Source organism: Micromonospora sp. NPDC005174, assembly GCF_040608495.1.
GTDB lineage: Bacteria > Actinomycetota > Actinomycetes > Mycobacteriales > Micromonosporaceae > Micromonospora.
In genome coordinates this window covers 325,744-382,615 of record NZ_JBEXIJ010000003.1, presented here as the reverse complement: position 1 = coordinate 382,615, position 56,872 = coordinate 325,744, and the positions used below count along the sequence as shown (strand labels likewise).

The window sequence follows — 56,872 nt, the reverse complement described above, 5'->3', positions numbered from 1 at the left end:
TATGTCGCCGTGGACCGGGGCAAGCTGCGCCAGCTCGCCGACGACGGCGACCAGGCCGCCGCCCGGGCCCTCACCGTCACCAGCCGGCTCTCCTTCGTGCTCTCCGGCGCGCAACTCGGCATCACCGTCACAGCGCTGCTGGTCGGTTACGTCGCCGAGCCGTACCTCGGCGGCGGCCTCGCCGACCTGTTCGGCGTCGTCGGTCTCGGCGAGTCGGTCAGCCTGCCGCTGTCGGTGGCGCTGGCCCTGGTCATCGCCACCGTCGTCCAGATGGTCCTCGGCGAGCTGGCGCCGAAGAACCTCGCCATCGCGCGGGCCGTGCCGCTGGCCCGGGCGCTGAGCCGGTCCACCCTCGCCTACCTGGCCGTGGCCGGGCCGGTGATCCGGCTCTTCGACCGCGCGTCGGTACGCCTGCTGCGTCGGGTCGGCATCGAGCCGATCGAGGAGCTGCCCAGCGGGGCCACTCCCGCCGACCTGGAACAGATCATCGCCGAGTCGCGCGAGGAGGGCAGCCTGGACGCCGAGATGTCCACGCTGCTCGACCGGGGGCTCGACTTCCGGGAGCTGACCGCCGGCGAGGCCATGGTGCCCCGGGTCGACGTGCACACCGTCCGGGCCCACGAGCCGGTGAGCCGGGTGGTCGAGCTGCTGGACACCGGTCACTCCCGCTTTCCCGTACGCGGTACGGAGGGCGTCGACGACCTGCTCGGCATCGTCGGCATCGCCGACGTGCTGGGCGTACCTCCCGCGGAACGTGCCACCACCCCGGTGAGCGCGGTCGCGGGGCCGCCGCTGCTCGTACCGGAGACCCTGCCCCTGCCCACGGTGCTGGACCGCCTGCGGTCCGGGCACCGGCAGATGGCCTGCGTGGTCGACGAGTATGGCGGCTTCGCCGGTGTGATCACGCTGGAGGACATCGCCGAGGAGCTGGTCGGCCCCATCCGGGACGAGGACGACCCGCCGGAGCGGGCACCCGCCCGACAGGACGACGGGTCGTGGGTGGTGCCGGCCCGCTGGCGGATCGACGAGGTCGCCGACAGCACCGGCATCGCGCTGCCCGAGGCCCCGGAGTACGACACGCTCTCCGGGCTGGTCATGCGGGAGCTGGGTCGGGTGCCGGAGGTCGGCGACCGGCTGGAGATCAGCCTGCTGCCCGAGGGCGCCGAGGTCGACGAGGGCGAGGTGGCGCCCCGGGCACTGGTCGAGGTGCTCGCCGTGGACCGGCACGTCGCCGACTCGGTACGGCTGCAACTCACCGACCGCGGCGAGCGGCACGAGGTGTCGGCATGAGCCCCGGCATCGCACTGATCAGCTCGGGCGTCCTCCTGGCGTTGAACGGGTTCTTCGTGGCCGCCGAGTTCGCCCTGGTGGCCAGCAAGCGGTACCGGCTGGAGCAGGCGGCGGCCAGCGGCGGCCGGGCGGCCAGAGCCGCGCTGGACGGCGTCCGCGAGCTGTCCCTGATGTTGGCGGGGGCGCAGCTGGGCATCACCCTGTGCACCCTGGGGCTCGGCGCGCTGGCCGAGCCGGCGATCGAGCATCTGGTCAGCCCGCTGTTGCACGTCGTGGGGCTGCCCGACGCGGCCAGTCACGTGGTCGCCCTGGTCTTCGCCCTCGGGTTGGTGACCTTCCTGCACCTGGTGGTGGGGGAGATGGCGCCGAAGTCGTGGGCGATCACCGACGCCGAGCGGTCGGCCACGCTGCTCGCGTTGCCGTTCCGGGCCTTCGCCCGGGTGTCCCGCCCGGTGCTGTCGGCGTTGAACGCGCTGGCCAACGCGATCCTGCGGCTGGTCGGCGTCAACCAGCAGGACCAGCTCGCCCAGGTGCACGGCCCGGACGAGCTGCGGATGCTGCTGGAGCAGTCCCGCGAGCACGGGCTGCTCGGCGCGGAGCAGCACCAACTGCTCACCAGCATGCTCGAGTTGCAGGGCACGTCGGTGGCACAGGTGATGGAGCCGTTCTCCACCATGGTCACCGTGCGGCGCGACGACCCGGCCGAGCGGATCGAGCAGGTCAGCCGGGACAGCGGCCGGTCGCGGCTGGCGGTGCTGGACGCGGGCGGCGACGTCTGCGGCCTGGTGCACGTCCGGGAGGCGGTACGGGTGGTCACCACCGGTCGGGTCGCCACCGCCGAGGAGTTGATGACCCCGGCGTTCACCCTGCCGGCGACGTCCACGGTCACCGAGGCGGTGGCCGCGATGCGCGCGCGGCAGTCGCAGCTCGCGCTGGTCCGCAACGGCGGTGGCCCGGCCCGCCCGATCGGCTTCGTCGCCCTGGAGGACCTGCTGGAGGAGGTCATCGGCGAATTCGACGACGAGACCGACACGGTGCCCCGCGGTCGGCGACTCCGTTAGGGCGGCTCCTCTTCGGCGAAGTTCCAGGTGATCACGCGCCGGTTCCGCGACAGTTGAGGTGAGCTGGCGGGGGGCGCGGTGCGGTTGACGGGGGTGTCTCGGGAGTCCGGCTGGACCGGGCTGTCCGTGCAGACGACGCTTCCGAACCCGAGCACCCGTCCGGGCCTGCGCCTGCCCGGACGGGTGACGCTCGCCGCCGGGCCGGACGACGTACTCGTCCGCCACGTCCGGCTCGGCCTGGTCACGACGGTCGAGCCGGACGACCCGGCGGCTCCCCGACGTCTCATGCAGTTCTTCCACCTGCCGATCGCCGGGCGGTTCGTCGTCCCCGCGGGCCGTCGACGGGCGGTGGACTTCGCGCTGCCGCTGCCGTGGGAGACGCCGGTGACCACGTTCGGCGGGGTGCCGTTGCTGAGTCTTCGGATGGGCCTACGGACCGAGGTGTCCGTCGAGCCGGACCTGGACCAGGGGGCGATGGTGCCGGTCTTCGTGCACCCGGTCCCCACCCAGCAGCACGTGCTGGCGGCGTTGGACACGCTCGGCTTCTCGATCCGCCAGGCCGGGCTGGTCGAGGGTGGCCTGCCCGGGGTGGGGCACACTCTCCCGCTGCACCAGCGGTGGGGCTACTGGGTGGGTCCCCTCTACGCCGGCCCGATCACCGAGCTGGAACTGATCTTCGTGACGAACTCGGCGGGCCTCGAAGTGATCACCTGGATGGACCGACGGCTGGCGCTGGCCGGCATCACCCACCAGAGCATCAGCCGGTTCCGGATCTGGCACGCGGACGCCGGTCAGCGGGACTGGGTCGCCACCGTCGACGGCTGGCTCCGCCATGCCGTCAACCGCCACGCCGCAGCCGCCGCCCACGCCGACTGGTCCGCGCAGATCGGCCATTCCGCCCACGTCAGCCGCCATCCCGACGCGCCGATCAAACCGGGCTACGGCCTGGGCGGCACAGCGGGAAGCGGAGGCGTAGGCAGCGGCTCCGGCGGAGGCGACGGCACCTAACCCCACCCCACCCACGCCCGCGCCCAGGCCCGCGCCCCACGCCCGCGCCCCGCGCCCGCGCCCCACTACCACGCCGATCTTGCACTTACTGTTGTCGCAAAGCGGTGCGAAGAGTGCATATAGACAGCACAAAGTGCAAGATCGCGGGGAGCGGGGAGCGGGGAGCGGGGAGCGGGGAGCGGAGAGGGGTGGGTTAGCCCGCGGTGGCGGTGGCTAGTTTGAGGCTGAAGGCTAGGAAGAGCGTTGCTACCGCCGTGGTGCCGCCCACCGCGAGGCGACGGCGGCGGCGGAACTGGGTCGCCAGGAACGTCCCCGCGAAGATCAGCGCGGTCAGGTAGAGCGCGCTGGCGACCTGGGCGATCAGGCCGAGCAGCAGGAACGACAGTGCCGGCCAGGCATAGGCGGGGTCGACGAACTGGATGAAGAACGAGATGAAGAACAGGATCGCCTTCGGATTCAGCAGGCTGATCACCAGCGCCTTGCGGAACGGGCTGCGCAGCTGCGCCGGCTCGGCGGCGTCGATGAGCCGCGGCGTGCTCGGGTCGTTGCGGTCGCGCCAGCGCCGCCAGGCGCCGCGCAGCATGGTCACCCCGACATAACCGAGGTACGCGGCGCCGGCGTACTTGATCACCAGGAACAGCGGCGGGTACGCCTTGAGCAGCGACGCCACTCCGGCTGCGGAGAGGATCATCAGCACCCCGTCGCCGACGAACACCCCGCCCGCCGCCCGGTAGCCGACGCCCACGCCCCGTTTGGCGGCGGTGGAGAGCACGAAGAGCGAGTTCGGCCCGGGCAGCAGGATGATGGCCACGGTGCCCAGCACGTACGTCCAGATGTCGGTGATCCCCAGCACGCCCGTCATCATCAGGCCGCGGGTGCCGTACCGCGAAGTCTTTTCCGCAGCATGGCCTGTGCGTTCGGCCACTCGTCGACGGTCATCGCGTACTGCACCGTGTCCCGCCAGGAGCCGTCCGGGCGCTGGCGGTGCATCCGCAGCACTCCCTCCCGGGTGGCGCCGAGTCGTTCGATGGCCGCCTGGGAGCGTTCGTTGCGGATGTCGGTGTGCCAGGCGACCCGTACCGCGCCCAGGTCGTCGAAGGCCCGGCCGAGCAGCAGCAGCTTGGCCTCGGTGTTGATTCCGGTACGCCACCAGGGTCGGCCGAGGAAGGTGTGCCCGATCGCCACCGACCGCCGCTCCGGGTCGATCTCGTAGTAGGAGGTGCTGCCGACCACCGTCCCGGTCACCGCGCAGCGCTGCACCCAGGGCACCCGCTCGCCGCGCTGCTGTGCGGCCAGAGCGTCGGCGATGACCTCGGCGGTGCCGGCCGGCTCGGTGGGCCGCGGGACGGTGAGGTGCCGCCAGACGTCGTCGTCGGCGGTGGCGGCGTGCAGGTCGTCGGCGTGCGTCGGGTCCAGCGGCTCCAACCGGACGTGCTCGCCGCTCAGCGTCGCCGGGTCGTGCCAGGGCGTACGGGCCGTGCGCAGGTACGCCGGTAGGGCAGCGGTGACCCCGGCGGCGGGCTGCGGTAGGCCGGCGGTCAGCCTCAGTGGCAGGACGCCGGCCCAGTGCGGCAGGTGCAGGTCGGCTTCGTCCTCGCGGACCCCGCCGGTGCGGGACCGGACGGACACCTCCCGCAGGGGCAGCGCCAGCACTGCGGTCTCGGCCAGTTCGCGCCGACTCGGTGGGCGACTGTCCGTGCTGCGGCCGGCGCCCACCTTCTCGACGAGCGCGGTGAGCACGGCGCTCTTCTCCTGGGCGTCGGTGACGAGTCGCGCGGTGCCGAGCGCGACCACCGAGCGGTAGTTGGCGCTGTGGTGGAACTGCGATCGGGCGTAGACCAGCCCGTCGAGCAGCGTCACCGCGACGCAGACGGCCAGCCCGTCGCCCCGGGCGGCGAGCAGGGGACGGCTGCCGGTGGAGCCGTGCAGGTAGAGCGTGTCGCCGATGCGGACGTGCAGGGTGGGCAGCACCCGGGGTTCGCCGTCCACGGTGAAGCCGAAGGAGCAGTGGTACGCCTCGTCCAGCACGGCGTGTGCCGCCGCGCGGTCGTAGCTCATCCGGTCGCGGGAGCGGGTCGGGATGGTCCGGGCGGTGGGTGGATACATGCGCGCCCCTTTGTGCTAGTACAATCTCTTATTTGTGTCAGCACGCTATCAGTTCACCGGGACGACCGCCGTCGCGATTTCGGCCAGCATCGAGTCGGGCATCCGTACCGGCGCCCTGGCCCCTGGGGTCAGCCTGCCCTCGGTGCGCGCTCTCGCCGCCGACCTCGGCGTCAGCCCGGCCACCGTTGCCCGCGCCTACCAGGAGCTGCGCCAACGTGGCGTGCTCGCCACCGCCGGGCGGCACGGCACCCGCGTCCGCCCGCGTCCACCGGTGGCCGCCCGCCGCTCCGCCCTACGCCCCGCACCACTGCCGGACGCCCGCGACCTGTCCCGGGGCGAGCCCGACCCCCGACTGCTGCCCCCGATCGGCCCGCACCTGGCCGCGCTCGCCGCCGACGTCGGCCCGCCGGTCGGCTACGCGCAGGCCGGAGTGCTCCCGGAGTTGGCCGAGGTCGCCCGCGCCCGGCTGAGCGCCGACGGCGTACCCGTCGAGGACCTCACCCTCACCGGTGGCGCGCTGGACGGCATCGAACGCCTCCTCGGTGCCCACCTGCGCCCCGGTGACGCGGTGGCGGTGGAGGATCCGGGCTGGGCAAATCTGCTCGACCTGGTCGCCGCCCTTGGGCTGCGGTCCATCGGCGTACCCGTGGACGACGAGGGCCCCCTGACCGCCGGGGTGGCGGCCGCGCTGACCGCCGGAGCGCGGGCGCTGGTCGTCACCAGCCGGGCCCAGAACCCGACCGGCGCCGCCGTCTCCGCCGCTCGCGCCACGGAGCTGCGCGCGCTGCTCGCCGGGCGGCAGGACCTGCTGCTCATCGAGGACGACCACGCCGCCGAACTGGCCCGCGTACCCCTGCATCCGCTTGCCGGCGCGGCCGGAAGCTGGGCCTTCGTGCGGTCGGTGAGCAAGCCCTTCGGTCCGGACCTGCGGCTGGCGGTGCTGGCCGGCGACGAGACCACCGTGGCCCGGGTGACCGGTCGGACGCGTGTCGGCGCCGGCTGGGTGTCCACCGTGCTGCAACGGTTGGTGCTCGCCCTGTGGCGGGACCCGGCGGTCGACGAGCTGGTGCGCCGGGCGGCGCAGAGCTACGAGCTGCGGCGCGAAGGGCTGCTGGCCGCGCTGGCCGAGCACGGCCTGACGGCGCACGGTCGCACGGGCATCAACGTCTGGCTGCCGGTTCTGGACGAGACCAGCGCGGTGACCGCGTTGCGCGACGCCGGCTGGGCGGTCGCGCCCGGCGCCCTCTACCGGATCGCCGCGCCGCCAGCCCTGCGCGTCACCATCAGTTCCCTGGCCGTCGAGGACATGACGCCGCTGGCCGCCGCCCTGGCGCGCGCCGCCCATCCCGTCGCACCCTCCGGCTTCGCCACCTGACCCGTCGGCCGGCGACCCGATCGGGCGTTGTCGCGGCACAAGAGGGGTTTGGCGCGTCCGGGGCGGGTATGCGCGCCGACGGAGGTGGCTGACATGGCTTCAGGCGGCAATCGAGGGCTCTGGATCGGGGTCGCGGTCGCGGTCATCGTGATCATCATCGTGCTGATCGCGCTCGCGTCGTGTGGTGGCGGCGGCGGTGGGGGCGGGTACTGACGTGGCGCGGCCACGTTCGGGCCGGGGCGTAAGCGGCAGCGCGTACCGAACGGGTATATAACAAGCGGCATGGCCGAGCAGACCGACGCAGCTCCCGGCGCCCAGCGGTTCATCCCGCCCGAGGCCGACACCATCGACGAGCTGCGGGCGGCCTCGGGCGGCTGTCGCGGCTGCGAGCTGTACCGGGACGCCACGCAGACCGTCTTCGGGCGGGGTGACGAGAGCGCCCGCGTGGTGCTCGTCGGCGAGCAGCCCGGCGACATGGAGGACCAGAAGGGTCTGCCCTTCGTCGGTCCCGCGGGCCGGCTGTTGCGCAAGGCCGTCGACGACGCCGGGCTCGATCCGGCCGCGCTCTACCTCACGAACGCTGTGAAGCACTTTCGTTTCGAGGTGCGCGGCAAGCGGCGCATCCACCAGACGCCGGACCGGATTCACATCACCGCCTGTCGTCCCTGGTTGGTCGCCGAGTTCGCCCGGCTAGACCCGGCGGTCGTCGTGGTGCTCGGCGCCACCGCCGCGAAGGCGCTGCTCGGCCCGTCCTTCCGGGTGACGAGGCAGCGCGGCGAACTGCTGCCCTGGCCCGCGTCGGCCCAGCATCCCGAGGACTTCCAGCGGGTTCCGGTGGACAGTGCCGGCGCGGTGGCGGACGCTCCGCGGACCCGGCTGCTGGCGACCATCCACCCGTCCGCCGTCCTGCGCGCCGACGACCAGGACGCGGCGTACGAGGGGCTGGTCGCCGACCTCACCGTGGCCGCCCGCGCCTTTGCCGGATAACCGCGAGCTGCCGTCTGCGGGGCGTCAGCCGGCGGTGTCGGAGTACACCTCGACGTCGTAGAGCAACTGGACGTTGCGGCGGCCGTTGGTGACGCCGACGAAGACCCGGACACAGCGCAGGCCACCACTGACGATCGACCGGATCGTGGACGCGGCGGTCGACCTGCTCGACGAGCACGGCACCGACGGTCTCACGATGCGCAGCCTCGCCCAGCGCCTCACCGTGACGGCGACCGCCCTGTGCTGGCACGTGCGGACGAAGGACGACGTGCTGGACCTGGCGATGGACCAGATCTTCGGCGACGTGCCGATTCCGGGCGCGACCGACGACTGGCCGGAGGACGTCCGCGTCCTCGTCCGAGGCTGGCGCTCCGCCATGCTCCGGCATCCCTGGGCGCCGGGCCTGGTCGGGCGTCCGATGCTCGGCCCCAATGTGCTGGCCCGCACCGAGTTCCTCCAGGCGGCGCTGGTGCGTGGCGGTTGCCGTGGCCGTCACCTCGCGGCGGCGACGCGAACACTTGCCAACTACGTCATCGGCGCCTCGCTCACCGAAGCCACGTGGCGCAGGAGCGTCGACCCGGACGCGCGGGCCGCCGCCCGCGACCATGTCGCCGCACACGCCGACGCCTACCCGACCCTCAACGCCTCCGGCCATCTCGACGACGACCGGTGGGACGACGACCTGTTGTTCGAGGACGGCCTGGACGGCGTCCTCCGCTCGGTGGCGCGGCACCCGCCGTCCTGAGTGTCCCGACAGGGGCCGGACGCGCGGCGTCCGAGCGATACCTACCGGAAACGGCGACGCGTGATCGACGTAACACGTCCTCTACAGACTCACCTGAGTCGATCTTGTAGGGGAGGCGTTCATGAGCGATCAGACGCAGTCGACGGTGAGCCGGCGTGGATTCCTACGCGCGGTCGGGATCAGCGGCGGGGCCGGTGCGATGCTCGCCACGATGGGAGCCATGGGTCTCGCGCCCAGCGCCGCCGCCTCGGCGACCCCGGCGTTCCGGGCGCCCGAGCCGTCCGACTTCACCCTGACCGGGCGGCCGGGCGTCAGCGTCGTCGTGCTCGGCGGTGGCATCGCGGGGCTCACCACGGCGTACGAGCTGGGCAAGGCCGGTTACCACTGCACGGTCCTGGAGGCGCGGCACCGTGTCGGCGGGCGGAACCTGACCATCCGGGGCGGCGACGTCGAGACCGACCTCGACGGCCACACCCAGCGGGCCGGCTTCTCCGACGGCGTCTACTTCAACGCCGGACCGGGCCGGATCGCACAGTGGATGGTCACCATGGACTACTGCCGCGAGCTGGGCGTACCTGTCGAGGTCTTCACCAACCAGAACGCCGACGCCTGGATCTACAACGAGTCCGCCGGCATGACGGAGCCGATCCGCTACCGCACCGCCAAGGCCGACGTCTACGGCTACGTGTCGGAACTGCTCGCCAAGGCCACCGACCAGGGTGCGCTGGACGCGCGGCTCACCACCGAGGACCGGGACCGGCTGCTGTCGTTCCTGCAGAGCCTCGGCGCGATCGGTGGACGGGCCAGCGACTGGGCGTACACCGGCACCACCCGGCGTGGTTTCTCCGCGTACCCCGGCGCGGGCAACGACGTGGGGAGTCCGCTCGGCACGCCGCCAGCGCTCTCCGACGTCTTCGCCAGCAACGTGGGCCGGTACTTCTCCTTCGAGTTCGGCTACGACCAGGCCATGCTGATGTTCCAGCCGGTCGGAGGCATGGACCAGATCCCCCGCGCCCTCGCCAAGGCTGTCGGCGGGCATCGCATCCACCTCAACGCCGAGGTGACCGGGGTGACCGACCGGGGCAGCCGGGTCGAGGTGACCTACCGGCAGGGCGGCCGGCAGTCGCAGATCACCGCCGACTACTGCGTGGCCGCCCTGCCGCCACACCTGATGGCCCGGGTGCCGCACAACCTCGGCGCCTCCGTGACCGCCGCGCTGGCCGACTTCCCCGTCACCGCCGCCGGCAAGATCGGCCTGGAGTACCGCAGTCGCTGGTGGGAGACCGACCAGCGGATCTACGGCGGCATCACGGAGACCGATCTGGACCTGTCGCACATCTGGTACCCGTCCTACGGCTACCACGGCAAGCGTGGCCTGGTCGTCGGCTACTACAACACCGGGGCGAACGCCCGGGCGTACAGCGGGCTCACCCCGGAGCTGCGTCAGGAGCGGGCGGTCAGCCAGGGCATCAAGATCCACGGTGACAAGTACCGCAGCGAGCTGGTCACCTCGTACTCGCACGCCTGGGACCGGACCCGCTACATCGAGGGCGCCTGGACCTCGCCCCGCTACGGCACGGCCGGGTACGACCTGCTGCTCCAGCCGGCCGGGCGGGTCTACTTCGCCGGGGACTGGCTGAGCCACGAGGTGGCCTGGCAGCACGGCGCGTTCGTGGCAGCCCGTGCGGCGGTGTCGGCCCTGCACCAGCGGGTGATGACCGGCTGACCGTCCACCCCGGCCCCTCCCTTCGACGCCGACCAGGATCTGCGCAACTTCGGGGAAACTGCTGCTTCCCGGCGCGCCGAGCCAGCAACTTCCCTGAAGTTGCGCAGATCTTGCGGCGGGCGGGCGGGCGGGCGGGCGGGGCGGGGCGGGCGGGGCGGCGCCGCCCTGCGGGGCGTTGGCGGGCGGGAGGGGTGCGCGAGGATGGGGGCGTCCCCGTCCTCAAGGAGCGTCGATGGCCACCGAGCTGACCGTGCCGCGTACCGACGACCGACTCGACGTCGCGCCGATTCAGCGGCGCACCATGCGGCTGCTCTTCAGCACCCAGATCATCGGCGGCGTCGGCGTGACCATCGGCATCTCCGTCGGCGCGTTGCTCGCCGCGCGGATCGCCGGCACCGCGGTGGCCGGCGTCGCCCAGAGCGCCGGGGTGGTCGGTGCGGCGCTGCTCGCCGTCCCGGTCACCCGGATCATGGCCCGGCACGGCCGCCGGCCCGGCCTCGTGCTGGCGTACGCGGTGGGCGCCGTCGGCGGCGTCCTGGTGGTGCTGGCGGCGGCCACCCGCTCGGTGCCGCTGCTCTTCCTCGGCATGCTGCTCTTCGGTGGCGGTACCGCCGCCAACCTCCAGGCCCGCTACACGGCCGTGGACCTCGCCGAACCGGCTCGTCGAGGACGCCAGCTCTCGCTGATCGTCTGGGCCACCACCATCGGTGCGGTGGCCGCGCCGAACTTCGCCGCGCTGGCCGATCGGGTGACCACCGGCTGGGGGCTGCCGCCACTGGCCGGCCCCTTCGCGTTCAGCGCGGCGGCGTTCGTGCTGGCTGCCGTCGTACTCCTCGGTCTTCTCAGGCCCGACCCGCTGCTCACCGCGCGGCGACTCGCCGCGTCGCCACCCGCGGCCGCCGCGCCGGTCGGTGTGCGCGCGCCGCGCGGCGCCGGCATGCGGGTGGCCTGGTCGGTGGTACGCGGACAGCCCGCCGCCGGGCTCGGTATCGCCGCCGTGGCGGTGGGTCACCTGGTCATGGTGGCGGTGATGGCGATGACCCCGGTCCGGCTCGGCGAGTCGCACGCCGACGCCGACGTGCTGCGGCTGGTCGGGATCGTGTTGAGTCTGCACATCGCCGGCATGTACGCGTTCTCCCCGGTGGTCGGCTGGCTCACCGACCGGCTCGGCCGGCGGGCGGTGATCCTCGGCGGGGTCGGGTTGCTGCTGGCCGCCTGCGCGGTCGCCGGCACCGCCGGGCACCACACCCCTCGACTCTCGGTCGGTCTGGTCCTGCTCGGGCTGGGCTGGTCGGGGACGATGGTGGCCGGCTCGACGCTGCTCTCCGAGTCGGTGTCGGCCGATGTGCGGCCGAGCGTCCAGGGGTTCTCCGACATGATCATGGGGCTGGCGGGCGCGAGTGCCGCGGTGCTCAGCGGGTTTGTCATGCAGGTGGCCGGTTATCCCGTGCTCACCCTGCTCGCGGCGGTCGCGACCGTGCCCCTGGTGGCGCTAGCGTTGCGCCCGGTGCCGACCGGGGCACCGGGTGAGGAGGACTGATCACGTGCGGCTGACCGACTTCTGGACGCGGTTGGAGGAGGCGTTCGGGCCGGGCTACGCGGCCAGCATCGCCCGCGATCAGGTGCTGTCCCAGCTTGACGGCCGGACCATCGAGCAGGCGCTGGCGGCGGGGGAGCGGACGCACGTGGTGTGGCGGGCGGTCTGTGCCGCGTACCCCGACCGCGTACCCGCTCGACTACGCTGAGCAGCCTTTTCGTCGCTTCCGCGTGTCGCTTGTCGAGTCGTACACCTGTTCGGCTATTGTCCACAGCGGGGTGCTCGTCCACAGCTCGCGGCCCGTCGGCTGGTTTTCTGTCGGACCTAGCGCCTAGCGTGTCCGCGTGACGCGAAGCTCAGCAAAGACGCCGGCGAAGGCAGGGGTGGCAACCATGGCAGCAGGGCCTGACCGGGAGAAGGCACTCGACCTTGCTCTCGCTCAGATTGACAAGCAGTTCGGCAAGGGCTCGGTGATGCGGCTGGGAGAGCGTCCGGTCGTCCAGACCGCCGTGATCCCGACCGGCTCCATCGCGCTCGATGTGGCGCTCGGCGTGGGCGGCCTGCCGCGCGGCCGGGTGGTCGAGATCTACGGCCCTGAGTCCAGCGGTAAGACCACGGTGGCCCTGCACGCGGTGGCCAGCGCCCAGCGGGCCGGCGGCATCGCCGCCTTCATCGACGCCGAGCACGCGCTCGACCCGGAGTACGCGAAGGCCCTCGGCGTCGACACCGACGCGATGCTGGTCTCGCAGCCGGACACGGGCGAGCAGGCGCTGGAGATCGCCGACATGCTGATCCGCTCGGGCGCGATCGACATCATCGTGATCGACTCGGTGGCGGCCCTGGTGCCGCGCGCCGAGATCGAGGGCGAGATGGGCGACAGCCACGTGGGTCTCCAGGCCCGGCTGATGAGCCAGGCGCTGCGCAAGATCACCGGTGTGCTCAGCAACACCGGCACCACGGCGATCTTCATCAACCAGCTCCGGGAAAAGATCGGCGTGATGTTCGGCAGCCCGGAGACCACGACCGGTGGTCGGGCGCTGAAGTTCTACGCCTCGGTCCGGCTCGACGTGCGCCGCATCGAGAGCCTCAAGGACGGCACCGACGTGGTCGGTAACCGCACCCGGGTCAAGGTCGTCAAGAACAAGGTGGCCGCGCCGTTCAAGCAGGCCGAGTTCGACATCATGTACGGCAAGGGCATCTCGCGTGAGGGCTCGCTGATCGACGTCGGCGTGGAGCAGGCGATCATCCGCAAGTCCGGCGCGTGGTACACGTACGACGGTGACCAGCTCGGCCAGGGCAAGGAGAAGGCCCGGGAGTTCCTGAAGGAGAACCCGGACGTGGCCGCCGAGATCGAGAAGAAGATCCTGGAGAAGCTCGGCGTGGGGGTCGGCGCGGGCGACGCCGCCGGTGGCCCCGAGCTGCCGCCGGTCGACTTCTGACGGGTAGCTGACACATGGCAGGACGACGCGCCCGTACGGGGCGGGGCTGGGATGCCAGTCCGCCTCGTACGGGCGACGCCGCCGATCCGCCGCGCCCCCGCCGGGGTCGCCAGGCCGAACAGTCGGCTGACGAGCCGGCGGCCACGCCGCCGCGTGACGAGTCCGAGGTGGCCCGCGAGATCTGCCTGCGCCAGCTCGCCGTCCGACCACGTACCCGCGCCGAGCTGGCCGGGGCGCTGGCCAAGCGGGGCATCTCCGAGGAGGTGTCGGCCGAGGTGCTCGACCGGTACGACGAGGTCGGCATCATCGACGACGCCGCGTTCGCCCGTGCGTGGGTGTCGAGTCGGCACAACGGGCGCGGTCTGGCCCGCCGGGCGCTCGCCAACGAGCTGCGCCGCAAGGGCGTGGACGGCGAGGTGGCCACCGAGGCGCTGGGTGAGCTGGACGAGGAGACCGAGGCGCAGACCGCCCGAGCCCTCGTGGAGCGCAAGCTACGTACCGCCCGGGGTGAGCCGGACGCCGTCTTCCGCCGGCTGGTGGGCATGCTGGCCCGCAAGGGCTACCCGCCCGGCGTGGCCATCCGGGCGGTGAAGGACGCCCTCGCCGCCCAGAGCGCGGAGGCGGCGGAGTTCGCCGAGCAGATCGACGCCGACGCCTTGGCCGACGCCGAGGGCGAGTTGGAGCGCGACAACCGCTGACGCCGACCCGCACCGTGATCGTGGACTCTCGATCCCGACATGACGGGCGTTCCACTCATCTCGACAGCCGAGACGGCAAGGCCGGCGCGATCCTCTCCCTCGACACCCGGCGCGAGGTCGCAGGTGTCACACTCGCGGCTCGCCTGCGGGACCTGTGCGGTCGCTGAACAGGCATGACATCCCAATCGAGGGCGTCGGCTCGCCGTGTTTGTCCTGCCGTGTCCGACACGACATCAGCTTTGCGTGACGCTGCAACTTCTCTCCGTTCGGGGGGTTTGATCATGAGTCCTTGACCAGACCGCCCTCGGAGACCTAGCCTCGCCATACAGGCTCACATTGCCCGACCAGCGCAGGCTAAGCGCACAACATAGATCTCGTAACAGAACAGCATCACTTTGGCCGACTCCGCGGCCTTTGGCGGCAGTTCCGGACTGGCCGGTCCGGCGCTCCGCGACAACTGCACCCGGTCGCCGACGATGCCCGAGGGCACCGCCGGCGGAGAGAGCTACCCACGGCCAGCCGCTCCGGTCGGGCGTCCACAGCCGCAGGAGTGTGCCCTGGGCACAGTCGCTGCGGTCATGACGTTCAGGGGAGGCGGCCATGGCGGGGCGGCGGCACAGGTTCGCGGATGGACCTCGCGGGGTTCCGGCATGAACGCCCTCGACGTGGTGCTCCTCGCGGCCGTCCTGATCCTCGGCGTGGTCGTGGTCGCGGCGGTGCTGGTCGGCATCCGGGCGCTGCGCCGGATCGGCTCGGCGCCGGCCCCGGAGGATCCCGCCTTCATCGCCGAGAAGGACCGTCAGGAGCAGTCCCTGGCCGCCCTGCGCGACGCGGCCGACCAGGCGAACAGCACGATCGACGTGGCGAAGTCCGCCGCCTCCGCGGCCCGCGCCGAGGCGGCGGGGGCGAAGGCCGAGGCGAAGGCGGCCCGGGCCGAGGCGCGACGGGTGCTCGACGACGCCCGCGCCGAGGCCGACACCGTGCTGGAACGGGCGCACAAGCAGGCCGAGGCGGACGCGGAGCAGCTCCGTACGGCCGCGCGCCGCAGCGGCGAGCGGGAGGTCGCGGTACTCGCCGCCACGACCCGGGAACAGGCCGCCGAGGTGGAGCGCCGGGCAGCCCGGATGGACGAGCGGGAGCGGCTGCACACCGAGGAGGTGGAGCGGTTCGCCGAGCGGGAGCGGCAGCTCACGGCGGCCAGCGCCGCCCTCGCCACCCGGGAGTCCGCGCTCAGTCAGCGCGAGGCCGAGCTGGCCGAGGCCGAGGAGTTGCGCCGCCGGGAGTTGGAGCGGGTGGCCGGTCTCACCGCCGAGTCCGCCCGGCTGGAGCTGATCGAGGCGATCGAGACGTCCGCCAAGCGGGAGGCGGCGCTCCTGGTACGCGACATCGAGTCCGACGCGCGCAACACCGCCGAGCAGCGGGCCCGGCACATCGTGGTGGACGCGATCCAGCGGGTGGCCAGCGAGCAGACCGCCGAGAGCGTGGTCAGCGTCCTGCACCTGCCCGGCGACGAGATGAAGGGCCGCATCATCGGCCGGGAGGGCCGCAACATCCGGGCCTTCGAGTCGGTGACCGGGGTCAACCTGATCATCGACGACACACCCGAGGCGGTGTTGCTCTCCTGCTTCGACCCGGTGCGCCGCGAGGTCGGCCGGCTCACGCTCGAGAAGCTCGTGCTCGACGGGCGGATCCACCCGCACCGGATCGAGGAGGTCTACGACCTCGCCCGCCAGGAGGTGGAGGAACTCTGCCTGCGTGCCGCCGAGGACGCCCTGGTCGAGGTCGGCATCACCGAGATCCACCCGGAGCTGGTGACCCTGCTGGGCCGACTGCGCTACCGCACCTCGTACGGCCAGAACGTGCTCAAGCACCTGGTCGAGACCGCGCACATCGCCGGCATCATGGCCGCCGAGCTGCGGCTGGACGTGCCCACCATCAAGCGGTCGGCGTTCCTGCACGACATCGGCAAGGCGCTCACCCACGAGGTCGAGGGCAGCCACGCCATCATCGGCGCCGACCTGGCCCGCAAGTACGGCGAACACGAGGACGTGGTGCACGCCATCGAGGCGCACCACAACGAGGTGCCGCCGCAGACCATCGAGGCCGTCCTCACGCAGGCGTCCGACGCCTGCTCCGGCGGCCGGCCGGGCGCGCGGCGGGAGAGCCTCGAGGCGTACGTCAAGCGGCTGGAGCGGATCGAGGAGATCGCGGCCGGCAAGCTCGGCGTGGACAAGGTCTTCGCCATGCAGGCCGGCCGGGAGATCCGGGTGATGGTGAAGCCGGACGACGTGGACGACATCGGGGCGGCCGTGCTGGCCCGTGACGTGGCCAAGCAGATCGAGGAGGAGCTGACCTACCCGGGTCAGATCCGGGTCACCGTGGTCCGCGAGTCCCGGGTCACCGAGATCGCCCGCTGACCTCCGACAGCGCCGTCCACGATGGCGCCGCTTGATCAACACCAGTTCCGCGATATCGGGGTATCCCGCTGCCGGTGATACCCCGATATCCGGGACGTGACGTCGATCGCGCCGAACCGCCGGAGTCTGCCGGTCGGCCGGCTTCGCGTCAGCCCTGCGGTTCTCCCACGGTGACGCCGCCGGCCCCGTCGGTGCCGGTGGCCCGGTCGGCACCGGTGGCCACCCGGCGCTGCGCGCGGATCCCGCGTCGCTGGCTGCGCCGGTCGAGCCAGTTGGCCAGGGCGGTGAGCAGGGAGTTGATCACGATGTAGATCGCCGCTGCCACGATCGCCGCGGCGACGATGTTGCCCTTGTTAGCGGCGAGGTCGTTGACCCCGCGCTGGAGCAGTTCCGGGTAGGCGACGATGTAGCCGAGCGCGGTGTCCTTGAGCAGCACGACGAGTTGGCTGACGATGACCGGCAGCATCGCCCGGGCCGCCTGCGGGACGAGGATCAGCTGCATGACCTGGCTCTTGCGCATGCCGATCGCGTACCCGGCCTCGGACTGGCCAGCCGGCAGCGAGCGGATCCCGGCGCGGAACGCCTCCGCGAGGACCGAGCCGTTGTACAGGGTCAGCCCGATCACGACGGCCCAGAAGGCGGTGACCGGCGCCTGGATCAGGAAGGGCACGCCGTAGAAGACGAAGAAAATCATGATGAGGAGCGGCACGGCACGGAAGAACTCGACCACGGCGCCGGCGGGGATGCTGATCCAGCGTCGCTCGGAGAGCCGGCCGACCGCGAAGACGATGCCGAACGTCAGCGAGAGCACCATGCCGACCGCAGCGGCCCACAGCGTGGCGCGCAGGCCGGGCCAGATGAACTGGGTCCAGGTCGCCGCCTCGGTGAAGGGCTTCCAGAGCGCGCCCTCCCACTGGCCCGCCTCGTCGAACTTCGCGTAGACCCACCACGCCAGTCCGGCCAGGGCGACTCCGAAGACGACGGTCAGCACCGCGTTGCGGATCTTTGCCCGGGGCCCCGGGTGGTCGTAGAGGACGGAGTCGGTGCTCATCAGCGCTTCACCGCCAGTCGGTTGGCCAGCCAGCCGAAGACGTAGCCGGTGGGGATCAGGAACGCGGCGAAGGTGCCGGCGAAGACCAGGAAGATCGGGATGACCGCGTCGCCGTTGCTGTTGATCAGGTCCTTCATCACGGTCGAGGACTCCATCAACCCGATCGTCCCGACGATCGTGGCGTTCTTGCAGAGCGCGATGAGGATGCTGCCCAGCGGTGCGATCACGGAACGCGTGGCCTGGGGCAGCACCACGATCCGCAGCGTCTGGGCGAAGGTGAGGCCGATCGCCCGGGCCGCCTCGGCCTGCCCGGTGGGCACGGTGTTGATGCCCGATCGCAGCGCCTCGCAGACGAAGGAGGCCGTGTACACCGACAGCCCGACGACGCCGAGCCAGTAGTTGTTGCGGTTCAGGTCGTCGGAGAGGCTCAACCCGAGTGTGGAGTACAACCCGAAGAAGCAGAAGAAGATGACCAGCGTGAGCGGCGTGTTGCGGAAGATGTTGACCCAGGCCGTGCCGAACCCGCGCAGTACCGGCACGGGCGAGACCCGCATGGCGGCGAGTAGCACGCCGAGGACCAGCGCGAACACCGCCGACGCGCCGGTCAGCTTGAGGATCCAGAGAAATCCCGACAGGTAGGCGTCGAAGTTAGTCGGATCAGCGAATACGTGCACGCGTCGGCTCCCAGAGGCAGGTCGTCGGCGTCGTCACGGGTCGGGGGCCGACACCCGGTCGCGGGTATCGGCCCCCGAAACCGATCAGACGCTGCCGCAGTTGGTCAGCTTGGTGGTGTCCAGCTCGGGCGCGGCCTTGCCGCTCTTGCCCAGGGTGGCGTCCCAGGCGGCCTTGTAGGTGCCGTCCGAGGCGGCGGTCTTCAGGATCTCGTTGACCTTCTCGCAGCCGTCCTTGTCGTCCTTCTTCAGGCCGATGCCGTAGGGCTCGCTGGAGAAGGTCTTGCCGACGACCTTGAACTTGCCGGCGTACTGGGACTGCGCGGCATAGCCGGCGAGGATGATGTCATCGGTGGTGATGGCGTCGACCTGGCCGTTCTCCAACAGCGGCAGACACTTCGAGTACGAGTCGAACAGCTGCAGCTTGGCCTTCGGGTAATCGCTCTGGATCCGCTTGGCGGGGGTGGACGCCGAGACCGAGCAGACCTTCTTGCCGTCGAGACCCTCCGGACCGGCGACAGTCGAGTCGGCCTTGACCAGCAGGTCCTGACCGGCGATGAAGTACGGGCCGGCGAAGTTGACCTTCTGCTTGCGCTCGTCGTTGATGGTGTAGGTCGCCACCACCAGGTCGACGGTGCCCTGCTGGATGAACGGCTCCCGGTTGGAGGAGACCGTCGTCTTCCATTCGATGTTGTTGGCGTCGACGCCGAGGCCCTTGGCCACGATCTTGCCGATCTCGATGTCGAAGCCCTCGTACTGGCTGCCGGTCTGCAGACCCAGGCCCGGCTGGTCGGCCTTGACGCCGATCACGAGCTTCTTCTGCTTCTCCGCCTTGCCGACGATGCCCTTGGCGCCCGAGCTGCCGGTGCTGCCACCTTCGTCTCCGCCACAGGCGGTCATGGTGACGGCCAGAGCCGCGACCGCGGCGACTGCCGCAACGCGCGTCATACGCATACTCTTCTCCTTCTTCGACGGAGCCCACCGAGGTGCGGCGCGCTCCACTACGGACGCCTAGTGCGTGAGGATCTTGGAGAGGAAGTCCTTGGCCCGCTCGCTGCGCGGGTTCTCGAAGAACTCCGCCGGGGAGGCGTCCTCGACGAGCCTGCCGTCGGCCATGAAGATGACCCGGTTGGCGGCGTGCCGGGCGAAGCCCATCTCGTGGGTGACCACGACCATGGTCATGCCGTCGCGGGCCAGCGAGGTCATCACGTCGAGCACCTCGCCGACCATCTCCGGGTCCAGGGCGCTGGTGGGCTCGTCGAACAGCATCGCCTTGGGCTGCATGGCCAGGGCGCGGGCGATCGCCACCCGCTGCTGCTGGCCGCCGGAGAGCTGGGCCGGGAACTTGTCCGCCTGGTTGGCGATGCCGACCCGGTCGAGCAGGGCCAGTCCGCGTTCGCGGGCCGCGGCGGGCTTCTCCTTGCGGACCTTGATTGGCCCGAGGGTGACGTTCTCCAGGATGGTCTTGTGAGCGAAGAGGTTGAAGGACTGGAAGACCATGCCCACCTCGCTGCGCAGCCGGGCGAGGGGCTTGCCCTCGGCCGGGAGCGGCTGACCGTCGAAGGTGATGGTGCCCGAGTTGATCGGTTCCAGTCGGTTGATGGCACGGCACAGCGTCGACTTGCCGGAGCCGGACGGGCCGATCACCACGACCACCTCGCCCCGATCTACCGACAGCGAGACGTCGTCCAGTACGTGCAGCGGCCCGAACCACTTGTTGACCGCGTCCAGCACGATGAGCGGTTGGCCCGTCGTCACGTCCTCCACCGTCCCTGTCGTCTCCCCGGATCGGGTCGGTCGACCCCCGGTTGGGCAACTGTAGGCGGCGTGATGTGGCGGAACGCAACCCAGTTGGTCACGGAGCGGTAACACCGGTCACGATCGTTGTCGGGGGTCCGATTTCGGTCACCGGGTGGACCGCGACGGTGGCGGCGGCACCGGGTTGCCGAGATCATGGGGGGATGACGGAACCCGTACGGCTGACCCGTTACGCGCGCGGCGGTGGCTGCGCCTGCAAGATTCCGCCCGGCGAGCTGGAGGTCATGGTGGCCGGTCTCGGCCCGGCCAGCGGCACCGCGGAACTGCTGGTCGGCCTGGACCACGGCGACGACGCCGCGGTGGTCCGCCTGGACGAGCGCACGGGCCTGGTCAGCACCGCGGACTTCTTCACCCCGGTCGTCGACGACGCCTACGACTGGGGGCGCATCGCCGCGGCCAACGCGTTGTCCGACGTGTACGCGATGGGCGGCACCCCGCTGGTGGCGCTCAACCTGCTCTGCTGGCCACGGGACGTGTTGCCGCTGGAGTTGGCGCGGGAGGTGCTGCGCGGCGGCCAGGACGTGGCCCGGGAGGCGGGTTGTCACCTGGCCGGTGGGCACAGCGTGGACGACGACGGTCCGAAGTACGGTCTCGCGGTCACCGGCACCGTACGGCCCGAGGAACTGATCACTCTGGACGCCGGTCGGGCCGGGATTCCGCTGTCGCTGACCAAGCCGCTCGGCGTGGGCGTGCTCAACACCCGACACAAGGCCACCGGTGAGAGCTTCCCGGAGGCGGTCGCCACGATGAGCGCGCTGAACGCCGGCGCCGCACGGGCAGCGGTCGCCGCCGGCATCCGGTGCGGCACCGACGTGACCGGGTTCGGTCTGCTCGGGCACGCCTCGAAGCTGGCCCGCGCCAGCCGGCTGACGGTGGCCATCGACACGGCCCGGGTGCCGTACCTGGCGGGCGCGCGGGAGGCGCTGCGCGACGGGTACGTCAGCGGCGGCAGCCGACGCAACCTGGAGTGGGTCACCCCGTGGACGGACTTCGGTGCGGCCGACGAGGACGAGCGCCTGCTGCTGGCCGACGCGCAGACGTCCGGCGGTCTGCTGGTCGCCGGTGAGCTGCCGGGCGCACCCGTGGTGGGTGAACTGTTGCCGCGCGGGGAGCACCTGGTCGTCCTGCGCTGACGGACGCGGCCGGTTGTCGCGGGGACACGCCCTCCGGGTGGTTCGGCTGGCGCACGATACCCGATAAACTGTCACCTTCCCGCTACTCCGAGCAATGCCGCTCAGGGAAATTTTGCCCGGAATGGTCACAGACCGGTAACTTGCCCCCGGCTGGGGTCAAATGCCCCCCACCATCGTCAGTAAGGCCCGATTCGGAGGCCGGTGGGACGAACGCAGCGAGGAGGCGGAATGACCGAGCTGTGGAACTGGAGAATCGACCGGGTACGACCCGTTGAGGTCTACCCGGCGCTGGCCGAGGCGCTCGGTCGGGTGGTGATGCCGCTGGCAGCGGCGGACCCGGCGCGACTGCCGGCGTACGCGGTGGTGTGTGACGTCTGGCAGGCGCCGGGCGAGTTTCCGACGGTGATCGACTGCTACGGGGTGCCCGAACGGCTCTCCGAGCACGCCAGCATCGCCGCGTTGGCCCGGCTGCTGGGCCGCGACTGCCTGTTGCGGGACGACACGCTCGACGCCACCCGGCATCTGCTCGTCGCACCGGACGGCACGGTCCGCCCGGTGCACTTCGACGTCCGGGACACCGACGACGGCGAGGTGCTCAGCAAGCAGCGGCTCTGCTCGCTGGGTGACCCGGGCTGCCGGGGCTGGTCGCAGTGTCACCGCTCCCGCTGGGCGCCCGACACCGTCGCACCGGTCCTCGCCGCGGCCTGACCCGCCACCGACGGGCCGGCCGCGCACGCCGAGCCGGCCGGGTCGCTCAAGCCCGACCGGCCGGGTCGCTCAAGCCCGACGGGCCGGCCGGTCCTGCCGAGCCGGCCGGGGTCGCTCGAGCCGAGCCGGCTGGATGGTGGCGAGCCATCCGGCCGGGCCGGGTGCGTCGGGACGTCAGGCGTGTCCGGTGGCGGCGGTGGCCGGTCGATCGGCAGTGCCCGATCCCCGCACGACCAGGTGGTCGAGCAGGGTGCGGGTGGCTTCGGTCACCGCGGCCACCGCGGCCTCGAACGCGGCGGCGTTGTGCGCGGCGGGCGCCCGGAAGCCCGAGATCTTCCGGACGTACTGCAACGCCGCCGCCTCGATGTCCGCGTCGGTCACCTGCGGGGTGAACGGCTCCCGCAGCGTCTTGATGCTTCGGCACATGTCGGGTGCTCCTCGTTCGGGTGATCCGGTCGACCCGGATACGCTGTCCTGGTCATGACTACCGCAGCGGCGGGCAGCCCGCGCACCTACCAGGTGCGCACCTACGGCTGCCAGATGAACGTGCACGACTCCGAGCGCATCTCCGGCCTGCTCGAACAGGCCGGCTACGTGCGTGCGCCCCAGGCCGACGACACCCCGGACATCGTCGTCTTCAACACCTGTGCGGTGCGGGAGAACGCCGACAACCGCCTCTACGGCAACCTCGGTCATCTGCGCCCCGTGAAGGACAAGCACCCGGGCATGCAGATCGCCGTCGGTGGTTGCCTGGCGCAGAAGGACCGCGGCGAGATCGTCCGCAAGGCGCCCTGGGTGGACGTCGTCTTCGGCACGCACAACATCGGCGCGCTGCCGGTGCTGCTGGAGCGGGCCCGGCACAACGCCGCCGCCGAGGTGGAGATCCTGGAGTCGCTGGACGTCTTCCCGTCCACGCTGCCGACCCGCCGCGAGTCCACGTACGCCGGCTGGGTCTCGATCTCGGTGGGCTGCAACAACACCTGCACGTTCTGCATCGTGCCCTCCCTGCGCGGCAAGGAGAAGGACCGCCGCCCGGGGGACATCCTCTCCGAGGTGCGCGCCCTGGTCGACGAGGGTGTGCTGGAGGTGACCCTGCTCGGGCAGAACGTCAACTCCTACGGTGTCGAGTTCGGTGACCGGTACGCGTTCGGCAAGCTGCTGCGCGCCACAGGTGAGATCGACGGCCTGGAGCGGGTCCGGTTCACCAGCCCGCACCCGAAGGACTTCACCGACGACGTGATCGCCGCGATGGCCGAGACCCCGAACGTGTGCCACTCGCTGCACATGCCGTTGCAGTCCGGCTCCGACGACGTGCTCAAGGCGATGCGCCGGTCGTACCGCTCCGAGCGGTACCTGGGGATCATCGAGAAGGTCCGGGCGGCGATGCCGGACGCGGCGATCACCACCGACATCATCGTGGGCTTCCCCGGCGAGACCGAGGCCGACTTCCAGCGCACGCTGGACGTGGTGCGCGAGGCCCGCTTCTCGTCGGCCTTCACCTTCCAGTACTCGAAGCGCCCCGGCACCCCCGCCGCGACGATGGACGGCCAGCTGCCCAAGCAGGTCGTGCAGGAGCGCTACGAGCGGCTGATCTCCTGCGTCGAGGAGATCAGCTGGGCGGAGAACAAGCGCCTCGCGGGGGAGACCGTCGAGGTGCTGGTCGCGGTCGGCGAGGGCCGCAAGGACGAGCGGACCGGGCGGCTGTCCGGCCGGGCCCGCGACGGCCGGCTCGTGCACTTCGACGCGGGCAGCTTCGCCGGGTCGATCCGGCCCGGCGACATCGTGCACACCGAGATCACGTACGCCGCGCCGCACCACCTCAACGCCGACGGCGCGCCCCTGTCGCACCGCCGGACCCGGGCCGGTGACGCCGCCGAGGCCGGCCGCTCCCCGCGTACCCCCGGGGTGTTGCTTCCACTGCCCACGGTCGGTGCCCCGGCGGTCGCGCCCGCGCCCACCGGCGGCTGCGCCGCGCACTGACGCAGGTCGGGGCCCGCCGGCACGGCGGACCCCGACCGACCCACGGTCAGACCGTGATGCGACCGGCGCCGGCGCCGCCCGTCACGATGGACTTGACGTTGCTCGCGGTGTCCAGTTGGTACGAGTACGGGATGCTGGCGACGCTGCCGCCGGTCTGCCCGGCGGGCGAGTTGACGAAGTGGTTGTTGCGGGCCACCAGCCGGCCCGGCCCGGAGTCGGCCTCGCCGAGGTGGTACGTGTCGGGGACGTTCTCGAAGTAGTTGCCCTCGACGAGCACGCCCGCGTTCTCCGTGGAGGCCACGCCGTAGCCGGTGTTGGCCCGGTAGTAGTTGTTGTAGACGTGCACCGGGTTGCCGAAGCGCACCCGAGGGTTGCGCTGCTTGCTGCCGTCGAACCAGTTGTGGTGGTACGTCACCCGCAGGTGCCCGGTGTCCTGCGCGCCGTTGTCGTCGCTGTGGCCGAGCAGCATGGTCTTGTCGTGGTTGAAGACCCGGTTCCACGACACGGTGACGAAGTCCGAGCCGCGCTTGATGTCGACCGCGCCGTCGTACCCGTTGCTGAAGGTGTTGTGGTCGATCCAGATGTTGGTCGCCGACTCCTGCACGTTGATCGCGTCGTCGTTCCAGTCCCGGAAGGTCAGGTTCCGGATGATGACGTTGCGGTCACCGCTGACGTTGAGTCCGCAGCCGACGATCGTCGCGCCGGAGTTGCCGAGGATGGTCTTGTTGGACCGGACCCGCAGCATGCCCGAGCAGGAGATGGTGCCGGACACCCGGATCACCGCCGAACCGGTCGCGTTCAGCGCGCTGGTCAGCGCCGAGGCGTTCGTGACGGTGGTCGCCGGCGCACCTCCACCGCCGGTGGTGCCGCCGTTCTGGGTTGCCCACCCGACCAGGCCGCTCGGCGGCGGAACGCTCGGCGGCGGATCGCTGGGGATGGGCGGCGTGGTGGGCGTGCCCGGGTTGGTCGGTGGGGCGGTGGTCGGTGTGGTGGTGGTCGGTGTGGTGGTTCCGCCCGTGCACGCCACGTTGTTCAGGGTGAAGCTGGTCGGCACCGGGTTGCTGGAGTTGTTCCAACTCGCGTTGAAGCCGAACGAGGCGCTGCCGTTGGTGGCCAGGTTGCCGTTGTAGTCGACGTTGGCGGCGGAGACCTGGCTGCCGCTCTGTGTGACGGTGGCCCCCCACGCCTGGCTGACCTGCTGGCCGGCCCCGTACGACCAGCCCAGCGTCCACCCGGATACCGGGTCGCCGAGGTTGGTGACCGTGACGTTGCCGGTGAACCCGCCCGGCCACTGGCTGGCGACCGAGTAGGCGACCTGGCAGCCGGCTGCCGCCTGGGCCGAGACGGCCGTCAGGAAACCGCCGGTGACCAGTGCGGCGGTGGCGGCGGCGGTGGTGGCGAGCAGCGTCATCCGACGCTGTGTTGTGCGCATGCTGCTTCCTTTCGATGAGGCGGACGGACCGTCGCGACGCCCATGCCCGTGGGCGGCTAGGTGATCCGGGATCAGGTCCCGGGTCCGCCGGTGCGTTTCGGTGCGAAGAAGCGGCTCCCGCGTTCGCGCCGGCCACAGCGAAGGCAAGCGCTTTCCCGATGGAAGCATAGAAGAACCTTGATGTAAATGCTCCGTGCGGCCCTGGTCCGCCGCCCTACGGAGGGCTCGGAGTGCGCCTGCCCTGGCCTGGCCCGGCGTGCGCCCGGCTCTCGGCCCGGCCCGTCGTGCGCCCGGGCCGGGGTGGCCGACGCCCTCGGCGTGGGCGCCGGCCACCCCGGTGGCTCAACAGCTGGCGCCGTTGAGCTTCACGGTCGCCGGGGCGCTGGCCGTACCGTTGGCGGTGAAGCCCACGGTGACCGATGCCCCCGCCGCCAGGGACGGCGCGTGGCTGGGCGCGGCGGCCGTGACCGTCGTACCGGACTGGGTGACGGTGGCGTTCCAGCCACTGCCCAGCGTCACTCCGGACGGCCAGCTCCAGGTGGCGGTCCACGGGTTCACCGCGGCCGTACCGGTGTTCTTGACCGTCAACTCACCCTGGAAGCCGCCCTGCCAGGCGTTGACCTGCCGGTAGGTGGCCGTGCAGGCGCCCGGGGGCGCGCTCGTCGGCCCGCCGGTGGGGCCACCCGTGGGGCCGCCGGTCGGCCCTCCGGTGGGACCGCCGCCGCTCGGCGCGATCAGGTACGGCTGCAGGATCGCCTGCTTGGTGGTGTTGATGTTGGTCCAGTCGTCGAGCGCGATGCCGCCGGTGTCACCCGAGTTCGGGTTCCACGACCAGTAGGTGAACGACATCCCGGTCACCCCGGTGCCCGTGTACGCCATCAACTTCTCCAGCCACACCCTGTCCTTCGGGTCGGCCAGGGTGCTGCCGAACTCGCCCATCATGATCGGGGCGATGTTCTGCTTGTAGAGGTAACCGAAGTACTTGTCCCAGATGGCCGGCATGTTCGCCGGGTAGTCCGGCGCGTCGAACCAGGTCTGCCGGTACACCGACGTGGCGTACTCGTGCGGCGAGTAGACCAGCCGGTTCGCCACGTTCAGGCGTACCGGGAACTGACCCGCCTTCGACAGGTTGCCGCCCCACCAACCGCAGTCCTCGTCGTTGCTGGTGTCGCCGTCCCAGACGTTGGAGAGGCCACCGCTCGGGCAGCTCACCCCCTCCACGAAGATCAACCAGTTGGGCTGCACACCGAGGATGGCGTTGCCGGCCCGCTCGGCGGCGAGCCGCCAGTCCCGCGCGGTGTCACCGCAGCCCCAGCACGCGCCGGTGGCCGCCGGGTTGGTGCCCTCGGCGTGCGGCTCGTTGTGCAGGTCCGCGCCGATCACCGTCGGATTGCCCGCGTACCGCTGGGCGAGCATCTTCCAATCGTTGATCCAGGTCGCCTCGGAAACCGTCGACGTGTACCACAGCGGCGACTGCCCGGCCGACGTCGGCCGGTGCCGGTCCAGGATGATCCGCATCCCCTTGCTGCCGGCGTAGTCGATCACCTTGTCCAGGATCTGCAACGGCGACAGCCCGATCAGGTCCGGGTTGACGAAGTCGTTGATCCCGGTGGCCGTCGCGCCCGGCTTCAGCGCGTCGTTCGAGTACGGCACCCGCAACGTGTTGTAGCCCAACCGGGCCATCGTGTCGAGCTGCCCCCGCCACGGATTGCTCGACCACAGACCGTGGAAGGTCTTGTTGTCGGTCTCCATGCCGAACCAGTTGATGCCGGTCAACCGGACCGTCGCGCCGGTGCTGTCCACGATCTGGCTACCGTTCGTGTGCAGATAGCCGGTGCCGGTACCCGCGGCGGAAGCCGGGGTGGTGCTGACGGCGGCGGCGAGGAACACACCTGCCGCTGCGGTGGCGAGCGCGGTCAGCGCGCCGCCAAGAGCTTTACCACGGAACATTCGAGCTCCACTTCGGAGGCACGACGCCGTCGAGCGACGACGCCGGCGGGCGGCCGTCCGCACGTCACGGTCCCCTCGGGGTACGCGGACAGTGCGCGACGGCCCATGTCACGCGGACGGGAAACTCGCGGCAGCTCACCGGCCGATCCTCGACAGCGATGCTCGCCGTCGTCGCCCTCGGCCCGGTGGCCCTACCTGACTCCGTCGCTCATTCTCATCAGCCCACCTCAATGCGTCAACTGCCCGCCGCCCCCGTTGGCTCCCGCGCGCCACCCTGCGGTCCTCTCGCCGCCTGCGGGGCGGCAAGATCCGCACAACATCAGGGATGTTGCTGGCTCCGGCGCGCCTGAAGCAGCAACTTCCCCGAAGTTGCGCGGATCTTGCCGCGGCGCGGCGCGGCGCGGCGCGGCGCGGGGACTCCCGGACACGCGAGAGCCCCCGGTCCCTCTCGGGGGCCGGGGGCTCCTGCGACTGCGTCAGGTCAGCCGGCCTGCTCGGCGAGCTGGAGGAACTGCCGCTTGGAGGCGAGGGCCTGCTCGGCCTCCTTGATCCGGCGGGCGTCCCCGGCGCTCTGCGCCCGGGTCAGTCGCTCCTCGGCCTCCGCCACCTGGGCCCGCATCTGGGCGAGCAGCGGGTTGTCCTCCTTGGTGGTACGACGCCACGCCGAGTCCATCACCTCGCGGACCTTGTCGTCGATGACGCGCAGCCGGCGCTCCAGCCCGGCGGCGGCCTCGCGGGGCACCCGGCCGGCCTCGTGCCACTGGGCCTGGATGTCCCGCAGCTTGGCCTGGGCACCCTTCGGGTCGGCGTCGATGTCCAGGGCCTCGGCCTCGGCCAACAGGGCCTGCTTACGCTCCAGGTTGCCGCGCTGCTCGTTGTCCCGGGCGGAGAAGACCTCGCTGCGCCGGCTGAAGAAGGCGTCCTGCGCGGCCCGGAACCGTTCCCAGAGCTTCTGCTCGGCCTCCTTGGAGGCGCGGGGTGCGGCCTTCCACTGCGTCATCAACTCCTTGAGCTGGTTGGCCGTGGCCGCCCACTCGGTGGAGTCCTTGATCTTCTCGGCCTCGGCGACCAGCTCTTCCTTGACCGTCTGCGCCTGCTTGCGCTGCGAGTCCAGGGACGCGAAGTGGGCGCCTCGACGCCGGGTGAAGCCGTCCCGCGCGGCGGCGAACCGCTTCCACAGCTCACCGTCGGCCTTCTTGTCGACCCCGCGAATGGTCTTCCACTCGTCGAGGATCTCCTTGAGCCGGTCGCCGGCGGTCTTCCAGCCGGTGGACTCCGCGGCGAGCTTCTCGGCCTCCTCGACCAGGGCGGTCTTTCGGGCCAGGGCCTCACCCCGGGCGACGTCCCGGGCGGCACGCGCCTCGGTCGCCTTCTCCTCGGCGAGGGTCGCCAGCTTGTCCAGTCGGGCGGCCAGGGCGTCGATGTCGCCGACGACGTGGGCCTCCGGCAGCGTGGCGCGGATCCGCCGGATCGTGCTCAACGAGTGCCCGGCGTCCGCCGCGCCCGAGTTGAGCCGCGCTTCGGTCAGGTCCACCTCGGTGACCAGGTCGGCGAAGCGGCGCGCGAAGTGCGCGAGGCCCTCCTCCGGCGCTCCTGCCTGCCAAGATCCGACCACCCGCTCGCCTTCGGCGGTCTTGACGTAAACGGTGCCGTCCGCGTCCACCCGTCCGAAGGCAGTCCAGTCGCTCATGTGCCCATCCTCGTTCTCCCGGCGTCGAGGGAGCAGTCCCCCGTCGCCGCCACGGCGCAGCCAAGTTACTTCCGGCATTGTCACAGGTCCGACCCGGTCCGCGTCGAGCGCCTATCGCCGACCGTGACCATACGGTGTCCTAGGGCCTGATTGACCGGATCGCCGCGGAGACGCACCGGGGATTCCCGCTACGGTGAACGGGTGCCACTGGTCGCCGCCGCCGTCTGCCCACATCCGCCCCTGCTCGTGCCCGAAGTGGCCGGTGCCGCCGCCAGGGAACTGGACGACCTGCGGGCCGCCTGTGACCTCGCCGTTCGCCGGCTGTTGGCCACGGCTCCGGACGCGGTGGTGCTGCTCGGCGTCGGCCCGGTGACCGGTCCGATCCAGTCCCCGGCGACCGGCTCTCTCCAGCCCTGGGGTGTGGACCTGGACGTGCCCCTGGTTCCCGGTCAACCGGACCGGGGCGCCGTGCTGCCGCTGAGTCTGACCATCGGCGCGTGGCTGCTGTCCCGGCACGCCCCGCTCGCACCCCTGACCGACGATCGGGCCACGCCCGCAGCGGTGACCGCCATGCAGGTGACCGCCGACGCCGGGCCGGCCGAGGTGGCCGCGCTCGCCGCGGAGGTCGCCACCGCCGGTGACCGGGTGGCGCTGCTGGTGCTCGGCGACGGATCGGCCTGCCGGGGCCAGCAGGCGCCCGGGTACGACGACCAGCGCGCTCTCCCGTACGACATGGGGGTTGCCGCGGCCCTCGCCGAGGCGGACGTGGACGCCCTGCGCGACCTGGACCCGGGTGTGTCGGCGCAGTTGAAGGTCGCCGGCCGGGCGGCGTGGCAGGTGCTGGCCGACGCGGCCCGCGCCGGCGCCGGCGGGTGGCGCGGCGAGTTGCTGCACGAGTCGGCGCCCTACGGGGTGGCCTACTTCGTGGCGTCCTGGGAGCGGATGTGACGGTTGTCGCGGTGGTGGGGCCGACAGCGGCGGGCAAGTCGGCGTTGAGCATCGCGCTGGCGCACGCCCTCGACGGGGAGGTGGTCAACGCCGACTCGATGCAGCTCTACCGGGGCATGGACGTCGGCACCGCCAAGCTGACCATCGCCGAGCGGGACGGGGTGCCGCACCACCTGCTCGACATCTGGGAGGTCAGCGAGCCGGCGAGCGTGGCCGAGTACCAGCGGCTGGCCCGCGCGGCGGTGGACGACATCCTGTCCCGGGGGCGGGTGCCGCTGCTGGTGGGTGGCTCCGGGCTGTACGTGCGGGCGGTGCTGGAACGGTTCGAGTTTCCCGGCACCGACGCGGCGCTGCGCGAGCGGCTGGAACGCGAGTTGGCCGAGACCGGGCCCGCGCCGCTGTACGCGCGGCTGCGCGCCGTCGATCCGGTGGCCGCCGAGGGCATCCTGCCGGGCAACGGGCGGCGGATCGTCCGTGCGCTGGAGGTGATCGAGCTGACGGGTGCGCCGTTCACCGCGTCGTTGCCGCAGCCGACCCCGTACTACCCGTCGGTGCAGCTCGGCGTCGACCTCGACACGGGGCTGCTGGATGAGCGGATCGCGCTGCGGGTGGACCGGATGTGGGCCGACGGCCTGGTCGACGAGACCCGTGAGCTGGTGGGTCGGGGTCTGGCCGAGGGGCGGACGGCGAGTCGCGCGCTCGGCTACCAGCAGGTGCTGCGCATGCTCGACGGCGAGCTGCCCGAGGAACAGGCACACGACGAGACAATCCGGGCCACCCGGCGTTTCGTCCGACGGCAGCGGTCCTGGTTCCGGCGCGACTCGCGCATCCAGTGGCTCGACTCGGCCGCGCCGGACCTGATCGAGGCCGCCCTGCACCTGGTGCCGGCTGCTGCGCGATGATGGGGTCGTGGAGTTCACCAAGGGGCACGGCACCGGCAACGACTTCGTCCTCCTGCCCGACCCGGACGGTCAGCTCGACCTGACCCCCGAGCTGGTCGCGGCGCTCTGCGACCGGCGTCGCGGCATCGGCGCGGACGGCGTCCTGCGGGTGGTCCGCGCGGCCAAGCACCCCGACGGCGCCGGCCAGGCCGGCGAGGCCGAGTGGTTCATGGACTACTGGAACGCGGACGGCTCGTTCGCCGAGATGTGCGGCAACGGCGCGCGCGTCTTCGTGCGCTACCTGCTCGACACCGGGCTCGCCACGCCCGCCGGCGCGGCGTTGCCGGTGGCCACCCGCGCCGGCGTCGTGCGCGCGCTGGTCGAGGGCGGCGCGGTGTCCGTCGAGATGCGCAGACCCCGGCTGTACGACGAGTCGAGCGCCACCCTGGGCGGTCTGACCCTGTCCGGCACGGTCGTGGACGTGGGCAACCCACACCTGGTGTGCGTCCTGCCGAACGGCGTGGAGTTGCCCGCGCTGGATCTGACCGTCGCGCCCGGGTTCGATCCGACGGTCTTCCCGGCCGGCGTGAACGTCGAGTTCATCGCCGCGGGCGATCCGGTCGACGACACCGACGGGCACAGCCTCATGCGGGTGTACGAGCGCGGTAGCGCCGAGACCCTGTCCTGCGGCACCGGCGCCTGCGCGGTGGCCGCCGTGGCCCTGCGCGACGCAGGCCGGGACGCCGGTGTGGTGGCGGTGGACCTCCCCGGCGGCCGCCTGACAGTGACGGTCACCGAGGACTCGTGCTGGCTCTCCGGCCCCGCCGTCCTGGTGGCCACCGGCGAGGTCGACCTCCTCGCCCTGTCCGCTGCGGCTCAGCGCTGAGGCTGCTCGCCCCGGTCACGGCCCGCTGCTGAGGCTGCTCGCCCCGGTCACGGCCCGCTGCTGAGGCTGCCCCCCTTCGGCTGAGGCTGTCTGCCGAGGGCGCCCGCTCATTGGCTGACGCCGGTCGTCGTGGGTCCTTTGCTCTGCTTCACTCCACGCAACACCTCGGTGTCCGGTTATCGGACGCCGAGGTGTTGCGTAGGTTGAAGCAGAGCAAAGGAAGCGAACCGACCCCCCGCTCGGGGTCGCCTCCCGACTTCCCCACCCTCTCGTCGCCGGCAGGTGCCCAGCAACCGGCAAGGCGCTCAGCAACCCGGCAACGCGGCGGGCGCCCGGCACCGCGGTGGGCACCCGGCGAGGCGCCGGCCACCGGTCAGGGGGTGGCGCTGGCGTTCGCTGCGATTTCCGGGAGGTCGGCCGGGCCGGGGTCGGCGGCCGGGAGGGGGCTGGGGTTGTGCGCGGCCGCACGGACGGCGGCGGCGACCGCCGGGGCCACCCGCGAGTCGAAGACACTCGGCACGATCACCGTCGGGTTGATCTTGTCTTCACCGACGACGTCGGCGATGGCCCGGGCGGCGGCGAGCGCCATCTCCTCGGTGAACTCCTCGGCGTGCGCGTCCAGCATTCCACGGAACACGCCCGGGAAGGCGAGCACGTTGTTGATCTGGTTCGGCTGGTCGGAGCGGCCGGTGGCGACCACCGCGGCGTGCTTGCGCGCCTCCCGCGGGTCGACCTCCGGGTCCGGGTTGGCGAGCGCGAACACGATCGAGTCCTTCGCCATGCCGGCGATGTCGTCACCGCTGAGCAGGTTCGGCGCGCTGACCCCGATGAACACGTCGGCGCCCCGGATCGCCCCGGGCAGGTCACCCGAGTAGTTCTCCTTGTTGGTGTTCTCCGCCAGCCACTGCCACGCCGGGTTGAGGTCGGCCAGGCCGCGGTGCAGGGCGCCCTGGCGGTCGTACGCGATGATGTCGCCGACGCCCTGACGCAGCAGCAGCTTCATGATCGCGGTGCCCGCCGCGCCGGCGCCGGAGACGACCACCCGCACGTCCGTGAGCTGCTTGCCCACGACGCGCAGCGCGTTGGTCAGCGCGGCCAGCACGCAGATCGCGGTGCCGTGCTGGTCGTCGTGGAAGACCGGGATGTCCAGCGCCTCGCGCAGCCGGGCCTCGATCTCGAAGCAGCGCGGCGCGGCGATGTCCTCCAGGTTGATCCCGCCGTACGCGGGCGCGATCGCCTTGACGATCTGCACGATCTCGTCGGTGTCCTGGGTGTCCAGCACCACCGGCCAGGCGTCCACCCCGCCGAAGCGCTTGAACAGCGCCGCCTTGCCCTCCATCACCGGCAGCGACGCGGCCGGGCCCAGGTTGCCCAGGCCGAGGACCGCCGAGCCGTCGCTGACCACCGCGACGGTGTTGCGCTTGATGGTCAGCCGCCGGGCGTCCGCCGGGTTCTCGGCAATCGCCATGCAGACCCGGGCGACCCCCGGGGTGTACGCGCGGGACAGCTCGTCGCGGTTGCGGAGCGCGACCTTCGAGGTCACCTCGATCTTGCCGCCGAGGTGCAGGAGGAACGTCCGGTCCGACACCTTGCGCACGTCCACGCCGTCGAGCGCGGTCAGCGCCTCGACCACCTGGTCGGCGTGGTTCGCGTCGGCGGTGTCACAGGTGAGGTCGACGATCACGTGGGTCGGGTCCGAGTCCACGACGTCCAGCGCCGTGACGATCGCCCCGGCCTCACCGACGGACGTGGTGAGCCGGCCGATCGAGGAGGCGTCCGCGGTCACGGCGATCCGGATGGTGATCGAAAATCCGGCGCTCGGCAGTCGGGTGATGGCCACGGGATCCCTCCGTCACGGCTGTGCGACCGGTCGGCCGCCGCCCGCATTTCTACCGGGTTGTCGCAGCCGACCAGCATTCGCCCCCACTTTTGGCGACCCCCGGCGTGGGCATATAGCAGGTGCGTTCGGCGTTGTGTCATGTCAGGATTACGTTCTACTTATCAAAACGGACAGGAGAACCGCTTGCGAGACCAGGAGAACTTCGTCCCCGTCGAGGACGAGTTCGACGATGTCACCACCGGCGATCTGGACCTGTCGGAGCGGCAGTCTCTCCGACGCGTCCCAGGCCTCTCCACCGAGCTCACCGACGTCACCGAGGTCGAGTACCGCCAGCTGCGGCTGGAGCGGGTCGTCCTGGTGGGCGTCTGGACCGAGGGCACGGTGACGGACGCGGAAAATTCCCTGACCGAGCTGGCCGCGCTCGCCGAGACCGCCGGCTCTCAGGTGCTCGAAGGATTGATCCAGCGTCGTACGCGACCCGACCCGGCCACGTACATCGGTTCCGGCAAGGTCGACGACCTCGGCGCGGTGGTGCTCTCCACCGGTGCCGACACGGTCATCTGCGACGGCGAGTTGTCCCCGTCGCAGCTGCGCAACCTCGAGCAGCGCACCAAGGTCAAGGTCGTCGACCGTACGGCGCTGATCCTCGACATCTTCGCCCAGCACGCCAAGAGCAAGGAAGGTAAGGCGCAGGTCGAGCTGGCGCAGCTCGAATACCTGCTGCCGCGGCTGCGCGGTTGGGGTGAGACGTTGTCCCGCCAGACCGGTGGTTCCGGTCGCGGCGGCGGCGCCGGCGGCGGTGTGGGTGTCCGTGGTCCCGGTGAGACCAAGCTGGAGACCGACCGGCGGCGCATCCGCCACCGCATCTCCCGGCTCCGCCGTGAGATCAAGAGCATGCGCACGGTACGCGTCACCAAGCGTGCTCGTCGTACCCGCAACTCCGTGCCCGCCGTGGCCATCGCCGGCTACACCAACGCCGGCAAGTCCAGCCTGCTCAACCGTCTGACCGGTGCGGGCGTGCTGGTGGAGAACGCGCTCTTCGCCACGCTGGACCCGACCACCCGCAAGGCCACCGCCTCGGACGGGCGGCTCTACACCCTCTCCGACACGGTCGGCTTCGTGCGGCACCTGCCGCACCAGATCGTCGAGGCGTTCCGCTCGACGCTGGAGGAGGTCGCGGAGGCCGATCTGGTGGTGCACGTCGTCGACGGCACCCACCCGGATCCCGAGGAGCAGGTGCGGGCGGTGCACGAGGTGCTCGCCGAGGTCGGTGCCGACCGGCTCCCCGAGCTGCTGGTGGTCAACAAGACCGACGCCGCCGACGAGGACACGCTGCTGCGGCTCAAGCGCCTCTGGCCGGACGCGATCTTCGTTTCGGCGTACTCCGGTCGGGGCGTCGACGGGTTGCGCGCGGCGATCGAGGAGCGGCTGCCGCAGCCCGCGGTGGAGGTCCGGGCCGTCCTGCCGTACGACCGTGGTGATCTCGTGTCCCGGGTGCACCGGTCGGGCGAGGTGCTCAGCACGTCGCACCTGCCGGAGGGCACCCTGCTGCACGTGCGGGTCAGCGCGGCACTCGCTGCCGAGCTGGCGCCGTACGACGTTGCCCGGGAAGGCCAGGCGGTCGGCAGCCGCTCCTGAGCGGCCCCGGCGTCATCCATCGGAAACGCGCGGCATGCGACACTGGCCGAATGCGCCGCGTTGTTTCCTCGGTCACGGTTGCCCTCGGCCTGCTCGGGGCAACCGTGGCGCTGGCCGGAGTCGCCGTAGCCGCTCCCGCTCCCGGATCATCACAGCCGCCCGCAGCCACCCCCGGCAAGAAGCGCTGCTCGGTCACCGACGACCGTCTACGGGAGCTGTCCGGCCTGGTGGCGACCAAGACCGGTTACATCGTCGTCAACGACGGCACCGACGTCGAGGGACGTAAGCGGGTCTTCTTCCTCGACAGCAAGTGCAAGGTCGTCAAGGAGCCGGTCCGCTACTCGGGTCAGGGACCGTTCGACACCGAGGATCTCGCCGTGTCTCCGAAGGGTGACACCCTCTGGATCGGTGACATCGGCGACAACACCACCAGCAAGCAGCGGCGTACCCGGATCGCGGTCTGGACGATGCCGATCAACGGCAGCAAGCAGCCGGTGCTGCACCGGCTCTCGTACCCGGATAACAAGCCGCGCGACGCGGAGGCGTTGCTGGTGGGGGCCGACGGCCTGCCACTGATCATCACGAAGGTGGCGAGCGGTAACTCGGAGATCTTCACCGCGGCAGCGAAGCTGAAGAGCGGCGACACTCCGCCGGTGCCGATGAAGAAGGTCGGCGAGATCAAGCTGCCGAAGACCAGCACCGAGAATCCGTTGAGCGTCTACGGGCGGGCCGCGATCACCGGTGCCGCCCGATCGCCGGACGGCACCCGCGTCGTGATCCGGACGTACGCGGACGCCTTCGAGTACGACGTCACCGGCGACGACATCGCCGGAGCGCTCACCACCGGCAAGCCGCGGGTGACGCCCCTGGCCGACCCGTTCGGCGAGGCCATCTCCTACACGCCGGACGGCAAGACCTTCGTCACGGTCTCCGACGGCGGTCAACTCACCGCCGACGAGACGATCGACGTCCTGAGTTACACGCCGTCCACGAGCGCGGCGGCACCGCTCGCCGCGGCGGCGGGCACGAAGCCGGCGGCCGGGAAGTCCTGGATGGACGGGCTCAGCTTCGACGACATCACCTATCTGGTGGGCGCGGTCGGCGTACTCGGTCTGCTGCTCGTCGGCGCTGGCATCGTCGGCATCGTTCGGGCCCGCCGTCGCCCGCCCACGGCCGACGATGCGGCGGACGACCCGGACGACCGCAGCGGCACTCCCGGTGTCGACGGTGTTCCGCCGGGCGGTGGCCGTTCGAACGCGGGGGTGTACGGCGGCGCGGCGGCGGGTGGCGGGGTCTACGGGGGTGGGTCCGGTCGGGGCGGTCCCGCCCCTGCCGGCGGCGCCGTCTACGGCGGCGGTGGCGCGCGTCCAGCCGGCGCGGGTGGCGGGAGTGGCCGTCCTGCCGGCGGTGGAGGTGCACGTCCGGCTGGCGCGGGAGGCGGCGGTTACGGTGCGGCTCGGCCCGGCGGGGGCGGTGGCGGTGGCGCTCCGGCCGGAGGCGGCGTGTACGGCGCCGGCGGTAGCGGTGGTGGCCGTGCCGGTGGCGGTAGCGGTGGTGGTGGCCGTGCCGGTGGTAGTGGTAGTGGCGGTGGCCGTGCGGGTGGTGGCGGTGGCCGCGCCGGCGGTGCCGGTGGTGCCGGTGGTGGCGGTGGCCGCGCCGGGGGCACCGGTGGTCGGCCGGGCGGCGGTGTGTACGGCGGTGGTGGCCAGCCCAGCGGGGGTCGGGCGGAGCCGCCGCGGCGTGGTGGGCCGGAGCCGGACTACCGGGGCCAGCGGCCCAGCCGCCGGCGTGAGGACGACGCGCCCGTCGACCCGTACGGCAAGTATCCCGGTGGCGGTCGTGGCCATCGGGGCGACCGCTACTGACGCGCTCAGCGCCATCCGGCCTGATCGCGACGGTCCCGCCGAGCCTGTCCGGTCAGCGGGCCGAACGGTCGGGCGATGCGGGTGAGCGCCGTCGGCGCCCACCCGCGCGGTCAGCCGCTCAGATCCGTCGGAGCACCGCCACGACCCGGCCCATGATGGTGGCGTCGTCGCCGGGGATCGGGTCGAAGGCCGGGTTCTGCGGCATCAGCCACACGTGCCCGTCGCGCCGACGGTAGGTCTTGACTGTCGCCTCGCCGTCGAGCATGGCGGCCACGATCTCGCCCGAGTCGGCGGTCGGCTGCTGCCGGACGACGACCCAGTCGCCGTCGCAGATCGCCGCGTCGAGCATCGAGTCGCCCTTGACCTGGAGCATGAACACCTCGCCCTCGCCCACCAGCTCGCGGGGGAGGGGGAAGATGTCCTCCACCGCCTGCTCGGCGAGGATCGGCCCACCGGCGGCGATCCGGCCGAGCATCGGCACGTACGCCGGTGTGGGTCGCTGGGCGCGGGACAGCTCGTCGTCGATGGCCTCGCTCGGGGCGCGGACGTCCACGGCGCGGGGACGGTTGGGGTCGCGGCGCAGGAAGCCCTTCTTCTCCAGCTCCTTGAGCTGGTAGGCGACGCTCGACGGTGACACCAGGCCGACCGCCTCGCCGATCTCCCGGACGCTCGGCGGGTAGCCGTGGCGCTCGACCCAGGTGCGGATGAACTCCAGGATGCGACGCTGGCGGGCGGTCAGGTCGACCGTCGCCGGGTCGGGGAAGGCGCTGACCACCGGCGTGACCGGACGCACGGCGGGCTGACCCGTCCGGCTGCGCGCGGTGGTGCGGCGTCGGGTGGCCGGCGGGCCCGCCTCGGTGATCTGCTGCGGGCTCTTCGGCCGGCTGGCCCGGTCCTCGGTCACGTCCGTCCTCCCTGGTCGGCGCTGGGTGCCTCGTCGGCTCGTGGTGCGTGCGGTTGTTCCTGACCGTATAGGTGAGATCGGTCATTTTCAAACATCTGTACGACCTCTCACCGGCGTGTCGGGGTGAAAAACCGCTCCGCCCGTACAGATGTTCTGATAAATGGTACGTCGGGTAGCACGCGTGTTCGATTGTCGGACGTTTCCCGTCTTCCTCGGGCTGTGCGGCCGGTAACTCGCGCGGGGTGTCCGCGTTGGTTCCGCGGGGGGCGGATGAAGCCGATGGTCCGTGACGCGCCGGACACGCCGGTCAACTTGACCCGGGTTCGTTGGCGACATACGGTCGACCCCTACATGTAGTAGTGACACGGGCGTAAGTTGCCCACAGGTTGGGTCCGACTACCGACCGCACTCCCGTAAGGTCGATCACGGCGGACGCCATGAGTGCAGGGCACCGTCGTGGTTCTCCGTGCTCGGGAGCATCCGGTGTGACGCGATTGATCATGAATTGGGGGTTAGCAAATGCGGTGTCCGTACTGCCGACACGCCGACTCCCGCGTGGTCGACTCGCGGGAGGCCGACGATGGCCAGCTCATCCGACGGCGGCGCTCGTGCCCGGAGTGCGGCAAACGGTTCACCACCGTCGAGGAGGCGGTCCTCGCGGTCGTCAAGCGCAGCGGGGTGACCGAGCCGTTCAGCCGTACGAAGATCATCGGCGGGGTGCGCAAGGCGTGCCAGGGCCGGCCGGTGGACGACGACTCCCTGGCGCTGCTCGCGCAGCGGGTGGAGGAGACCGTCCGGGCCAAGGGGGCCGCCGAGATCCCCAGTCACGAGGTGGGCCTGGCGATCCTGGGTCCGCTACGCGACCTGGACGAGATCGCCTACCTGCGGTTCGCCAGCGTCTACCGCTCCTTCGACTCGCTCGCCGACTTCGAGCGCGAGATCGAGACATTGCGGGCCGCGGCGCGAGCCCGGGAGCAGGACCGGGCCGATGCGGTCGAGGCCGCCGGCCGTACCAGCTGAGACTTCACTGTTTTCCGAGAGATCAGGACGCGCGGTGGGTGACCGCGCAGACGAGGGGGGCGACGGCGTGACAACCAGCCGTTCACGGAACAAGGCAGGCGCGGGGCTGAAGACCGAGCGCGTATGGACGACGGAGGGGGTCCACCCGTACGACGAGGTCTCGTGGGAGCGCCGGGACGTCGTGATGACGAACTGGCGGGACGGCTCGATCAACTTCGAGCAGCGGGGCGTGGAGTTCCCGGAGTCGTGGAGCGTCAACGCGGCGAACATCGTCACCACCAAGTACTTCCGGGGCGCGGTGGGGACCCCGGAGCGGGAGTGGTCGCTCAAGCAGCTCATCGACCGGGTCGTCACGACCTACCGCACCGCCGGTGAGGAGTACGGCTACTTCGCCAGCCCGGCCGACGCCGAGGTCTTCGCGCACGAGCTGACCTGGATGCTGCTGCACCAGGTGTTCAGCTTCAACTCGCCGGTGTGGTTCAACGTCGGTACGCCGTCGCCGCAGCAGGTCAGCGCCTGCTTCATCCTCTCCGTCGACGACTCCATGGACTCCATCCTCGACTGGTACAAGGAGGAGGGGCGGATCTTCCAGGGCGGCTCGGGGGCCGGCGTCAACCTCTCCCGGATCCGTTCCTCGAAGGAGCTGCTCTCCTCCGGCGGCACCGCCTCCGGCCCGGTCAGCTTCATGCGCGGCGCGGACGCCTCGGCCGGCACCATCAAGTCCGGTGGCGCCACCCGGCGTGCGGCCAAGATGGTCATCCTCGACGTCGACCACCCCGACATCGAGGAGTTCGTGGCGACCAAGGCGCGCGAGGAGGACAAGATCCGCGCGCTGCGGGACGCCGGATTCGACATGGACCTCGGCGGCTCCGACATCGTCAGCGTGCAGTACCAGAACGCCAACAACTCGGTCCGCGTCTCGGATGAGTTCATGTCGGCGGTGGAGAACGGCAAGGACTTCGACCTGCGCGGCCGGCTGGACGGCTCGGTGATCGACACCGTCGACGCCAAGAACCTGTTCCGGACGATCTCGCAGGCCGCCTGGGAGTGCGCCGACCCCGGCCTGCAGTACGACGACACGATCAACGACTGGCACACCTGCCCGGAGACCGGCCGGATCACCGCGTCGAACCCTTGCTCGGAGTACCTGCACCTGGACAACTCCTCGTGCAACCTGGCCTCGCTGAACCTCCTGAAGTTCCTCCGCGCCGACGGCGGCTTCGAGGTGGAGAAGTTCGTCAAGTCCGTCGAGTTCGTCATCACCGCGATGGACATCTCGATCTGCTTCGCCGACTTCCCGACCGAGAAGATCGGTGAGACCACCCGCGCCTACCGGCAGCTCGGCATCGGCTACGCCAACCTGGGCGCCCTGCTGATGGCCACCGGCCTGCCGTACGACTCGGAGCAGGGCCGTTCGGTCGCCGCGTCGATCACGTCCCTGATGACCGGCACCGCGTACCGCCGTTCCGCCGAGCTGGCCGGTGTCGTCGGCCCGTACGACGGTTACGCCCGCAACGCCGAGCCGCACAAGCGGGTCATGCGCAAGCACGCCGCCGCCAACGACGAGATCAAGCCGACCAGCCCGGTGGCCACCGCGATCGTCCGCGAGGCGACCAGGCAGTGGACCCAGGGCAACAAGATCGGTGACAAGTTCGGTTGGCGTAACGCGCAGGCCAGCGTCCTCGCCCCGACCGGCACGATCGGCTTCATGATGGACTGCGACACGACCGGCGTGGAGCCGGACCTGGCGCTGGTCAAGTTCAAGAAGCTGGTCGGCGGCGGCTCGATGCAGATCGTCAACCAGACGGTGCCGCGCGCGCTGCGCAGCCTCGGCTACCCCGAGGAGCAGGTCGAGGCGATCATCGAGCACATCGCCGACCACGGCCACGTGGTGGACGCCCCCGGCCTCAAGCCGGAGCACTACCCGGTCTTCGACTGCGCCATGGGCGAGCGGACGATCGCCCCGATGGGCCACGTGCGGATGATGGCGGCCATCCAGCCGTTCGTCTCCGGCGCCATCTCCAAGACGGTCAACATGCCGGAGGCGGCCACCGTCGAGGACGTCGAGAAGATCTACTTCGAGGGCTGGAAGCTCGGCCTCAAGGCCCTGGCGATCTACCGGGACAACTGCAAGGTCGGCCAGCCGCTCTCGGTCGCCAAGTCCAACAAGGCCACCGGGCCGGCCGCCGTCGAGACCCCCGCCGCCGCGCCGGCTGCGGTCGAGAAGGTCATCGAGTACCGGCCGGTGCGCAAGCGCCTGCCGAAGAAGCGCACCTCCGAGACAGTCAGCTTCTCCGTCGGTGGCGCCGAGGGCTACCTCACCGCGTCGTCCTACCCGGACGACGGCCTTGGCGAGGTCTTCCTCAAGATGTCCAAGCAGGGCTCGACCCTGGCCGGCGTGATGGACGCCTTCTCGGTCGCCATCAGCATCGGCCTGCAGTACGGCGTGCCGCTGGAGACGTTCGTCAGCAAGTTCACCAACATGCGCTTCGAGCCGGCCGGCATGACCGACGACCCGGACGTGCGGATGGCGGCCTCGGTGATGGACTACATCTTCCGTCGCCTGGCGCTGGACTTCCTGCCGTACGAGCGCCGCGCCGAGCTGGGCATCTTCACCGCCGGCGAGCGGGCCGCCCAGCTGCGGGCCGAGGCCGACGCGGAGGCTGCCGCCGTCACCGGTGCGGACCTCACCGCGATGGCGTCCTCCGCACCGGTCGAGGCCCCGGCCAAGACCGAGGCCGTCGCCCAGCCGGCCCAGGAGATGACCGACGTGGCCGCCGCCAAGCCGGCACCGAGCGTGGGTTCCAGCACCGAGCTGCTGGAGGCCGTGATCGGCAAGGCCGCCGACGCGCCGCTCTGCTTCACCTGCGGCACGAAGATGCGCCCGGCCGGTAGCTGCTACGTCTGCGAGGGCTGCGGCTCCACCAGCGGCTGTAGCTGACGTACACGCAACGCTAGCGAGCGCGGCAGGGACACCTGCCGCGCTCGCGGCGTTCCGCCTGCTGATCGACTCGGTTTCCTTGAAACCGGGGTATCAACCCCTTCGGGATGCCCCGACATCATGAGACGCGAGTCGATCTTCGCGACGTACCGCCTGAGCCCCACAGTCGTCCAGGGCCGGCCTTCCTGCAGCAGGCGTGCGGTTAAGCGCCGGATAGTGGTCTTCATCGCCCCCGGTTGGTAACACCCGTGCTGCGCCGAACGAAGAAGAGGTGTGAACGCGCGAGAGAGGACGGCCGTGAATGAGACCAGCGGAGCCGGTGACGACATCTCCGGCATCGGAGTCGACCCGGTGGCGTTCGAGGTCTTCTACCGGCGGCACCTGGAGGCGGTGGGCCGGTTCGTGGCGCGGCGGGTCGACGATCCACATCTCGCCGCCGACCTGACTGCCGACGTGTTCCTGGCGGTGATCGAGTCGGCGGCCGGCTACCGGCCGGACCGGGGTAGCCAGATCGGCTGGCTGTACGGGGTGGCCCGTCACGTCATCGGCGACGAGCGGCGACGGGCGGCCCAACGCCTGCGGGTGACCGGCCGCCTGGCCGGACGGCGCGACCTCGGCCCCGACGACATCGCGCGCATCGAGGAGCGCATCGACGCCGAGTCGGCGGCCCGCCGTACCCACCGGGCGCTCAGCGAGCTACCCGAGGGCACCCGGACGCTCGTCGAACTCGTCGCCGTGGACGGCCTCACCGTCGCGGAGGCGGCGACCGTGCTCGGAATGTCCTCGGTCGCCGCCCGGGTCCGCCTGCACCGGGCTCGCCGCCTGGTCCGCGCCGTGCTCGCCCGCCCGGTCACCACCCTCACCTGAGCTGAGACGGAGCTGACGATGAACACGACTGAACGGTCGCCGCAGGGTTTCGAGGAGCAGCTTCTCAGGGACCTGAGCGCACACGTCGTCCAACGGGCCGAGCTGGCGTCGACGGGCCGTCCGGCCGGACGGCGTACCCGGTTCCTGCGTGGTTGGCGTCTCGCCGGAGCGGTCGGGATGGCGGTGACGCTGACCACCGGTGCGCTGGTGGTCCAAACCATGAGGTTCGGCGACCAGTCGCCACCCAGGGCCAGCGCGTCGGAGATCTTCCACCTGGCCGCCGACGCCGCCCGGCAGCAACCGGAGCTCACCGCCCGCCCCGACCAGTACGTCTTCACGGAGGCCCTGGCGACGGTCCGCGACCTGCCGGACAGCGGTCCGTACCGGACGATACGGAACCAGCTGTGGCAGTCGGCCGGTGGAGTCGCGTACACGCAGGCACGCTATCGACCGGAGACCGACCCGAACGGGTGGGGCGAGCTCATGGTCCTCCGCGAGGACGATCCCGCCGACCCGGAGAAGAAGCTCGACGCGTTTCCGCCGCCGGCCTACCACGGCGACCTGCCCACCGATCCGGACGAGCTGCTTCCCTACCTTCGGGAACATCCAGTCGACCTGCAACTACCCGAAGGGGCCGACGAGAAGGCCGTCTACGGGGGCGAGAGCATGCCGTACACCACCGCGCGGTCGATGCTCCACGGCTACGTGCCGCCCCGAGCGCTCGCGGCGCTCTTCGAACTGCTGGCGCGGCAACCGGGAGCGGTCGTCATCTCGGGGGACGTGGTCGACGCAGCAGGTCGGCATGGGGTGGCGATCCGGATGCCCGGCGTGATCGGAGGCAACCAGGATTTCCTCTTCGACCGGGACACCCATGTCTTCCTCGGCACCCGAGAGTCGGTGGTGCGTAACGGCAAGGAGTCGATGTTCGGCGCTATTGCGGTATTGCGTATCGCCGTCGTCGACCGCCCGGGCCAGCTGCCCTGAGCCGTGCGGCCCGGCCGCGTGTCACGACTGGGTGATGCCGGGACAGCGCCGTTTGCCACGCTGGCGGCATGACTTCTCCCCTTGCGCACCGCGTCTACGAAACGTGCCACCTGACCGGATCGTTCCGCCTGCGCTCCGGTCAGACGAGCGACGAGTACTTCGACAAGTACCTGTTCGAGGCCGACCCGGGCCTGTTGCGTGAGGTGGCGGAGGCGATGGTCGCCCTGCTGCCCGAGTGCGACGTTCTGGCGGGGATGGAGATGGGCGGCATTCCGATCGCGACCGTGATGTCGCAGCTGACCGGGCTGCCGACAGCCTTCGTGCGGAAGCAGGCGAAGGAGTACGGCACCGGCAAGGCGGCCGAGGGCAGCCCCGTCGGTGGCCTGCGGGTCGTGGTGATCGAGGACGTGGTCACCACCGGCGGCGCGTTGCTGGCGTCGTGCAGGCAGCTACGGGCCGGCGGCGCGAAGGTCGACTCGGTGGTGTGTGCCATCGACCGGGAGCAGGGCGGACGGGAGAATCTGGCGGCCGAAGGGCTCCGGTTACACGCCGCCCTCACCCGTCGCGACCTGGAATCCTCCCTGCCGGGCTGAGCGTCTTGCAAGTGCTTCCGAAACAAGACGCCCGCAAGATCACTTGATGCTGACCAGTCACGGGAGCTCGTGGGCAACTGGCCAGCATCAAGTGATCACGGCAGAGGCCAAGGTGAGGGCAGGGTGCTGTGAGTGGTTCCCTCGGTCGGGGGACGAGACGGCACGACGTTCCCTCCGTGGCGGGATACTGACGGCCGGCAACCGGGAGAGGATCGCCGGAGCCGGATCGGTCGCAGCGGAGGGCGGGCCAGTGATGAGGGGGCCAGTCGGCGCAGCGGGGGAGCAGACCGAGTGGGGAATCGGCCGGCGGTGGATCGTCGTCGGCAAGGTGGCGGGCTACTCGGCGGCGCTGGCCATGTCCCTGTACCTGCTGGTCAAGGTCATCTGGATCGTTGTCGGGCTGCTCGGGAACGGGCCGGACGACATGGGAACCGCCGCCTGGGTGGTGCTCAACGCGGTCACCGTGGGGATGTCCGCGATCGGGGTCACCGTCGCGCTGGCGCTGACCCAGAACTGGGGCAGGCGTCTCCCGGCGCGACCGCTGATCTTCTTCGCCTGGGTGGGCGGCGGCTTCCTGGTGCCGATGCTTCCGTACCTGGTGATCAGTGGCATTCTCACGGCCCTGAGGGGTGGCGATCCGGCACCGGCGGGGGAGGGTTTCCTCATCGGGTTCGGCTTCCTGGGGATGGCGGCGGGACTGGCCGTGGCACTACCGATCTATCTGCGGCAACGGTGGCCGGTCGCCTTTCAGGGACGGCTGGAAGATCGTCCGGGCCGCCCGTCATGGTTCCCGCTGCTGGCGGTGGCGGTGACTGTCGCGCTGGGTCTGCTCTGGTTGTCCTGGGCGGTGGGCGGCACGCTGGGCATCACGCCCGCGCATCGTGCCGGTGGTGGGGATCTCAACGACCGTCTCCTCGACGGCAGCGCGGGGTTGTGGGCGCTGGTGGGCGGGTGGAGCGTCTGGGCGTTCGACCACCATCGCCCGGCGCGGCTGCCGCGCTGGGTTCCGATGTCGCTCGCGTTCACCGCGTCGGGGTCGCTGTTCGCCTGGGGGTGCTGGAAGCTCCCGATGGCCATCATCCGGCCGGCGGGTTACGTGGCCGTCGACTATCCCGCCGTGGCCGTCGTCCAGCACACGCTGAGCATCGTCGTGGGTGCCGCCATGCTGGCCACCGTCCTGTCCGCCGCGCTGGACCGGAGGCAGGTCGCCGACGATGATGGCCGCCGACAAGGCTGGACGGGCGGAGAGCCGCGGGGCTGAAAAGCCGGGAGATCGTTGCGACGATCAAGGCATGACAACCACCGAGGCGTACGTCGAGTTCGCGCGCCGCGAGGCACACGGAATCTCACCGACGTACGAGCGGCTGTCGTACGCCGTCGCGGACGACCACGACCTGCTCGCCCTGCTCGACACCCTCCCGCCGGCCAAGCGCCAGCCGAACCTGCTGTACGGCGTGGTCCGTTGGCTGGGCGGGCCGGTCGAGGACCTGGCCGCTTTCCACGACTACGTGCTGACGCGCTGGCCGGTCATCGAAACCGAGCTGAAGCGCAGGGCGACCCAGACGAACGAAGCCGGCCGGTGCGCGGTGCTGCTGCCGGTGCTCGCCGCGCTGCCGCAGCCCCTCGCCCTGCTGGAAGTCGGGGCGTCCGCCGGGCTCTGCCTGTATCCCGACCGGTACGCCTACCGGTACGGCGAGCACCAGGTTGGCGACGGAGCGCCCGTCCTGGAGTGCGCGGCCAGCGGATTGGTGCCGCCTGAGCGCGTACCCCAGGTGGTGTGGCGGGCTGGCCTCGACCTGAACCCGCTCGACGTGACCGACCCCGACGACGTGTCCTGGTTGGACGCCCTGATCTGGCCGGAGCACGCGCACCGCCGCGCCCGGCTGCGCGCGGCGGCGGCGGTCGCCGCCGCCGACCCGCCGCTGCTGGTCCGGGGTGACCTGGTGGACGACCTGCCGGCTCTGGTGGCCCGCGCGCCGGCCGACGCGACGCTCGTCATCTTCCACACGTCCGTGCTCTACCAGGTGCCCGCCGCGCGCCGGGACGCGTTCGTGCGGCTGGTCGGTGAGCTGCCCGGCCACTGGATCGCGAACGAAGCCCCGGAGGTGCTGGCCTACGCCGGATTGCCCGATTCGCCGGACGCGGCGCTGCACAACGTCCTCGCGCTCGACGGGCGGCCGCTGGCCTGGACCCGGGGCCATGGTCAGGCGATGACCTGGTTCGGCTGAGAGCGGGCCTCTGCCGGCATCCGGGCGCGCAGCGCTCGGATGAACCAGTCGACGGCCGGCGCGACCGCGCCTCCGCCCGACCAGCCGTTGATCACCGAGAGCAGGTCGAGGTAGCGGTCCCGACGGGGGTCGTTGGCCAGGACGAGCCGGTCCAGCAGCCGCCGGCGCAGGTCGGCGTCGTCGGGGAGGCCGCGCAGGCGGGCGTACCGGCTGGTGACCGCCGCGACCACCGGCTCGGCCTCGCCGCCGGTTGGATCGAGACCGGCGGCGAGTGCGCCCGCCACCCCGTCCCGGACCACGGCGACGGCGTCCGGGCGGGGGAGGCCGGGCACGTCGTTGTCGGCGGCGTGCTGGCGAGCGAGCCGCCGCATGCTTGCCCGGAAGGCGGGGTCCCGGCACAGCTCGGCCAGCTCCACCCACGCCTGCACCTGCTCGGCGGTGGGATCCTCGGGCAGCTCCGGCGTCATCGAGACGAGCACACCCGGGTACGTCGGCGGGTCGCCGGTGAAGACGCTGGCCAGGAAGTCGTCCACCAGTTGCGACCGTTCGCGGGCGGTGAGCCGGGCCAACCGGTGCAGGTCGTCCACCTCGGCCGGGCCGGCCCCGCGCCTCGCCGCGACGGTCAGCACGGCCTGGCGCAACCGCAGCACGCGGATCTGCGCCGCCAGCGCCTGTGCGTGCGTGGCGGCCACGTCGCGCAGGGGCACCTCGCGGTCCACCACCCGACGGATGGACGTCAGATCCACGCCCAGGTCGCGCAGCGTCCGGACCAGTTCCAGTCGGGCGACCGCCTCGGCGTCGAACAGGCGATAGCCGGCCGGGCTCCGGTCCGCTGGCGGCACGATGCCATGGTCGGCGTAGTACCGGATGGTCCTGACGCTCAGGCCCGTCCGCTGGGCCAGCTCGCCGATCGTGTGCCACGTCTCGCCACTCATGCCGTCACCCTCGCGCCTCCACCTGGTGGAGACTCAAGCAGGCCTCCTAGACTTTCGCGGGTGAGCGGAGAACGACGCCCCCTGGCCGGCCGGCCGCTCACCGAGCCGCACCCGTCCCGCCTGCCGCCCGAGCATCCCGACCGGGCCCGGATCATCGCCGCGCACGACGCCGCGTTGGCCGCCGGAGAGGCCGGCTACCTCGACCCGGCGACGGGTCTGTTCGTGCTCAGCGCCGCCTTCCTGGCCCGTCGGGGCACGTGCTGCGGGCGTGGTTGCCGGCACTGCCCGTACGTGGACGATCCACCCTCGGAATGAGGACTTCCGCCCGACCCGGACACCCCGTACGGTTTCCGACGGACATCCGGCGGGGCCCTTCCGCCGTCGGTCGGCGAGAGGGTGGAGCGTGCGCGGGCGGATCGTGGTCGCCGGGCTGGCGGGCCTGCTGGTGAGCGGCTGTGCCGCCGAGGCCGAGCCGGTGGCGCTGCCACCACCGGCGCCGGTCGCCCTGGACGTGTCGGCGGCCTCGTCGGGCGGCGCGTGCCGGCTGCTGGACTTCGCGGTGATCGAGCAGGTCGTCAAGGCGCGCTTCGACGTGGCGGCGGCCAGCGAGCGGGATGACACGCACACCTGCGTGGTCCGGGCCGAGCGCGCGGCGCTGCCGGAGCTGACGCTCAGTGTGTCGGAGACCACGATCGACAAGACCACCTTCGGCGCGGACGTGGTGCCCGCCAAAGCGACGAAGGTCACCGGGCTGGGCCAGCAGGCGTACCGGCGTACGACCGCCGCGTCCGGCGGCCACGGGCCGGTGGCCGAGGTCGGCTGGCTGGCCACCGACGGACGCCTCGCCATCCTGACCTGGACCGGTGCGCGGAATGCCGAGCGGACAGCCGCGGACAAGGTGGCCGGAGACCTGATCGCGTTGGCGAAGAAGGTGGACACGCGGGCGTTGTGACGCCCGCGGGTGGTCAGTTGGCGGCGACGAAGACCCGGGACGCGACCTCGCGCGGCAGCCGTACCCGGTCGCCGGAGCGGTCGATCGACACGCCGTCGCGCTCCTGGGCCACGGTCACCGTGGCGCCCGGGTCGACGCCAGCGGCGTGCAGCTGGCGCAGCACGTCGGAGTCGGTCTGCACGCTCTCGCAGATCCGGCGGACCACGACCGGCCCGGAGAGCCCGGGAAAGGCCAGGTTGCGCTCACCCTCGCCGGGCTCGCTGGTCTCGGGCCCGGGGGAGCCCAGTTCCTCAAGGCCGGGGATCGGGTTGCCGTACGGCGAGCGGGTCGGCCTGTTGAGCAGGTCGTACACCCGCTTCTCGACGGCGTCGCTCATCACGTGCTCCCAGCGGCAGGCCTCCTCGTGGGCCTCCTCGTAGGGCATCCCGATGACGTTGACCAGCAGCAGTTCGGCGAGGCGGTGCTTGCGCATCACGGAGACGGCGGTGCCGCGGCCCAGCGCGGTGAGCGTCAGGTGCCGGTCGCCCTCCACGGTGAGCAGGCCGTCGCGCTCCATCCGGGCCACGGTCTGGCTGACGGTGGGGCCGCTCTGCTTGAGGCGCTCTGCGATGCGGGCGCGCAGCGGCGGCACGCCCTCCTCCTCCAGCTCGAGGATCGTGCGCAGGTACATCTCGGTCGTGTCGACCAGATCGTGAGACTTCATAAGGTAAGCGGCCCTCCGATGCACGATGCTACCCCGCCACACGGCGAGCGACCTTCGACGAACCGCACCGCGAAGACCCGGATGGTGTTGGATGGTCGCCATGTCCGGTACCGAGGAGCTGCTCGTCGAGGTCGACCGGCTCGCCGCCGAACTCGACCATGCCGACCCGCCCACCCTGCTCGACGTCCGCTGGCGGCTCACCGGTCCGCCCGGCCGCGACGACTACCTGGCCGGCCACCTGCCCGGCGCGGTCTTCGTCGACCTGGACACCGCGCTGTGCGGGCCGCCCGGCGTCGGCGGTCGGCACCCGCTGCCCGACCCGGGCGCGCTGCGGGGGGCGCTGCGGGCCGCCGGCGTCCGCGTCGGTCACCCCGTGGTGGTGTACGACGGCGGTGACGGCCTGGCCGCCGCGCGCGCCTGGTGGACGTTGCGGTGGGCCGGGCACCGGCCGGTGCGCGTGTTGCACGGAGGGTTCCCGGCCTGGGTCGCGGCCGGGCGACAGGTCTCCACCGAGGCGCCCACCCCGAGCCCCGGCGACGTCGAGGTGCACCCCGGTGATCTTCCGGTGCTCGACGCCGGGCAGGCAGCCGCCCTGGCCTCCGCCGACGACGCGGTGCTGCTCGACGTGCGGGCCGCGCCCCGGTACCGGGGCGAGGTCGAGCCGATCGACCCGGTCGCCGGTCACGTGCCCGGTGCGGCGAACCTGCCCGCCGGCGAGTACGTGGACGCCGACGGGCGCTTCCCGGCGGCCGAGGTGCTGCGGGAGCGGTTCGCCGCGGTCGGCTTGGGCGGGGCTCGGCAGGTCGGGGCGTACTGCGGCTCCGGCGTGACCGCCGCGCAGGCGGTCCTCGCGCTGCACCTGGCTGGCCGAGGAGACGCCGCGCTCTACGTGGGTTCGTGGAGCAACTGGGTCGCCGACGAGTCCCGGCCGGTCGCCACCGGATCGACACCCTAGCGCTGACCAGCGCGTGCGATGGGCCGACGACGGTCCTCGTGCGACGATGGGCTCATGTCCGACGACACGGTGGTGGTGTGGGACTCCTCGCTGCTCGCCTACAACCTCGGTGACCATCCGCTCGACCCGGTGCGGGTGGAGCTGACCATCGCGCTCGCCCAGGAGTTGGGCGTCCTGGCCCGTCCCGGCGTGCGCGTGGTCAAGCCGGAGCCCGCCGACGACGCGCTGCTGACCCGCGTGCACGACCCCGCCTACCTGGCCGCCGTGCGGGCCGCGCCGCGTGACCCGCTGTTCGCCGGGTACGGGCTGGGCACCTCCGACAACCCGGTCTTCGAGGGGATGCACGAGTCCAGCGCGTTGATCGCGGGCGCGACGGTGGCCGCGGCCGAGGCGGTCTGGCGGGGGGACGCCCGCCGGGCGGTGAACGTGGCGGGTGGCCTGCACCACGCGCTGCCCGCCCGGGCGTCCGGCTTCTGCGTCTACAACGACCCCGCGGTGGCCATCGCCCGGCTGCTCGACCTGGGGGCGGAGCGGATCGCGTACGTCGACGTGGACGTGCACCACGGCGACGGTGTGCAGGACATCTTCTGGGACGACCCGCGGGTGCTCACGGTCAGCCTGCACGAGACGCCTCTCGCGCTCTTTCCCGGCACCGGGTTCCCCGACGAGACCGGCGGGCCGGAGGCCCAGGGCAGCGCGGTGAACATGCCGCTGCCACCGGGCGTGGACGACTCCGGCTGGCTGCGGGCGTTCCACGCGATCGTGCCGTCGGTGCTGCGCGCGTTCCGGCCGCAGGTGCTCGTCACCCAGTGCGGCGCGGACGGGCACCGGCTCGATCCGCTTGCCGACCTGAACCTGACTGTGGACGGGCAGCGCGCCACCTACCTGGCGCTGCGAGCGCTCGCCGACGAGTTGTGCGAGGGCCGCTGGGTCGCCACCGGCGGCGGCGGGTACGCGCTGGTCGAGGCGGTGCCCCGGGCGTGGACGCATCTGCTGGCCGTGGCGACCGGCGACCCGATCGACCCGGCGACGCTCACCCCCCTCGCGTGGCGGGAGTTGGCGGCGGCCCGTCGACCGGGCCGGGAGATCCCGCTGCGGATGACCGACGACGGCGACCCGTCGTACGAGCCGTGGCAGCCGACGGGCGAGCCGAACGCGGTGGACCGCGCCATCGCGGCGACCCGCAAGACCGTCTTCCCGCTGCTCGGGCTCGACCCGTACGACCCGCGGGACTGAGCCGGGCCGTTCTAGGGTGACGAGCGTGGACCAGCCCGCCGACGTGCTGCTCAGCGACGGCAGCACCGTCCAGTTACGGCAGATCGACCCGGCGGACGCGCCGGGCATCGTGGCGATGCACAGCCGCTTCTCCGAGCGCACCCGCTACCTGCGGTACTTCTCGCCGTACCCGCGCATCCCGGAACGGGACCTGATCCGTTTCGTCACTGTCGACCACCACGACCGGGAGGCGTTCGTGGTGCTGGCCGCCGACCAGATCGTCGCGGTCGGCCGGTACGAGCGGCTCGGCCCGCAGGCGCCGGAGGCGGAGGTGGCCTTCGTGGTGGAGGACGCCTTCCAGGGGCGGGGCATCGGTTCGGTGCTGATGGAGCACCTGGCCGACGCGGCCCGGCGCAACGGCATCATGAGCTTCGTCGCCGAGGTGCTGCCGGCCAACGGGACGATGCTGCGGGTCTTCGCCGACTTCGGCTACCAGGTCCAGCGCGCGTACGCCGACGGTGTGGTGCACCTGAGCTTCCCGATCGCCCCGACCGAGGCCACCCTCGAGGTGCAGCGCGGCCGGGAACACCGCACCGAGGCGCGCTCGATCGCCCGGCTGCTCGCCCCGCGTGGCATCGCCGTCTACGGCGCCAGCGCCACCGGCCAGGGCGTCGGCGCGGCGGTGCTCGGCCATCTGCGCGACGGCGGTTTCACCGGCGCGGTGGTGCCGGTGCACCCGAGCGCGTCGACGGTGGCCGGGCTGCCCGCGTACCCCTCGGCTGTCGACGCCCAGGTGCCGGTGGACCTGGCGGTGGTGGCGGTCCCACCGGAGGCGGCGACCGCGGTGGTCGCCGACGCGGCCGCCGCCGGGGTACACGGCCTCGTCGTGATCTCGGCCGGCTTCGCCGAAGCCGGCGGCGAGGGCGCGGCCACGCAGCGGTCGCTGGTCCGCGCGGCGCACGCCGCCGGCATGCGCGTGGTCGGCCCGAACTGTCTGGGCGTGGCCAACACCGATCCGACGGTACGCCTCAACGCCACGCTCGCGCCCGCGCTGCCGCCGGCCGGTCGGGTCGGCATCTTCAGCCAGTCCGGCGCGTTCGGGGTGGCTCTGCTCGCCGAGGCGGACCGGCGTGGCCTCGGCCTGTCCAGCTTCGTCTCGGCCGGCAACCGGGCCGACGTCTCCGGCAACGACCTGCTCCAGTACTGGCAGGACGACCCCGGCACCGACGTGATCATGCTGTATCTGGAGACGTTCGGTAACCCGCGCAAGTTCGCCCGGCTGGCCCGGCGCATCGGTCGTGCCAAACCGGTGGTGGCGCTCGCCTCGCCGGCCCGCCCGCCCGGGGTCGGCGACACCGCCGGCCCGGACGCGGTGGCGGTGGCGGCGCTCTTCGCCCAGTCCGGAGTGATCCGGGTGGACACCGTGGCGGAACTGCTCGACGTGGGGGTACTGCTGGCCAACCAGCCGCTGCCCGCCGGTGGTCGCGTCGGCGTCGTCGGCAACTCGTCGGCGTTGACCGGGCTGGCGGCGACGGCCTGCGTCGGGCAGGGGCTGACCGTGGCCGACGGCTATCCACGCGACGTCGGGCCGAGCGCCGGCGCCGCCGAGTTCGCGGCCGCCCTCGCCGAGACGGCCGGCGACGAGCGGGTGGACGCCCTCGTCGTGGTCTTCGCCCCGCCGCTGCCCGGTCAACGCACCGATGTGGACGCCGACGTCACCGCGGCGCTGCCCGCAGCCCTCGCCCTGGGCAAGCCGACAGTGGCGACGTTCCTGGTCGGCCGGCTGCCCGCCGGTGTGCCCGCGTACGGCGGGGTGGAGGAGGCTGTCCGCGCCCTCGCCCGGGTGCACAGGTACGCGCAGTGGTTGGGTCGACCGCCCGGCGGAACACCCGAGCTGCCCCGGATCGACCGGGACGCCGCGCAGGCCGCGCTGCGCGCCGACCCCGTCGACACGGGAGCGCTGCTGGCCGCGTACGGCATCGAGACCGTGCCGTCGGTGCCCGCGGACACGGTCGGCGCGGCGGTCGAAGCAGCGGCTCGGCTGGGTTTCCCGGTGGCGCTCAAGGCCGCCGATCCCGGGCTGCGGCACCGGCTGGACCTGGGCGCGGTCCGCCTCGACCTCCGCGACGAGGCGAGCGTCCGTCGCGCGTACACCGAGATGGCCGCCGGCTTCGGCGCGGACGTGCTGGTGCAGCCGATGGTCCCGCCCGGGGTCGCCTGTGTGGTGGAGCTGGTGGAAGATCCGGCGTTCGGGCCGGTGGTCGGCTTCGGACTCGGCGGAGTCGCCACCGAGCTGCTGGGGGATCGGGCCTGGCGGTCGGTGCCGCTCACCGACACCGACGCCGCCGAACTGGTCGACGAGCCCCGCGCGGCCCCCCTGTTGCGGGGGCACCGGGGCGCGGCTCCGGTGGACCGGGCGGCCCTGGCCGACCTGCTGTTGCGGGTCGGCCAGCTCGCCGACGAACAGCCCCGGGTGCGCTCGTTGACCCTGAACCCGGTGCTCGCCCGCCCGGACGGCATCTCGGTCCTGCACGCCCAGGTGCGCATCGGTGGCGTGGCCGCCCGCCCGGACACCGGCCCCCGACGTCTCTGACGGGTGCGCCGGTCAGGCGCGGCTGGAGATCTGCTGCACGCCCCAGGTGTTGCCGTCCGGGTCGGCGAAGAAGACGAAGCCGACATTGTCCAGCGGGTCGGGCACCGGTCGGGGGTTGACACCCACCACCTGGATCTCGCCGACCTGCACGCCCCGCTCGACCAACTCGGCGTGGGCCCGCTTGAGGTCGGGCACCACAAGTTGCAGTCCCCTGAGCGACCCCGGTGGCATCTGCGGGACGACGCCCTTGCCGATCACGATCGAGCAGCCGGAGCCGGGTGGGGTCAGCTGCACGATCCGCGCGTCGTCGCTGATCACGGTGTCGTGGTCGACGGTGAAGCCGAGCTGGTCGGCGTAGAACGATTTCGCCCGGTCCACGTCCGACACGGGCACGATCACGACTTCCAATGTCCAGTTCACGGGTGCCTCTCGTCGGGGGTCCAGTCAACCACTGCGGCAAGGGGGAAGGCCCCGGCGAACCGCCAGGGCCTTCCACAACGTGGGGCGCGTCAGCATGCGTACGCCTCCAGGCGCTGCGCCCGCTCCGGCGCCCGCAGCTTCAGCAGCGTCACCTTCTCGATCTGCCGGATGCGCTCGCGGGACAGGCCGAACTCCCGGCCGACCTCGTCCAGCGTGCGCTGCCGGCCGTCGTCCAGCCCGAACCGGAGCCGGATGACCGCCTGCTCCCGCTGCGACAGCGTGGAGAGCACGATGCTCACCTCGTTGCGCAGCTCGCCCTGCGCGGCCCCCTCGCCCAGGTCGGTGCGCGGGTCCACCGCGGCCACGAAGTCGCCGAGGGCGCTCTCCCCGTCGTCGCCGACGGCCTGGTCCAGGCTGACCGGCTCCCGGTCGTACGAGATGAGTTCGATGACCTGGAACTCGGGGATCTCCAGAGCCCGGGCGACCTCGGCGACGGTAGGCTCGCGGCCCAGCGTCACCGCCAGCTCGCGACGGGCCCGGACCATCCGGTTGACCTGCTCGACCATGTGCACCGGGATACGGATGGTGCGGGCCTGGTCGGCCATGGCGCGGGTGATGGCCTGCCGGATCCACCAGGTGGCGTACGTGGAGAACTTGTAGCCCTTGGCGTAGTCGAACTTCTCCACCGCGCGGATGAGACCGAGGTTGCCCTCCTGGATCAGGTCGAGGAAGGCCATCCCGCGTCCGGTGTAGCGCTTGGCGATGCTGACCACCAGCCGCAGATTCGCCTCCAGCAGGTGGTCCTTGGCGGCGCGACCCTCGACGACGATCAGCTCCAGGTCGGCCCGCAGCTCCTCGGAGACCGGAGTGCAGGTGGCGAGCTTCTCCTCGGCGAACAGTCCGGCCTCGACCCGCCGGGCCAGCTCGACCTCCTGCGCGGCCGTCAGCAGCTTCGTCCGGCCGATGCCGTTGAGGTACGCCCGGACCAGGTCGGTGGAGATGCCGCGCTCGTCGGTGGCGTCCAGGTCGGTGAGGGCGTCGGTCTCGGTGCTGCTGGCCGGGCGCGTCCGGTGTTCCGTCATCTGCAGGACCATCTCTGTCTCCCCGTATCCACGTCTGTGCCGTGTCTCCGGCCCAGTAGTGCCGGTGTGAGACACAGCTTGGCGGGCGAGACGTGAAACGGGAGTGAGCTGATCGCGGACCCGACAGCAATCCCGCAGGATCGTCACAAAAAAGTGTCACCAGAGCGCTTGCCCCACCCCCCACCCCACCCCGCCCCGCCCCCACCCTGCCCCGCCCCCCCGGCCCGCCCCGCCCCCGCCCCGCCCCGCGCCGGCCGGAATGCGTTGATCATGAAGTTATTGCCCCGACACGCCGGCCGGGCAGGCAATAACTTCATGATCAACGGGGTCTAGTGGGGGTGGGGGTGGGGGTGGGGGTTAGAGGTCTAGGAGGATTGTTTTGGGACCTATGTTGGTGCTGGTCACCAGCATGTGGGTGCGGAAGCGGCCGGTCTCGACCTTTGCGCCGCGGTCGCGCAGTGCTTCCACCACCGCCGTTACCAGGGGTTCGGCGACCTCGGCGGGGGCGGCTGCCGTCCAGCTTGGACGGCGTCCCTTGCGGGCGTCGCCGTAGAGGGTGAACTGGCTGACCACCAGGATCGGCGCCCCGACGTCGGCGGCGGACCGCTCGTCGTCCAGGATCCGCAGCTCGTGCACCTTGCGGGCCATCGTCCGAGCGGTCTCGGCCGTGTCCGTGTGCGTCACCCCGAGCAGCACCAGCAGGCCGTTCTCGATCGCGCCGACCACCTCGTCGTCCACCGTCACGCTGGCCTGCCCGACGGTCTGCACCACCGCCCGCATCAGCGCACCACCGCCCGCATCAGCGCTCCACCGCCACGGCCGGCGTCAGCACCGCGCAAGTGGACGTGAGCACCGCGCGGACCGGCGGCATCACGCGGTCACCGGCTCGATGAAGCCGCGTTCCACCAGGTGCGCGACGATCGGGCCGGCAGCCTCGGCCATCTCGTCGGGCTCGACGTCGTGGGCCGCCGCGAGCAGGGCGAGCTGGTCGCGCAGTGGCAGGCGGCCGTCCGCGCCGCCGACCAGTGCCAGCACGAGCGGGTCGATCTCCTCGGTCCAGCGCAGGCCGTCCGGCATCGCCAGAGCCTGCCGGTCCACCGCCCAACCCTCGTCGCCCATGGTGGCCTCCTGGCGGAGCTGGAGGCCGGCGGCGGCCCGGTAGCGCTCCGCGAGCAACGCTTCGGTGTCGCGTACCCGCAGGAAGTCCTGGCGGTCGAACCAGGCACCGATCTGGTCGCCCAGCGGCGGCTGGACCTGCTGGCGCAGGTCCTCCACGCGGACCACCGGATCGGCGTGGCCGCCGCGGCGCAGCGACACGATCCCGAAGCCGACCGCCTCGATCTTGTGTTGGTCGAACCAGTCCAGCCAGACAGCCGCCCGCCGCGGGTCGGCGCCCTCACCGACGTCGGTGAGCCAGAGGTCGACGTACGCCATCGGGTCGGCCACCTCGCGTTGGATCACCCAGGCGTCCAGGCCGGTGCCGGCGAACCAGCCGGCCACCCGCTCGTCCCACTCCTCGCCGGCGACGTGCACCCAGTTCGCCAGGTACTGCATGGTGCCGCCCTCGGTGAGCAGGCCGGGGGCGGCGGCGGCCAGTTCG

50 protein-coding genes and 1 pseudogene (2 of these 51 running past the window's edge) are annotated in these 56,872 nt (G+C 71.7%); 32 read left to right on the top strand and 19 right to left on the bottom strand.

Annotated features, from left to right (window positions below):
• The 3 genes from ABZU91_RS06340 to ABZU91_RS06330 all read left to right on the top strand — a co-directional run.
• Positions 1–1,290, top strand: the 3' portion of a protein-coding gene (locus ABZU91_RS06340) for a hemolysin family protein (RefSeq protein ID WP_355234743.1). Its footprint begins 78 nt before the window's first position; the window shows 1,290 of its 1,368 coding nt (coding positions 79–1,368); the start codon falls outside the window, past its left edge; it ends in the stop codon at positions 1,288–1,290.
• Positions 1,287–2,351, top strand: coding sequence for a hemolysin family protein (locus ABZU91_RS06335; RefSeq protein ID WP_355234740.1), 1,065 nt, complete (start codon positions 1,287–1,289; stop codon positions 2,349–2,351). The genes ABZU91_RS06340 and ABZU91_RS06335 overlap by 4 nt, the downstream gene beginning before the upstream one ends.
• 78 nt (positions 2,352–2,429) lie before the next feature.
• On the top strand, positions 2,430–3,359 hold the full coding sequence (locus ABZU91_RS06330; protein ID WP_355234737.1) for a sporulation protein: 930 nt from the start codon (positions 2,430–2,432) through the stop codon (positions 3,357–3,359).
• 193 nt (positions 3,360–3,552) lie between these two features.
• Here the strand turns inward: ABZU91_RS06330 and leuE are convergent, their stop codons facing one another.
• The gene (leuE, locus tag ABZU91_RS06325) at positions 3,553–4,224 is read right to left on the bottom strand and encodes a leucine efflux protein LeuE (protein ID WP_355234734.1); all 672 of its coding nucleotides are present in this window, start codon (positions 4,222–4,224) and stop codon (positions 3,553–3,555) included.
• Positions 4,224–5,465, bottom strand: a complete 1,242-nt coding sequence (locus ABZU91_RS06320; RefSeq protein WP_355234731.1) for a bifunctional pyridoxamine 5'-phosphate oxidase family protein/GNAT family N-acetyltransferase — start codon at positions 5,463–5,465, stop codon at positions 4,224–4,226. Before ABZU91_RS06320 ends, leuE begins: the two co-directional genes overlap by 1 nt.
• A gap of 34 nt (positions 5,466–5,499) precedes the next feature.
• Between ABZU91_RS06320 and ABZU91_RS06315 the strand changes: the two genes are divergently transcribed.
• Both ABZU91_RS06315 and ABZU91_RS06310 read left to right on the top strand, forming a co-directional pair.
• Entirely contained in the window at positions 5,500–6,840 is a 1,341-nt protein-coding gene (locus tag ABZU91_RS06315) for an aminotransferase class I/II-fold pyridoxal phosphate-dependent enzyme (protein ID WP_355234728.1), read from the top strand.
• A gap of 282 nt (positions 6,841–7,122) precedes the next feature.
• Complete coding sequence (locus ABZU91_RS06310) at positions 7,123–7,827, top strand: UdgX family uracil-DNA binding protein (protein ID WP_355234725.1); 705 nt, start codon at positions 7,123–7,125, stop codon at positions 7,825–7,827.
• 24 nt (positions 7,828–7,851) lie between these two features.
• On the opposite strand, the gene ABZU91_RS06305 is transcribed toward ABZU91_RS06310, so the two are convergent.
• The gene (locus ABZU91_RS06305; protein WP_355234722.1) at positions 7,852–8,022 is read right to left on the bottom strand and encodes a hypothetical protein; all 171 of its coding nucleotides are present in this window, start codon (positions 8,020–8,022) and stop codon (positions 7,852–7,854) included.
• A 1-nt stretch (position 8,023) separates the two neighbouring features.
• Between ABZU91_RS06305 and ABZU91_RS06300 the strand changes: the two genes are divergently transcribed.
• The 7 genes from ABZU91_RS06300 (at position 8,024) to rny (ending at position 16,389) form a co-directional block, all read left to right on the top strand.
• The gene (locus ABZU91_RS06300) at positions 8,024–8,572 is read left to right on the top strand and encodes a TetR/AcrR family transcriptional regulator C-terminal domain-containing protein (protein ID WP_355234719.1); all 549 of its coding nucleotides are present in this window, start codon (positions 8,024–8,026) and stop codon (positions 8,570–8,572) included.
• A gap of 121 nt (positions 8,573–8,693) precedes the next feature.
• Positions 8,694–10,298: an FAD-dependent oxidoreductase gene (locus ABZU91_RS06295; RefSeq protein ID WP_355234716.1), complete on the top strand. Its 1,605-nt coding sequence runs from the start codon at positions 8,694–8,696 to the stop codon at positions 10,296–10,298.
• A 232-nt stretch (positions 10,299–10,530) separates the two neighbouring features.
• Positions 10,531–11,838 carry an MFS transporter gene (locus ABZU91_RS06290; protein WP_355234713.1) on the top strand — a complete coding sequence of 436 codons (1,308 nt, stop codon included), beginning with the start codon at positions 10,531–10,533 and terminating at the stop codon, positions 11,836–11,838.
• A gap of 4 nt (positions 11,839–11,842) precedes the next feature.
• Positions 11,843–12,043, top strand: coding sequence for a DUF3046 domain-containing protein (locus tag ABZU91_RS06285; RefSeq protein WP_355234710.1), 201 nt, complete (start codon positions 11,843–11,845; stop codon positions 12,041–12,043).
• Positions 12,044–12,227: 184 nt separating this feature from the next.
• Entirely contained in the window at positions 12,228–13,274 is a 1,047-nt protein-coding gene (gene recA, locus ABZU91_RS06280) for a recombinase RecA (protein ID WP_355234707.1), read from the top strand.
• A gap of 14 nt (positions 13,275–13,288) precedes the next feature.
• The gene (locus ABZU91_RS06275) at positions 13,289–13,972 is read left to right on the top strand and encodes a regulatory protein RecX (RefSeq protein WP_355234704.1); all 684 of its coding nucleotides are present in this window, start codon (positions 13,289–13,291) and stop codon (positions 13,970–13,972) included.
• Between the two features lie 650 nt (positions 13,973–14,622).
• Entirely contained in the window at positions 14,623–16,389 is a 1,767-nt protein-coding gene (rny, locus tag ABZU91_RS06270) for a ribonuclease Y (RefSeq protein ID WP_355234701.1), read from the top strand.
• Positions 16,390–16,537: 148 nt separating this feature from the next.
• Here the strand turns inward: rny and ABZU91_RS06265 are convergent, their stop codons facing one another.
• From ABZU91_RS06265 to ABZU91_RS06250, 4 genes are all read right to left on the bottom strand, one after another.
• Complete coding sequence (locus tag ABZU91_RS06265) at positions 16,538–17,440, bottom strand: amino acid ABC transporter permease (protein ID WP_355234698.1); 903 nt, start codon at positions 17,438–17,440, stop codon at positions 16,538–16,540.
• Positions 17,440–18,114 (bottom strand): amino acid ABC transporter permease, encoded by a 675-nt coding sequence (locus ABZU91_RS06260; protein WP_355234695.1) that lies wholly within the window; start codon positions 18,112–18,114, stop codon positions 17,440–17,442. Before ABZU91_RS06260 ends, ABZU91_RS06265 begins: the two co-directional genes overlap by 1 nt.
• 84 nt (positions 18,115–18,198) lie before the next feature.
• Positions 18,199–19,065 carry a glutamate ABC transporter substrate-binding protein gene (locus tag ABZU91_RS06255; protein WP_355234693.1) on the bottom strand — a complete coding sequence of 289 codons (867 nt, stop codon included), beginning with the start codon at positions 19,063–19,065 and terminating at the stop codon, positions 18,199–18,201.
• Between the two features lie 57 nt (positions 19,066–19,122).
• A complete protein-coding gene (locus tag ABZU91_RS06250) occupies positions 19,123–19,878 on the bottom strand; it encodes an amino acid ABC transporter ATP-binding protein (RefSeq protein ID WP_355234690.1) in 756 nt (251 codons plus the stop codon).
• 194 nt (positions 19,879–20,072) lie between these two features.
• Here ABZU91_RS06250 and selD point away from each other — a divergent pair, with 194 nt between their 5' ends.
• The gene (gene selD, locus ABZU91_RS06245; RefSeq protein ID WP_355234687.1) at positions 20,073–21,062 is read left to right on the top strand and encodes a selenide, water dikinase SelD; all 990 of its coding nucleotides are present in this window, start codon (positions 20,073–20,075) and stop codon (positions 21,060–21,062) included.
• A gap of 228 nt (positions 21,063–21,290) precedes the next feature.
• Positions 21,291–21,770, top strand: a complete 480-nt coding sequence (locus tag ABZU91_RS06240; RefSeq protein WP_355234684.1) for a hypothetical protein — start codon at positions 21,291–21,293, stop codon at positions 21,768–21,770.
• Positions 21,771–21,944: 174 nt separating this feature from the next.
• Here the strand turns inward: ABZU91_RS06240 and ABZU91_RS06235 are convergent, their stop codons facing one another.
• Entirely contained in the window at positions 21,945–22,196 is a 252-nt protein-coding gene (locus tag ABZU91_RS06235) for a DUF2277 family protein (protein WP_355234681.1), read from the bottom strand.
• A 54-nt stretch (positions 22,197–22,250) separates the two neighbouring features.
• On the opposite strand from ABZU91_RS06235, the gene miaB reads away from it, so the two are divergent.
• Entirely contained in the window at positions 22,251–23,750 is a 1,500-nt protein-coding gene (gene miaB, locus ABZU91_RS06230) for a tRNA (N6-isopentenyl adenosine(37)-C2)-methylthiotransferase MiaB (RefSeq protein ID WP_355234678.1), read from the top strand.
• A 46-nt stretch (positions 23,751–23,796) separates the two neighbouring features.
• On the opposite strand, the gene ABZU91_RS06225 is transcribed toward miaB, so the two are convergent.
• The 3 genes from ABZU91_RS06225 to ABZU91_RS06215 form a co-directional block, all read right to left on the bottom strand.
• A complete protein-coding gene (locus ABZU91_RS06225; RefSeq protein ID WP_355234675.1) occupies positions 23,797–25,182 on the bottom strand; it encodes a cellulose binding domain-containing protein in 1,386 nt (461 codons plus the stop codon).
• Between the two features lie 342 nt (positions 25,183–25,524).
• Positions 25,525–27,132, bottom strand: a complete 1,608-nt coding sequence (locus ABZU91_RS06220; protein ID WP_355234672.1) for a cellulase family glycosylhydrolase — start codon at positions 27,130–27,132, stop codon at positions 25,525–25,527.
• A 481-nt stretch (positions 27,133–27,613) separates the two neighbouring features.
• The gene (locus ABZU91_RS06215) at positions 27,614–28,822 is read right to left on the bottom strand and encodes a DUF349 domain-containing protein (protein WP_355234669.1); all 1,209 of its coding nucleotides are present in this window, start codon (positions 28,820–28,822) and stop codon (positions 27,614–27,616) included.
• A gap of 201 nt (positions 28,823–29,023) precedes the next feature.
• On the opposite strand from ABZU91_RS06215, the gene ABZU91_RS06210 reads away from it, so the two are divergent.
• The 3 genes and pseudogenes from ABZU91_RS06210 (at position 29,024) to dapF (ending at position 31,537) form a co-directional block, all read left to right on the top strand.
• Positions 29,024–29,770, top strand: a complete 747-nt coding sequence (locus ABZU91_RS06210) for a hypothetical protein (protein WP_355234666.1) — start codon at positions 29,024–29,026, stop codon at positions 29,768–29,770.
• Positions 29,770–30,672: pseudogene (miaA, locus tag ABZU91_RS06205) on the top strand (tRNA (adenosine(37)-N6)-dimethylallyltransferase MiaA); the annotation flags it as partial. The gene ABZU91_RS06210 and the pseudogene miaA, both read left to right, overlap by 1 nt.
• 7 nt (positions 30,673–30,679) lie before the next feature.
• Positions 30,680–31,537, top strand: coding sequence for a diaminopimelate epimerase (gene dapF, locus ABZU91_RS06200; protein ID WP_355234663.1), 858 nt, complete (start codon positions 30,680–30,682; stop codon positions 31,535–31,537).
• Between the two features lie 373 nt (positions 31,538–31,910).
• Here the strand turns inward: dapF and ABZU91_RS06195 are convergent, their stop codons facing one another.
• Positions 31,911–33,377 carry an NAD-dependent malic enzyme gene (locus ABZU91_RS06195; protein WP_355234660.1) on the bottom strand — a complete coding sequence of 489 codons (1,467 nt, stop codon included), beginning with the start codon at positions 33,375–33,377 and terminating at the stop codon, positions 31,911–31,913.
• A 183-nt stretch (positions 33,378–33,560) separates the two neighbouring features.
• Here ABZU91_RS06195 and hflX point away from each other — a divergent pair, with 183 nt between their 5' ends.
• The gene (hflX, locus tag ABZU91_RS06190) at positions 33,561–35,015 is read left to right on the top strand and encodes a GTPase HflX (protein WP_355234657.1); all 1,455 of its coding nucleotides are present in this window, start codon (positions 33,561–33,563) and stop codon (positions 35,013–35,015) included.
• A 50-nt stretch (positions 35,016–35,065) separates the two neighbouring features.
• The gene (locus ABZU91_RS06185; protein ID WP_355234655.1) at positions 35,066–36,880 is read left to right on the top strand and encodes a hypothetical protein; all 1,815 of its coding nucleotides are present in this window, start codon (positions 35,066–35,068) and stop codon (positions 36,878–36,880) included.
• A 118-nt stretch (positions 36,881–36,998) separates the two neighbouring features.
• Here ABZU91_RS06185 and lexA read toward each other — a convergent pair whose 3' ends face one another.
• A complete protein-coding gene (gene lexA / locus ABZU91_RS06180; protein ID WP_355234652.1) occupies positions 36,999–37,784 on the bottom strand; it encodes a transcriptional repressor LexA in 786 nt (261 codons plus the stop codon).
• Positions 37,785–38,303: 519 nt separating this feature from the next.
• On the opposite strand from lexA, the gene nrdR reads away from it, so the two are divergent.
• From nrdR to ABZU91_RS06145, 7 genes are all read left to right on the top strand, one after another.
• Positions 38,304–38,804: a transcriptional regulator NrdR gene (gene nrdR / locus ABZU91_RS06175; protein WP_355234649.1), complete on the top strand. Its 501-nt coding sequence runs from the start codon at positions 38,304–38,306 to the stop codon at positions 38,802–38,804.
• 34 nt (positions 38,805–38,838) lie between these two features.
• Positions 38,839–41,745: a vitamin B12-dependent ribonucleotide reductase gene (locus ABZU91_RS06170; protein WP_355234646.1), complete on the top strand. Its 2,907-nt coding sequence runs from the start codon at positions 38,839–38,841 to the stop codon at positions 41,743–41,745.
• Positions 41,746–42,042: 297 nt separating this feature from the next.
• On the top strand, positions 42,043–42,612 hold the full coding sequence (locus ABZU91_RS06165; protein ID WP_355234643.1) for a sigma-70 family RNA polymerase sigma factor: 570 nt from the start codon (positions 42,043–42,045) through the stop codon (positions 42,610–42,612).
• Between the two features lie 18 nt (positions 42,613–42,630).
• Positions 42,631–43,596 carry a CU044_5270 family protein gene (locus ABZU91_RS06160; RefSeq protein ID WP_355234640.1) on the top strand — a complete coding sequence of 322 codons (966 nt, stop codon included), beginning with the start codon at positions 42,631–42,633 and terminating at the stop codon, positions 43,594–43,596.
• A gap of 68 nt (positions 43,597–43,664) precedes the next feature.
• Positions 43,665–44,189 carry an orotate phosphoribosyltransferase gene (gene pyrE, locus ABZU91_RS06155; RefSeq protein ID WP_355234637.1) on the top strand — a complete coding sequence of 175 codons (525 nt, stop codon included), beginning with the start codon at positions 43,665–43,667 and terminating at the stop codon, positions 44,187–44,189.
• A gap of 253 nt (positions 44,190–44,442) precedes the next feature.
• Positions 44,443–45,450 carry a hypothetical protein gene (locus tag ABZU91_RS06150; protein WP_355234634.1) on the top strand — a complete coding sequence of 336 codons (1,008 nt, stop codon included), beginning with the start codon at positions 44,443–44,445 and terminating at the stop codon, positions 45,448–45,450.
• Positions 45,451–45,481: 31 nt separating this feature from the next.
• Positions 45,482–46,417, top strand: a complete 936-nt coding sequence (locus ABZU91_RS06145) for a DUF2332 domain-containing protein (RefSeq protein WP_355234631.1) — start codon at positions 45,482–45,484, stop codon at positions 46,415–46,417.
• Here ABZU91_RS06145 and ABZU91_RS06140 read toward each other — a convergent pair.
• Positions 46,393–47,352 (bottom strand): MerR family transcriptional regulator, encoded by a 960-nt coding sequence (locus tag ABZU91_RS06140; RefSeq protein WP_355234628.1) that lies wholly within the window; start codon positions 47,350–47,352, stop codon positions 46,393–46,395. The genes ABZU91_RS06145 and ABZU91_RS06140 overlap by 25 nt on opposite strands.
• A 60-nt stretch (positions 47,353–47,412) precedes the next feature.
• On the opposite strand from ABZU91_RS06140, the gene ABZU91_RS06135 reads away from it, so the two are divergent.
• Together ABZU91_RS06135 and ABZU91_RS06130 are read left to right on the top strand one after the other, a co-directional pair.
• The gene (locus ABZU91_RS06135) at positions 47,413–47,667 is read left to right on the top strand and encodes a DUF5522 domain-containing protein (protein WP_355234625.1); all 255 of its coding nucleotides are present in this window, start codon (positions 47,413–47,415) and stop codon (positions 47,665–47,667) included.
• 88 nt (positions 47,668–47,755) lie between these two features.
• Positions 47,756–48,304: a hypothetical protein gene (locus ABZU91_RS06130; protein ID WP_355234622.1), complete on the top strand. Its 549-nt coding sequence runs from the start codon at positions 47,756–47,758 to the stop codon at positions 48,302–48,304.
• 13 nt (positions 48,305–48,317) lie between these two features.
• Here the strand turns inward: ABZU91_RS06130 and ABZU91_RS06125 are convergent, their stop codons facing one another.
• Positions 48,318–49,007 (bottom strand): metal-dependent transcriptional regulator, encoded by a 690-nt coding sequence (locus tag ABZU91_RS06125; protein ID WP_355234619.1) that lies wholly within the window; start codon positions 49,005–49,007, stop codon positions 48,318–48,320.
• Between the two features lie 100 nt (positions 49,008–49,107).
• Between ABZU91_RS06125 and ABZU91_RS06120 the strand changes: the two genes are divergently transcribed.
• From ABZU91_RS06120 to ABZU91_RS06110, 3 genes are read left to right on the top strand one after another with little or no spacing between them, the layout of a single operon-like run.
• Positions 49,108–49,962: a sulfurtransferase gene (locus tag ABZU91_RS06120; RefSeq protein WP_355234616.1), complete on the top strand. Its 855-nt coding sequence runs from the start codon at positions 49,108–49,110 to the stop codon at positions 49,960–49,962.
• A 54-nt stretch (positions 49,963–50,016) separates the two neighbouring features.
• Positions 50,017–51,198: an acetoin utilization protein AcuC gene (locus ABZU91_RS06115; protein WP_355234613.1), complete on the top strand. Its 1,182-nt coding sequence runs from the start codon at positions 50,017–50,019 to the stop codon at positions 51,196–51,198.
• Positions 51,199–51,214: 16 nt separating this feature from the next.
• Positions 51,215–53,770 (top strand): GNAT family N-acetyltransferase, encoded by a 2,556-nt coding sequence (locus ABZU91_RS06110; RefSeq protein WP_355234610.1) that lies wholly within the window; start codon positions 51,215–51,217, stop codon positions 53,768–53,770.
• 12 nt (positions 53,771–53,782) lie between these two features.
• On the opposite strand, the gene ABZU91_RS06105 is transcribed toward ABZU91_RS06110, so the two are convergent.
• The 4 genes from ABZU91_RS06105 to ABZU91_RS06090 all read right to left on the bottom strand — a co-directional run.
• Positions 53,783–54,190, bottom strand: coding sequence for a VOC family protein (locus ABZU91_RS06105; protein ID WP_355234607.1), 408 nt, complete (start codon positions 54,188–54,190; stop codon positions 53,783–53,785).
• A gap of 89 nt (positions 54,191–54,279) precedes the next feature.
• Positions 54,280–55,272, bottom strand: coding sequence for an RNA polymerase sigma factor SigB (gene sigB, locus ABZU91_RS06100; protein ID WP_355234823.1), 993 nt, complete (start codon positions 55,270–55,272; stop codon positions 54,280–54,282).
• Between the two features lie 357 nt (positions 55,273–55,629).
• A complete protein-coding gene (dtd, locus tag ABZU91_RS06095; RefSeq protein ID WP_355234604.1) occupies positions 55,630–56,052 on the bottom strand; it encodes a D-aminoacyl-tRNA deacylase in 423 nt (140 codons plus the stop codon).
• Positions 56,053–56,142: 90 nt separating this feature from the next.
• Positions 56,143–56,872, bottom strand: the final stretch of a protein-coding gene (locus tag ABZU91_RS06090; protein WP_355234601.1) for a methyltransferase. 755 nt of this gene lie beyond the right edge of the window; only the last 730 of its 1,485 coding nucleotides appear in the window; its start codon lies beyond the right edge, outside the window; the stop codon is at positions 56,143–56,145.

Excerpts from the sequence above, each read along its gene's own strand:
- ABZU91_RS06335 (WP_355234740.1), top strand. The coding sequence starts at position 1,287 with ATGAGCCCCGGCATCGCACTGATCAGCTCGGGCGTCCTCCTGGCGTTG.
- leuE (WP_355234734.1), bottom strand. The coding sequence starts at position 4,224 with ATGATGACGGGCGTGCTGGGGATCACCGACATCTGGACGTACGTGCTG.
- ABZU91_RS06320 (WP_355234731.1), bottom strand. The coding sequence starts at position 5,465 with ATGTATCCACCCACCGCCCGGACCATCCCGACCCGCTCCCGCGACCGG.
- ABZU91_RS06310 (WP_355234725.1), top strand. The coding sequence starts at position 7,123 with ATGGCCGAGCAGACCGACGCAGCTCCCGGCGCCCAGCGGTTCATCCCG.
- ABZU91_RS06300 (WP_355234719.1), top strand. The coding sequence starts at position 8,024 with ATGCGCAGCCTCGCCCAGCGCCTCACCGTGACGGCGACCGCCCTGTGC.
- ABZU91_RS06295 (WP_355234716.1), top strand. The coding sequence starts at position 8,694 with ATGAGCGATCAGACGCAGTCGACGGTGAGCCGGCGTGGATTCCTACGC.
- ABZU91_RS06290 (WP_355234713.1), top strand. The coding sequence starts at position 10,531 with ATGGCCACCGAGCTGACCGTGCCGCGTACCGACGACCGACTCGACGTC.
- recA (WP_355234707.1), top strand. The coding sequence starts at position 12,228 with ATGGCAGCAGGGCCTGACCGGGAGAAGGCACTCGACCTTGCTCTCGCT.
- ABZU91_RS06275 (WP_355234704.1), top strand. The coding sequence starts at position 13,289 with ATGGCAGGACGACGCGCCCGTACGGGGCGGGGCTGGGATGCCAGTCCG.
- rny (WP_355234701.1), top strand. The coding sequence starts at position 14,623 with ATGAACGCCCTCGACGTGGTGCTCCTCGCGGCCGTCCTGATCCTCGGC.
- ABZU91_RS06265 (WP_355234698.1), bottom strand. The coding sequence starts at position 17,440 with ATGAGCACCGACTCCGTCCTCTACGACCACCCGGGGCCCCGGGCAAAG.
- ABZU91_RS06255 (WP_355234693.1), bottom strand. The coding sequence starts at position 19,065 with ATGCGTATGACGCGCGTTGCGGCAGTCGCCGCGGTCGCGGCTCTGGCC.
- selD (WP_355234687.1), top strand. The coding sequence starts at position 20,073 with ATGACGGAACCCGTACGGCTGACCCGTTACGCGCGCGGCGGTGGCTGC.
- ABZU91_RS06240 (WP_355234684.1), top strand. The coding sequence starts at position 21,291 with ATGACCGAGCTGTGGAACTGGAGAATCGACCGGGTACGACCCGTTGAG.
- ABZU91_RS06235 (WP_355234681.1), bottom strand. The coding sequence starts at position 22,196 with ATGTGCCGAAGCATCAAGACGCTGCGGGAGCCGTTCACCCCGCAGGTG.
- miaB (WP_355234678.1), top strand. The coding sequence starts at position 22,251 with ATGACTACCGCAGCGGCGGGCAGCCCGCGCACCTACCAGGTGCGCACC.
- ABZU91_RS06225 (WP_355234675.1), bottom strand. The coding sequence starts at position 25,182 with ATGCGCACAACACAGCGTCGGATGACGCTGCTCGCCACCACCGCCGCC.
- ABZU91_RS06220 (WP_355234672.1), bottom strand. The coding sequence starts at position 27,132 with ATGTTCCGTGGTAAAGCTCTTGGCGGCGCGCTGACCGCGCTCGCCACC.
- ABZU91_RS06215 (WP_355234669.1), bottom strand. The coding sequence starts at position 28,822 with ATGAGCGACTGGACTGCCTTCGGACGGGTGGACGCGGACGGCACCGTT.
- ABZU91_RS06185 (WP_355234655.1), top strand. The coding sequence starts at position 35,066 with ATGCGCCGCGTTGTTTCCTCGGTCACGGTTGCCCTCGGCCTGCTCGGG.
- nrdR (WP_355234649.1), top strand. The coding sequence starts at position 38,304 with ATGCGGTGTCCGTACTGCCGACACGCCGACTCCCGCGTGGTCGACTCG.
- ABZU91_RS06160 (WP_355234640.1), top strand. The coding sequence starts at position 42,631 with ATGAACACGACTGAACGGTCGCCGCAGGGTTTCGAGGAGCAGCTTCTC.
- pyrE (WP_355234637.1), top strand. The coding sequence starts at position 43,665 with ATGACTTCTCCCCTTGCGCACCGCGTCTACGAAACGTGCCACCTGACC.
- ABZU91_RS06150 (WP_355234634.1), top strand. The coding sequence starts at position 44,443 with ATGAGGGGGCCAGTCGGCGCAGCGGGGGAGCAGACCGAGTGGGGAATC.
- ABZU91_RS06145 (WP_355234631.1), top strand. The coding sequence starts at position 45,482 with ATGACAACCACCGAGGCGTACGTCGAGTTCGCGCGCCGCGAGGCACAC.
- ABZU91_RS06140 (WP_355234628.1), bottom strand. The coding sequence starts at position 47,352 with ATGAGTGGCGAGACGTGGCACACGATCGGCGAGCTGGCCCAGCGGACG.
- ABZU91_RS06125 (WP_355234619.1), bottom strand. The coding sequence starts at position 49,007 with ATGAAGTCTCACGATCTGGTCGACACGACCGAGATGTACCTGCGCACG.
- ABZU91_RS06120 (WP_355234616.1), top strand. The coding sequence starts at position 49,108 with ATGTCCGGTACCGAGGAGCTGCTCGTCGAGGTCGACCGGCTCGCCGCC.
- ABZU91_RS06115 (WP_355234613.1), top strand. The coding sequence starts at position 50,017 with ATGTCCGACGACACGGTGGTGGTGTGGGACTCCTCGCTGCTCGCCTAC.
- sigB (WP_355234823.1), bottom strand. The coding sequence starts at position 55,272 with ATGACGGAACACCGGACGCGCCCGGCCAGCAGCACCGAGACCGACGCC.
- dtd (WP_355234604.1), bottom strand. The coding sequence starts at position 56,052 with ATGCGGGCGGTGGTGCAGACCGTCGGGCAGGCCAGCGTGACGGTGGAC.